This window comes from Microcoleus sp. AR_TQ3_B6, from assembly GCF_036702785.1.
Classification (GTDB): domain Bacteria; phylum Cyanobacteriota; class Cyanobacteriia; order Cyanobacteriales; family Microcoleaceae; genus Microcoleus.
Genome location: NZ_JAUBVJ010000012.1, coordinates 1 through 57,671, shown reverse-complemented (window position 1 = coordinate 57,671; position 57,671 = coordinate 1). Strand labels below are relative to the sequence as shown.

General features: G+C 45.2%; 41 protein-coding genes and 1 pseudogene (1 of these 42 running past the window's edge). 20 read left to right on the top strand and 22 right to left on the bottom strand.

Annotated features, from left to right (window positions below):
- A protein-coding gene (locus tag QUB56_RS08645; RefSeq protein WP_332954741.1) for an anti-sigma regulatory factor crosses the window boundary here: on the top strand, positions 1-301 show its 3' portion. Its footprint begins 188 nt before the window's first position; only the last 301 of its 489 coding nucleotides appear in the window; its start codon lies beyond the left edge, outside the window; the stop codon is at positions 299-301.
- A 252-nt stretch (positions 302-553) separates the two neighbouring features.
- On the opposite strand, the gene QUB56_RS08640 is transcribed toward QUB56_RS08645, so the two are convergent.
- Positions 554-829, bottom strand: a complete 276-nt coding sequence (locus tag QUB56_RS08640; protein WP_190740207.1) for a DUF6439 family protein — start codon at positions 827-829, stop codon at positions 554-556.
- Positions 830-961: 132 nt separating this feature from the next.
- Between QUB56_RS08640 and QUB56_RS08635 the strand changes: the two genes are divergently transcribed.
- The 3 genes from QUB56_RS08635 (at position 962) to QUB56_RS08625 (ending at position 3,818) form a co-directional block, all read left to right on the top strand.
- Positions 962-1,336 (top strand): DUF2203 domain-containing protein, encoded by a 375-nt coding sequence (locus QUB56_RS08635; RefSeq protein ID WP_332954740.1) that lies wholly within the window; start codon positions 962-964, stop codon positions 1,334-1,336.
- 112 nt (positions 1,337-1,448) lie between these two features.
- The gene (asnS, locus tag QUB56_RS08630; RefSeq protein ID WP_332954739.1) at positions 1,449-2,840 is read left to right on the top strand and encodes an asparagine--tRNA ligase; all 1,392 of its coding nucleotides are present in this window, start codon (positions 1,449-1,451) and stop codon (positions 2,838-2,840) included.
- A 231-nt stretch (positions 2,841-3,071) separates the two neighbouring features.
- Complete coding sequence (locus QUB56_RS08625) at positions 3,072-3,818, top strand: Uma2 family endonuclease (RefSeq protein WP_332954738.1); 747 nt, start codon at positions 3,072-3,074, stop codon at positions 3,816-3,818.
- A 70-nt stretch (positions 3,819-3,888) separates the two neighbouring features.
- Here the strand turns inward: QUB56_RS08625 and QUB56_RS08620 are convergent, their stop codons facing one another.
- From QUB56_RS08620 to QUB56_RS08610, 3 genes are all read right to left on the bottom strand, one after another.
- Positions 3,889-4,341 (bottom strand): GNAT family N-acetyltransferase, encoded by a 453-nt coding sequence (locus tag QUB56_RS08620; protein WP_332954737.1) that lies wholly within the window; start codon positions 4,339-4,341, stop codon positions 3,889-3,891.
- A 287-nt stretch (positions 4,342-4,628) separates the two neighbouring features.
- A complete protein-coding gene (locus QUB56_RS08615) occupies positions 4,629-6,110 on the bottom strand; it encodes a pitrilysin family protein (protein ID WP_332954736.1) in 1,482 nt (493 codons plus the stop codon).
- Between the two features lie 269 nt (positions 6,111-6,379).
- The gene (locus QUB56_RS08610; RefSeq protein ID WP_332954735.1) at positions 6,380-7,975 is read right to left on the bottom strand and encodes a pitrilysin family protein; all 1,596 of its coding nucleotides are present in this window, start codon (positions 7,973-7,975) and stop codon (positions 6,380-6,382) included.
- Positions 7,976-8,264: 289 nt separating this feature from the next.
- On the opposite strand from QUB56_RS08610, the gene QUB56_RS08605 reads away from it, so the two are divergent.
- A complete protein-coding gene (locus QUB56_RS08605) occupies positions 8,265-8,882 on the top strand; it encodes a TetR/AcrR family transcriptional regulator (protein ID WP_332948224.1) in 618 nt (205 codons plus the stop codon).
- A 132-nt stretch (positions 8,883-9,014) separates the two neighbouring features.
- Here QUB56_RS08605 and QUB56_RS08600 read toward each other — a convergent pair whose 3' ends face one another.
- Positions 9,015-9,377 (bottom strand): hypothetical protein, encoded by a 363-nt coding sequence (locus QUB56_RS08600; protein ID WP_332954734.1) that lies wholly within the window; start codon positions 9,375-9,377, stop codon positions 9,015-9,017.
- 91 nt (positions 9,378-9,468) lie between these two features.
- Between QUB56_RS08600 and QUB56_RS37160 the strand changes: the two are divergent.
- A pseudogene (locus tag QUB56_RS37160) lies at positions 9,469-9,654 on the top strand (TetR/AcrR family transcriptional regulator); the annotation flags it as partial.
- Between the two features lie 49 nt (positions 9,655-9,703).
- Positions 9,704-10,225 carry a GNAT family N-acetyltransferase gene (locus QUB56_RS08595; RefSeq protein ID WP_332954733.1) on the top strand — a complete coding sequence of 174 codons (522 nt, stop codon included), beginning with the start codon at positions 9,704-9,706 and terminating at the stop codon, positions 10,223-10,225.
- A gap of 8 nt (positions 10,226-10,233) precedes the next feature.
- Here QUB56_RS08595 and QUB56_RS08590 read toward each other — a convergent pair whose 3' ends face one another.
- Entirely contained in the window at positions 10,234-10,596 is a 363-nt protein-coding gene (locus QUB56_RS08590; protein ID WP_332948220.1) for a hypothetical protein, read from the bottom strand.
- 119 nt (positions 10,597-10,715) lie between these two features.
- Here QUB56_RS08590 and QUB56_RS08585 point away from each other — a divergent pair, with 119 nt between their 5' ends.
- The gene (locus QUB56_RS08585) at positions 10,716-11,513 is read left to right on the top strand and encodes a cobalamin biosynthesis protein (RefSeq protein ID WP_332954732.1); all 798 of its coding nucleotides are present in this window, start codon (positions 10,716-10,718) and stop codon (positions 11,511-11,513) included.
- 4 nt (positions 11,514-11,517) lie between these two features.
- On the opposite strand, the gene QUB56_RS08580 is transcribed toward QUB56_RS08585, so the two are convergent.
- The gene (locus QUB56_RS08580; RefSeq protein ID WP_332954731.1) at positions 11,518-11,886 is read right to left on the bottom strand and encodes a phage holin family protein; all 369 of its coding nucleotides are present in this window, start codon (positions 11,884-11,886) and stop codon (positions 11,518-11,520) included.
- 109 nt (positions 11,887-11,995) lie between these two features.
- Here QUB56_RS08580 and QUB56_RS08575 point away from each other — a divergent pair, with 109 nt between their 5' ends.
- The gene (locus QUB56_RS08575; RefSeq protein WP_332954730.1) at positions 11,996-12,493 is read left to right on the top strand and encodes a pentapeptide repeat-containing protein; all 498 of its coding nucleotides are present in this window, start codon (positions 11,996-11,998) and stop codon (positions 12,491-12,493) included.
- A 189-nt stretch (positions 12,494-12,682) separates the two neighbouring features.
- On the opposite strand, the gene QUB56_RS08570 is transcribed toward QUB56_RS08575, so the two are convergent.
- Positions 12,683-14,881, bottom strand: a complete 2,199-nt coding sequence (locus QUB56_RS08570) for a transglycosylase SLT domain-containing protein (RefSeq protein ID WP_332954729.1) — start codon at positions 14,879-14,881, stop codon at positions 12,683-12,685.
- 338 nt (positions 14,882-15,219) lie between these two features.
- Between QUB56_RS08570 and QUB56_RS08565 the strand changes: the two genes are divergently transcribed.
- Positions 15,220-16,698 carry a leucyl aminopeptidase gene (locus QUB56_RS08565; RefSeq protein WP_332954728.1) on the top strand — a complete coding sequence of 493 codons (1,479 nt, stop codon included), beginning with the start codon at positions 15,220-15,222 and terminating at the stop codon, positions 16,696-16,698.
- Between the two features lie 155 nt (positions 16,699-16,853).
- Here the strand turns inward: QUB56_RS08565 and QUB56_RS08560 are convergent, their stop codons facing one another.
- Positions 16,854-17,003 carry a hypothetical protein gene (locus tag QUB56_RS08560; protein ID WP_332954727.1) on the bottom strand — a complete coding sequence of 50 codons (150 nt, stop codon included), beginning with the start codon at positions 17,001-17,003 and terminating at the stop codon, positions 16,854-16,856.
- Positions 17,004-17,110: 107 nt separating this feature from the next.
- On the opposite strand from QUB56_RS08560, the gene QUB56_RS08555 reads away from it, so the two are divergent.
- Positions 17,111-19,327 carry a PAS domain S-box protein gene (locus QUB56_RS08555; RefSeq protein WP_332954726.1) on the top strand — a complete coding sequence of 739 codons (2,217 nt, stop codon included), beginning with the start codon at positions 17,111-17,113 and terminating at the stop codon, positions 19,325-19,327.
- Between the two features lie 646 nt (positions 19,328-19,973).
- Here the strand turns inward: QUB56_RS08555 and QUB56_RS08550 are convergent.
- The 6 genes from QUB56_RS08550 to QUB56_RS08525 all read right to left on the bottom strand — a co-directional run bounded on the left by QUB56_RS08550 (position 19,974) and on the right by QUB56_RS08525 (position 35,946).
- The gene (locus QUB56_RS08550; RefSeq protein WP_332954725.1) at positions 19,974-25,397 is read right to left on the bottom strand and encodes an AAA family ATPase; all 5,424 of its coding nucleotides are present in this window, start codon (positions 25,395-25,397) and stop codon (positions 19,974-19,976) included.
- 162 nt (positions 25,398-25,559) lie between these two features.
- Complete coding sequence (locus QUB56_RS08545; RefSeq protein WP_332954724.1) at positions 25,560-30,941, bottom strand: AAA family ATPase; 5,382 nt, start codon at positions 30,939-30,941, stop codon at positions 25,560-25,562.
- A 613-nt stretch (positions 30,942-31,554) separates the two neighbouring features.
- Positions 31,555-32,568 carry a cytochrome d ubiquinol oxidase subunit II gene (cydB, locus tag QUB56_RS08540; protein ID WP_332954723.1) on the bottom strand — a complete coding sequence of 338 codons (1,014 nt, stop codon included), beginning with the start codon at positions 32,566-32,568 and terminating at the stop codon, positions 31,555-31,557.
- An 8-nt stretch (positions 32,569-32,576) separates the two neighbouring features.
- Positions 32,577-34,019, bottom strand: a complete 1,443-nt coding sequence (locus QUB56_RS08535; protein ID WP_332954722.1) for a cytochrome ubiquinol oxidase subunit I — start codon at positions 34,017-34,019, stop codon at positions 32,577-32,579.
- Positions 34,020-34,292: 273 nt separating this feature from the next.
- On the bottom strand, positions 34,293-34,766 hold the full coding sequence (locus QUB56_RS08530; RefSeq protein ID WP_332954721.1) for a hypothetical protein: 474 nt from the start codon (positions 34,764-34,766) through the stop codon (positions 34,293-34,295).
- The gene (locus tag QUB56_RS08525; protein WP_332954720.1) at positions 34,741-35,946 is read right to left on the bottom strand and encodes an urease accessory protein UreH domain-containing protein; all 1,206 of its coding nucleotides are present in this window, start codon (positions 35,944-35,946) and stop codon (positions 34,741-34,743) included. Before QUB56_RS08525 ends, QUB56_RS08530 begins: the two co-directional genes overlap by 26 nt.
- A gap of 261 nt (positions 35,947-36,207) precedes the next feature.
- On the opposite strand from QUB56_RS08525, the gene QUB56_RS08520 reads away from it, so the two are divergent.
- Complete coding sequence (locus QUB56_RS08520) at positions 36,208-36,798, top strand: transposase (protein ID WP_332954719.1); 591 nt, start codon at positions 36,208-36,210, stop codon at positions 36,796-36,798.
- A complete protein-coding gene (locus tag QUB56_RS08515) occupies positions 36,779-37,342 on the top strand; it encodes a transposase (RefSeq protein ID WP_332954797.1) in 564 nt (187 codons plus the stop codon). Before QUB56_RS08520 ends, QUB56_RS08515 begins: the two co-directional genes overlap by 20 nt.
- A gap of 257 nt (positions 37,343-37,599) precedes the next feature.
- Here the strand turns inward: QUB56_RS08515 and QUB56_RS08510 are convergent, their stop codons facing one another.
- The 3 genes from QUB56_RS08510 to QUB56_RS08500 all read right to left on the bottom strand — a co-directional run bounded on the left by QUB56_RS08510 (position 37,600) and on the right by QUB56_RS08500 (position 40,874).
- Positions 37,600-38,667 carry an LOG family protein gene (locus QUB56_RS08510; protein WP_332954718.1) on the bottom strand — a complete coding sequence of 356 codons (1,068 nt, stop codon included), beginning with the start codon at positions 38,665-38,667 and terminating at the stop codon, positions 37,600-37,602.
- 189 nt (positions 38,668-38,856) lie between these two features.
- Positions 38,857-39,180 carry a thioredoxin gene (gene trxA, locus QUB56_RS08505; RefSeq protein WP_332954717.1) on the bottom strand — a complete coding sequence of 108 codons (324 nt, stop codon included), beginning with the start codon at positions 39,178-39,180 and terminating at the stop codon, positions 38,857-38,859.
- A 530-nt stretch (positions 39,181-39,710) separates the two neighbouring features.
- On the bottom strand, positions 39,711-40,874 hold the full coding sequence (locus QUB56_RS08500) for a GuaB3 family IMP dehydrogenase-related protein (protein ID WP_332954716.1): 1,164 nt from the start codon (positions 40,872-40,874) through the stop codon (positions 39,711-39,713).
- Between the two features lie 108 nt (positions 40,875-40,982).
- Here QUB56_RS08500 and QUB56_RS08495 point away from each other — a divergent pair, with 108 nt between their 5' ends.
- The gene (locus QUB56_RS08495; protein WP_332954715.1) at positions 40,983-42,197 is read left to right on the top strand and encodes a lipid-A-disaccharide synthase-related protein; all 1,215 of its coding nucleotides are present in this window, start codon (positions 40,983-40,985) and stop codon (positions 42,195-42,197) included.
- Between the two features lie 137 nt (positions 42,198-42,334).
- On the opposite strand, the gene QUB56_RS08490 is transcribed toward QUB56_RS08495, so the two are convergent.
- On the bottom strand, positions 42,335-42,967 hold the full coding sequence (locus QUB56_RS08490) for a polysaccharide deacetylase family protein (RefSeq protein WP_332954714.1): 633 nt from the start codon (positions 42,965-42,967) through the stop codon (positions 42,335-42,337).
- A 450-nt stretch (positions 42,968-43,417) separates the two neighbouring features.
- Between QUB56_RS08490 and QUB56_RS08485 the strand changes: the two genes are divergently transcribed.
- Positions 43,418-49,930, top strand: a complete 6,513-nt coding sequence (locus QUB56_RS08485; protein ID WP_332954713.1) for an AAA family ATPase — start codon at positions 43,418-43,420, stop codon at positions 49,928-49,930.
- A gap of 309 nt (positions 49,931-50,239) precedes the next feature.
- Here QUB56_RS08485 and QUB56_RS08480 read toward each other — a convergent pair whose 3' ends face one another.
- Positions 50,240-51,481 (bottom strand): response regulator, encoded by a 1,242-nt coding sequence (locus QUB56_RS08480; protein WP_332954712.1) that lies wholly within the window; start codon positions 51,479-51,481, stop codon positions 50,240-50,242.
- A 961-nt stretch (positions 51,482-52,442) separates the two neighbouring features.
- On the opposite strand from QUB56_RS08480, the gene QUB56_RS08475 reads away from it, so the two are divergent.
- The 5 genes from QUB56_RS08475 to QUB56_RS08455 all read left to right on the top strand — a co-directional run bounded on the left by QUB56_RS08475 (position 52,443) and on the right by QUB56_RS08455 (position 55,640).
- Positions 52,443-53,429 carry a sigma-70 family RNA polymerase sigma factor gene (locus QUB56_RS08475; protein WP_332954711.1) on the top strand — a complete coding sequence of 329 codons (987 nt, stop codon included), beginning with the start codon at positions 52,443-52,445 and terminating at the stop codon, positions 53,427-53,429.
- 135 nt (positions 53,430-53,564) lie between these two features.
- A complete protein-coding gene (locus QUB56_RS08470) occupies positions 53,565-53,942 on the top strand; it encodes a hypothetical protein (RefSeq protein ID WP_332954710.1) in 378 nt (125 codons plus the stop codon).
- A 137-nt stretch (positions 53,943-54,079) separates the two neighbouring features.
- Entirely contained in the window at positions 54,080-54,853 is a 774-nt protein-coding gene (locus tag QUB56_RS08465) for a hypothetical protein (RefSeq protein ID WP_332954709.1), read from the top strand.
- A gap of 230 nt (positions 54,854-55,083) precedes the next feature.
- Positions 55,084-55,377: an AMP-binding protein gene (locus QUB56_RS08460; protein WP_332954708.1), complete on the top strand. Its 294-nt coding sequence runs from the start codon at positions 55,084-55,086 to the stop codon at positions 55,375-55,377.
- Entirely contained in the window at positions 55,263-55,640 is a 378-nt protein-coding gene (locus QUB56_RS08455) for an AMP-binding protein (protein WP_332954796.1), read from the top strand. The genes QUB56_RS08460 and QUB56_RS08455 overlap by 115 nt, the downstream gene beginning before the upstream one ends.
- Positions 55,641-55,649: 9 nt before the next feature.
- Here the strand turns inward: QUB56_RS08455 and QUB56_RS08450 are convergent, their stop codons facing one another.
- Together QUB56_RS08450 and QUB56_RS08445 are read right to left on the bottom strand one after the other, a co-directional pair.
- Complete coding sequence (locus tag QUB56_RS08450) at positions 55,650-56,255, bottom strand: hypothetical protein (RefSeq protein WP_332954706.1); 606 nt, start codon at positions 56,253-56,255, stop codon at positions 55,650-55,652.
- A gap of 61 nt (positions 56,256-56,316) precedes the next feature.
- Complete coding sequence (locus tag QUB56_RS08445) at positions 56,317-56,544, bottom strand: hypothetical protein (RefSeq protein WP_332954705.1); 228 nt, start codon at positions 56,542-56,544, stop codon at positions 56,317-56,319.
- Positions 56,545-57,671 lie beyond the last annotated feature (1,127 nt).

Sequence of the window (57,671 nt, the reverse complement as noted above, 5' to 3'; positions counted from 1 at the left end):
CGGTAAAAATGTTGGAGTCCGTTTTTCGATCGTCCAAAACCAATATTGGTGGGTGATATCGGATGAAGGTTCTGGCTTTAATGCTCCTTGCGGTTGCAACCTTTATACCGAGCATTGCGACAGCCTCCTAGCAGAGGATGTTGCAGATAACTCTGTACTACCCCATGTGGAACAGGAATGTGGTAGAGGGTTGTTTATTCTTTACCAAATATTCGATCGGGTAGAGTGGAATTCTCAAGGTACAGAGTTACGGCTGTGCAAAGAACTTCCCAGTGGCTACCTGCACCCTCACTTGCGCTAGAACCGCTATGAAAGCAGCAGTTTTAACCTCAGCTGCGATCGACCTGGAAATTTTTTCGTTTCCGAGCTGAACCTCGAAGTGAGAATTTGGACGATGTGGCTATTGATAGCCGATCGTAATCCAAAATGTGAGTTTTGAGTTAAAAAAGTGTAAATCTTTTGAACTCACAATCGCGCTGCTCGCTCTAGCGGCGCGATTGTGGCGCGTTTCGAGCGACTAATCAAGTCAAAACTCAAAACTCAAAACTCAAAATTATTTGCCGTGGGTGGGACAGGGAGGAGCAGATATAGATCCATCCAGCCATCCTGCTGCTTGTTTTAAGCGGGGGAGAGCTTCTGCGGGCTGTTTTTTGAGCAAAAAGACCAGAGCGGCCGCTGCTTGCTCTCCGGCCCGCGCGGAACGGTTGGCTTTGAGGCGGTGCCAATCTTTTTCGGGGATGGCGAGGCGCGCGGCGAGAGCTTGGGCTAGTTCTACCGTGCTCAGCTCGTTGAGGTTGACAGTTTGGGTTGTTTGTGTAGTTTCAAGCATAAGTTTCAAGCATAGGTGGCAATTATAGCGATTTGGCTGCCGTTTCTAAATTTAACAAATAATATACTTGACATAATAACAACTAAATAGGGAATCGGTTTTTTTTAATTATTGTCGCGTTTGCAGATCGAAATGCCTAAACAGCCGTCAGATTTAAATCGAGAGCCACCGGGAGATGATGAAAGTGAGTTTGTTGAAGCGCTCGGAGCAGTGGAGCGATCGCTCGCGGCAGTCAAAGAACGGTACACTCAAATTCAGGTCGATCGACAGCGCCAAGTCGAACTCGGGCACCGGCGCGAAGAAATCCGCCACTCCAGGCGCCAAAATCCATTGCCGCAACTCAAACAAGAATTGCGGGAAATTGAGAAAGAATTGGAAACTATCGAGTTGAATTTAGAAAGCAGGCTGTTTTCTTGGAGAAGCATAATAGAACCTTTTTGGCAAGCAGTTCGCTTTGGGGGGCTCGGCATTTTGATCGGTTGGATTTTGAAATCCTATGCAGGTTGAAGGATGTTCGGATTTTTGATTTTTTTATTTACCGCAGAGGGCGCAGAGGGCGCTGAGGAAGAGAAAAGAGAGAAATATGGTGCAAAATATTAAATAAATAGGAGTGGATATTATGACAAATCAACGAATTGCAGCAATACTGCGCGCCGGTGAACCCGACGAAACTGTAACTGTTCAAGGCTGGGTTCGCACTAAGCGCGAATTGAAAGAATTTGCCTTTGTGGAAGTTAACGATGGTTCGGCGATGGCTAACTTGCAAGTAGTCATAAATTCCGATTTGCCAGATTTTGAAAATGTACTGAAACAACTGAATACAGGTGCATCTCTAGAAGTGTCGGGTGTGCTGGTAGCGTCTCCGGCAAAAGGACAGCGAATTGAGTTGAAAGCTTCACAAGTACAAGTTTACGGCGATGCAGACCCCCAAACTTATCCGCTGCAAAAAAAGCGCCATTCCTTTGAATTTTTGCGGACAATCGCGCATTTGCGGCCGCGCACAAACACCCACGGTGCTGTTTTTCGAGTCCGCAATGCTTGTTCGGCGGCGGTACACCAATTTTTTCAAGAACGCGGTTTTTTGTGGGTTCATACTCCGATTATTGCTGCTAGCGACTGCGAAGGCGCGGGGGAAATGTTCGCCGTTACCAATTTTGATTTAAAGAATGTGCCGCGCACTGATTCGCAAGAAGTTGATTATGCTAAAGATTTTTTTGGAAAGCGCGCTTATTTAACAGTTAGCGGCCAGTTGGAAGCGGAAGTTATGGCGATGGCTTTCGGAAATGTTTACACTTTTGGCCCGACTTTCCGAGCGGAAAATTCTAATACTTCGCGACATTTGGCTGAGTTTTGGATGATTGAACCGGAGATGGCTTTCTGCGATCTGCAGGGAGATATGGATTTGGCAGAGGCGTTTTTAAAGTACATTTTTAAATACGTTTTGGAGCATTGCCCGGAAGATATGGAGTTTTTCAACGAGCGCATTGACAAAACGGTTTTGGCTACTGCTCAAAATATCATTAATAATCAGTTCGAGCGGATTACTTATACCGAGGCGATCGCACTTTTGGAAAAAGCCGACAAAAAATTTGATTTCCCGGTAAGCTGGGGCTTGGATTTGCAGTCGGAACACGAGCGCTATTTGGCTGAGGATTTGTTTAAAAAGCCGACAATTGTCAGCGATTATCCCGTCGGGATTAAAGCATTTTATATGCGTTTAAATGATGACGAAAAAACCGTGCGAGCAATGGATGTTTTGGCTCCTAATATTGGGGAAATTATCGGCGGTTCGCAGCGGGAAGAAAGGCTAGATGTGTTGGAGCGGCGCATGGAAGCCCAGGGTATGAATAAGGAGGAATTGTGGTGGTATTTGGATTTGCGCCGCTACGGTACTGTGCCTCACGCTGGCTTTGGTTTGGGGTTTGAACGGTTGGTGCAGTTTATGACTGGAATGGGGAATATTCGGGATGTGATTCCGTTTCCGAGAGCGCCTTTGAGTATTGATTTTTAGCGGTAAACTGTAGGGAAACGGCATTGCCGTGTCCTTTCCGGAGGATACGGCAATGCCGTTTTCCTACCCGCATCTGCGAGTTAACTGGTTCCAAGGCTCCAGCCTGGGAAACTATATCCAGAGGCTCTGCCTCGCTTGGTAAAATGGAGGCAGAGCCTCCCGATCGGCTTTACCAGGCTCCAGCCTGGTAACGAGTAATTTAAAATATAAAATCTCAAATGGTATGAGCTAATGGTACTTCAAATCCCATCGAGTTCCAAAGCACCAACTGTCACCTGGGAAGCCTTACCAGCCGACTTTGTTTTACCGGACGATCCTGTGGAAAATATTCAACAACCGCCCCTTGCGGCCGCCCTCACCGATGCTCTGGGAGCCGCTGGACGCATTCAACCGATCGCCCTAATCGGTTCCAATTTTGGACTGGTAGCGACTGTAAACAAGCAGACTGTAGTCAAAGCACCGGATTGGTTTTACGTGCCGCAAGTGTATGGAGTCGCAGAGGGCACGATTCGCCGCAGTTACACGCCGAATCTGGAGGGTGCGCCGGTATCGGTGGTAATGGAGTTTTTGTCTAACGAAGATTACGCAGAATTGTCGGCGCGATCGACTCCTCCCTACGGCAAGCTCTACTTCTACGAACAGATTCTGCAAGTGCCCACCTACGTTACCTACGACCCCTACGAGCCCAAGCTGGAAGTGCGGTATCTGCAAAATGGAGCCTATCAAACGCAGGCTGCTGATGCTGAGGGACGGGTGCGGATTCCAGAGTTAGATTTGTGGCTGGGGATTTGGCCCGGGGAACGGCTGGGCCAAACTATGAATTGGCTGCGCTGGTGGGATTCGCAGGGAAATTTGCTGCTGTGGAGCTCGGAACAGGCCCAACAGGAACGGCTGCGGGCAGAACAGGAACGTCAGCGGGCGGATTTATTGGCGGCAAAGTTGCGGGAGTTGGGTGTCGATCCCGATCGGCTGACGTGAAAGGGCGGGATGTTCGTTAGTCGAGTTTTTCCAAGGGGATTGCTAAATTCAGTTCAAAAGAAAGTTATGGTTATACCAACCGTTTCGTCAGGAGAAAGCGATTATTACCTTGATAGCCAACTCTCCGATAAAGGCGCTGTGCATTGCCATTATCAAAATCAACTTCCAGATGAAGTGCTTGGACTCCCAGAGCCCGGCAAGAATCCTCTGCAAATGCTAATGTCTTCGTTCCAATGCCTTGTTGGCGATACTTGGCTCGGAGATAAAATTCATCAATAAACGCATTTCGTCCCCGGTATTCAATGCTATAACCCAGGGTCAAAATAATATAACCAATTACCTCATTTTCTTGCTGAATTAGCCACACTTTTCCGAGAGATTCATCAGTCAAAAAATCCGCTAGCACACTATGCTCGGTTTGTTCATCGAATGCTAAATGTTCGTTTTCATGAAACTCCTTAACAAGCTCTAGCAAGATAGTGAGATCGGTGGTGGCTGCAACTCGGTAGTTAATAGTCATCATACATCCTGTACGCGCGACAAACATTGCCAATGTGCTAAATGTTTTATCTATTAGAGCACATTTTTAGTAGCTGTAGGGTGCGTCGCCATCGAAGATTTACAAATTAAAGCAACAATTTTACAGATCCGCACCACAGAATAATTAGGTGCGCCGCCATCAAGAATCCCCAAAGAAAGAGCGATTTTTTGGCAGCGGCGCACCCTACAAAATACTTCCAAAAATGGAGGCAGAGCCTCCGGATATGCGTTACCAGGCAGATCCTGGTAACGAGTAAACGAGTAAGTAAATTAAGTCGCCGAGGGAATTGTGATATCAATAGATTGCACTTTGACCGACGTTCCCAAACTCGATAACGGCGGTTGAATTGCCTCTGTATTTCCCACTACTAATGTTACCAAATTCTCCGGTTTCAAGTAAGTCTTGGCTACGCGCTGCACGTCGGCAATTGTTGCTGCTTCGATGCTGCGGCGGTAGCGAAAAATGAAATCTTCGGGATAACCGTAGTATTCGTACCGCATTAATCGCGACAAAGTTTGACTGGGATTTTCAAATTTGAAGATGAAAGAATTTAGGGTGGAATCTTTAGCAAAAGCTAATTCTGCCGGGGTAATTGGTTCGGTGCGGATACGATCGATCTCAGCGCGAATTGCCTGGATAAACGGTACTGTCGCATCGGACCGCGTTTGGCCTCCAGCGACAAACATCCCCGGATAGTCAAATCTCGGACTCCAAGCCGCGTATACTGTGTAGGCTAAACCTTGGCGCGATCGCACGTTATTGAACAAACGCCCGCCGAAACCGTTCAAAACCCCGTTCATTACGTCCAAAGCACCGTAATCTGGACTGCTGAGCATTCCGCCCAAATGTCCCATTTGCACGTAACTTTGACTTAATTGCGGCTGATTTACCAAAAATACGCCGCCGCCCTTGACTGGGGATACCGCTGGTAACGGCGGCACTTCTGCACTTTGACTCGGTTCCCAGTTGCCGAATTTTTGCTCGACGAGCGATCGCATTTTAGCTGTATCAAAGTCGCCAGCAATACCCAAAATCATATTCTTGGGGTGGAAATATTTCTGGTAGAAACTCACCACATCGTCCCGGGAAATATTCGCGAGAGTTTTGTATTCTACCGTGCGCGCGTAAGGACTGCGATCGCCATAAATTAACTTTTGAAACTCGCGGGCCGTAATATCGTTAGGATCGTCATTGCGGCGGGCGATCGCACCTTGAGTTTGGTTCTTCGCTAAATCCAACTTTTCCTTAGCAAATATTGGCTCCCGAATCACTTCCGCAAATAAGTCAAATACGGGTTCCACATCTTCAGCTAAAGCACTAAAATTAGCGCTGCCAGAACTAACATCAACCCCCGTTTCTACCGAAGCAGCTCGCTGTTCGAGCAACTGATTTAGTTCATCAGCCGTATGCCGGCTCGTGCCGCCACTTCGCATCACTTCTCCCGTCAAACCTCCCAGTCCGATTTTATCTGCAGGTTCAAAGCGCTCCCCCGTGCGAAATAGCGCCGTTCCCCCGACTAACGGGAGTTCCCGGTCTTCCATAAGATACACCCGGATGCCATTTTTCAGCTCGAAGCGAGTGTATTTAGGCAGTTTAATTTCTGGCACCGCCGGGAATGTTAATTCGTCGTAGTGTTTGGGTGCAGCCGCTAAGGAAGGTAACAAATTAAACGTGCCAAGTGAAACAGTAAAAAAGCAAAGCGACAGCAGAAATAACTTTACTTTTTTCAGTCTCCATTTAGTCCTTTTCATTCTTTCTCCAATGTTTCATAAGTTGACAATTCGAGGCAGAGCCTCGCCTATATGCGTTCCCAGGCAGAGCCGGGAAACGAGTGTTTCTTGCCTCTTTCTTCTTCCCTCTTTTTACCCTGATCGAATCAGCAGGGCCTTCTTCCTTTTTCCTTCTTCCTTTATTTCATAAGTTGACAATTCGAGGCAGAGCCTCGCCTATATGCGTTCCCAGGCAGAGCCGGGAAACGAGTGTTCCTTCTTCCTTCTTCCTTCTTCCTTCTTCCTTCTTATTACAGTGGCAAAAGCTTACCAATCGTGCGATTTTCCGGGCGGAAAGTTGCCTGAGCGACACGCTGAATGTCAGCGGGAGTAACAGCCGCGATCGCATCCAATTCCTTGAACAAATTTCGCCACGAACCTGTTTTCACTTGATAGTCCAGCAGCGAAAATGCCATGCCCATATTAGAATTGAGCGATCGCAACAAATCGGCTCTCGCCTGAGTTTTCACCCGCTCCAATTCCAAAGCAGAAACCGGCTCATTTTTCAGGAGATCGATTTCCTTGTTCAAAGCTGCCGCCACCTCATCAACCGTGCGGCCCGGAGCAGTTTGAGCGTAAAATAACATCAAATTCGGATACTTATCCCCCGGATAACCGCTGAAACCTTGAGCAGCCAGCGCCAATTGCTGTTCTTCTACCAAAGATTTGTAAAGCCGAGAAGTGCGGCCATCGCTGAGCAAAGAACCCATCATTTCATAAATCGCATTGTCGGGATGATTCATCGCCGGCCGGTGGTATCCTTCCAAATACCAAGGTTGAGTTTTTAATTGCAGCGTGACTTCCTTAGTTTGCGTTTGAGGAGGTTCGACAACCTGCAATTCAGCAGGCGCTGGTGAAGCCTTGTAACGGCCGAAATAAATTTGAGCGAGTCGCTTCACCTCCGAAGCTTTCACGTCTCCTACCACCGCAACAGTCAGCTTGCTGGGGATGTAGTGAGTCTCGAAAAACTTCTGCACGTCGCTGCGGGTGAGGTTTTTAATGTCTTCAGTGTAGCCAATTACAGGGCGGCGGTAGGGATGAACAGAGAAAGCTTTGTCGGCAAAAACTTCAACCATTTGTCCGATCGGAGAATTCTCGGTTCGCAGCCTGCGCTCTTCTAAAATTACCTGTTTTTCTTTGTAAAATTCCCGAAATACTGGTTCTAGAAATCGCTCGGATTCCAGCGACATCCACAGTTCTAACTTGTTAGCTGGCAGGCTGTAAAAATACATTGTGGCGTCGGTGGAAGTGGCGGCATTTAGTCCGACTCCGCCGGCTTGTTCGACTATTTTGCCGAGTTCGTTGCGCTTGACAAATTGCGAAGCTTCGGCTTCAACTTTGTCAAATTCTGCTTTTAATTTGGCGGCTTCTTCAGTTTTGCCGCTGGCCTTCGCTGCTTGCATTTGCTCGAAGAGTTGGTCTTGTTTTTCTAGCAGCGGCTTTTCGGCTTGGTAGTCGGTAGTGCCGATTTTTGGCGTGCCTTTGAAGGCTAAATGTTCGAGATAGTGAGCCACTCCGGTTTTGCCGTCGGGTTCGTTGGCGCCGCCGACATCGGCGTGAATCAGAAACGATGCGACGGGCGCTCTGGGCCTTTCGAGCACGATGAATGTCATGCCGTTGTCGAGCTTAAATTCGGTGACTTGGCTGATTACTCGATCGAGCGACGGTTGAACAGAGACTGCTTGGGAGCCACTAGCGGGGTTGGAGCGGGCGAGGGCGATTTCGGGGGAAATTCCCCACCACAGCAGTACAGCGGCCAGCAGGGAGGCGATGAATCGAGTTTTGCTCACGGGCGATTCCCTAGGGGATAGCTTCGCCGCGCGTGGTTTTTGGAACTGCGGGATCATTCGATTTTAGATTTTAGATTTTAGATTTTAGATTTTGGGTGGTCAAACAAAAAAATGTTTGTGCTCGGTGGCCAGGGATTCTTTTCTCAGGATAAAGATTTTTGGAGGCATAAGCGATCTGTTGCGCCGCAGATGTTAGGCTGATACAGCAAATCTCAAAAAGGGTCTGGGGTCCGGCGAGGAGTTTTAAGTTTGGGATCAAAGCCGCGGACAACTTAAAACTTAACATTATTTAGCCCTTCAGTCCCGAACCCGTAGTTCCAAGTCGCAAATTACCGATTCCAAAGCCATGCGAATTTTTAATCAGTCTCCTCCTTCTGAAACAGAAACCAAGAAGCGGATTTTACAAGCCGCTCAGCGGTTGTTTGCCCGCAGCGGATACGACGGCACGACAACTCGCGATTTAGCAGCGGCGGCGGGGGTGGCCGAGGGTACGCTATTTCGGCATTTTGATAATAAAAAAGCGATTTTGATTGAGGTGGCGACGGAAGGATGGGTGGAGTTGCTGACGGATTTGCTGACAGAATTAAGCGAGATGGGCAGTTACAAAGCAGTGGCTCAGGTGATGCGGCGGCGGATGCTGAATATCCGCGAGAATAGCGACATGATGCGGGTGTGTTTTTTGGAGGCGCAATTTCACCCGGATTTGCGCGACAGAATTCAGTTGGAAGTCATCGGAAAAATGAGCGATGTGGCTGAGGCTTTTTTTGAAACGGCGATGGAAAAAGGAGTTTATCGGAAGATGAATCCGAAGATTGTCGCTCAGGTATTTTTGGGAATGTTTGCAGTCGCAGGCTTCAGTCAAAATACGATTATGGAGCCGAATGCTTCTGTGCAGCAAATGCAGGAAATGGCTGAAGGACTCGCAGATATTTTTCTGAATGGGGTTTTAGTCAAGGATGAATAATTAGTCATTAGTCATTGGTCATTAGTCATTAGTCATTAGTTATTAGTGGGTGGTTATTTTTTCGTTATTGGTTAGTGGCTATAATAACCAATAACCACTAACCCATCACAATCCCCTATCACCAATCACCAATTACTCTATAAACTCGTACATTTGTTGCACCCACTTCTCCCGATTTTGCTGCCATTCATCCGTCATTACTTCCCAAGTTGTATGGCTTTCAAGTTCCAGCAAGAGACTTGATACTTCTTCAAGCGTCGATGCTATGTGACATTCTTCCACCCAACCTTGCCGGATCATTTTCCAGTAAGTTTGTACCGCTTGCTGCTGAAAATTTGCTTCTAATTCAACTAGCAATTTTGCTAGATGTTTTTCGTCAATTGCTGCTGACACCTCGCTCATCCAACTGTTGCGAGGTTCTTTCCATTCTTCCGTCACTGCGTCCCCGTTTAGGTGGGCTTCAAACTCTAGCAGTAATTGGCTTAGTTCTACCATATTAAATTTTGTCTTGTTTGCAGTTGGCGCTACGATCATACAATTTTTATTCATTAAGATTGTTGGTTCTTTATAATGAGCGATGTGACTGAAGGCTTTTTTTGAAACGGCTCTGGAAAAAGGAGTTTATCGAAACATTAATCCGCAGATTGTCGCTCAGGTATTTTTGGGAATGTTTGCAGTCGCAGGTTTCTGTCAAAATACGATTATGGAGCCGAATGCCTCTGTGCAGCAAATGCAGGAAATGGCTGAAAAACTCGCGGATATTTTAATCTGAATGGGTTTGGCAAAAAGATGAATAATTAGGGCAACAGGGAAAAGTTATTATGGGCAAAATTGTGGACTATTCTATTGGGCCGCTAACGCAGGAAGACGAGCCTTTTCTGTGGGAAATGCTGTATGAAGCGGCGCACATGGCAGAAGAAGGTGAATCAACGGTGCAAGCTGTTGTGAATCATCCTTTAATTGCGAAATATGTCCAGAATTGGGGACGTGCACACGATCTGGGCTTCGCAGCAATCGAATTGAACGGCAGCCAGCCACTAGGCGCCGCCTGGCTGCGTTTGTTTACAGAGGATGACAAGGGGTTTGGCTGGGTTGACGATACTACCCCGGAATTGGCGATCGCCGTTCTTCCAGAATATACAAACCAGGGTGTAGGAACGCAGTTGCTTGCTCGTTTGTTGTCAGCAGCAAAAGTCTCTTATCGCTCAGTATCCCTGAGTGTCAGAAGCTCCAATCGAGCCCTGAGTTTGTACGAGCGATCGGGCTTTAAAGTAATTGAGGGAAGCGAGACAATCAACCGTACTGGAGGGACATCATTCACCATGAAAGTTGATTTTGATTGAGTAAATTATTACTCTTGGTACTCGTGCATTTGCTGTACCCACTTCTCGCGATTCTGCTGCCATTCATCAGCCATAGCTTCCGAATTTGTATTGGTCTCTAGTTCCCGCAATAAACTTGATACTTCTTGAACAATCGAGGCTCCCAGACATTCTTCTACCCAACTTTCCCGGCGCCCTGTCCACTGAATATCCACCGATTCCCCCTGCAAGTTTGATTCCAATTCAACTAGCAATTCGGCTAAATATGTCAGGTTAACTGATGCTGCCACATCGCTAACCCAACTTTCCCGGCGCTCTTTCCATTCTTTTTTCACTCCTTCCGATTTGAGGTTTCTTTCAAAATCTAACAGTAACTGATTCAGTTCTACCATCTTAAATGTTTAATTTTTTGTAGTTTATGCTACAATTATACCAAAATTTTCAACAAACAAAGTGTTAAGTTTTTTAAAGATGGCGGTTGCAGTGAAAGTACAGAATAGATAACTGAATAATGAGCGATGAATTTACGTTAGATATGCTAGATATTCCTGGGGGTTGGAGGCGCGGCGAAGGAGACTGGACTGGAGTAGCGGCGGCTCTTGCTAGAGGGGAAACTGTAGAAGTTATTCAAGAAGTTGGTTCTACTTTGTGGCGAAACAGTCTGCCAGAAAAACATTCTTTGTATTGGGAAGGAGAAAATCTCTCAACTATCAAAGCCCGAATTTGGATTAGTTTCACGCAGAGAAGATTTTCGCCGGAATCTGCTTTGCCAAAGGTTCAGTGGCATCCGAGAGTGTTGTGGATAGGGATAGGTTGCAAACGCTACACGGCGCGAGCATTAATCGAAACTGCGATTCAAAATGTATGTCGCGCTAATCATTTAGCGTCAAGTGCGATCGCAGGTATTGCTACAATAGACACTAAAGCAGGTGAAGTCGGCTTGCTGGAACTTTGTCAAGAGCGAAACTGGCCGTTAAAAACCTTTGCTGCTGACATTTTAAGTTCCGTAGAAGTCCCCAATCCTTCAAATTTTGCAGCCAAACAAGTCGGGACGCCCAGCGTAGCAGAAGCGGCCGCACTTTGTGCGATAGAAGAAATTTTAACCGCAGATGAACACAAAGAAACGCAGATATCCATCAATCATCAGCGTCCATCTGCGTTTATCTGCGGTTCACATCCCCTCTTAGTTCCTAAAAAAATATTTCGCAGTCAAAACCCCCCCGCTTTACAAGGGGGGGTTAGGAGGGGTTCTTCTGTAACAGTAGCCGTGGCAGTTTCGCCGATCGAATATCTGGAGTATCTCGGATAATGTATTACTGAGACAAAGTATCGGCATTCACAAATCGACCAATCAACCCAGAAACGAAGGACAAAACAATGGAACCAAACAAAGCCGGCCAAAAACCGTTAACCGCAAAGCCGATACTGAACGCACCCGCCAACCACGAAGCCAGGGAAAGCGAAATTGCATTCACAACGAATAAAAACAAACCTAAAGTAAGAATGCTCAAAGGCAGCGTCAGCAATGTAATAATCGGTCTGACAACCGCGTTCACCAATCCGATAACAACAGCAGCCAGCATCGCCGCCGGAAAGCTAACCACCGTAATACCTGGTACAATGTAAGCTGTAATCACCAGGGAAACCGCTGCTACTATCCAAGTTAAGAAAAAACTTAGCATATCGTTTTTTTCATCTCCATCACTATTAATTAAGATTTTAACTGTTTAGTCGATCGACCAAAGTTCGGGATACACTACCAAATATCCACCTTGCGAGAATATCAGACTTATGAAACTCGGGCAACTAGCAGCATTCCTCTTGGCGCTAACTATCTTCATCCTCCCGCGGCCAGCGCTGGCTCAATCTAAATATTACGCTCCGCCACTGTCCTTTAGCAACGCTGAACTGACAAGACGCGATTTTTCTGGTCAAATGCTGCGGGCTGCTGAGTTTTCTAACGCTAATATGGACTTGACTAATTTTTCTAATGCCGATTTGCGGGGAGCAATTATGAGCGCTTCGGTGATGACTCAGGCGAATTTGCACGGAGCCAACTTAACTAATGCAATGATAGATCAAGTTAAATTTACTAAGGCCGATTTAACCGATGCAATTTTAGCGGAAACAATTTTGCTGCGTTCTACTTTTGAGGGAGCTGATATCACCGGCGCTGACTTTAGCGACGCAATTATGGATGGCGCACAAGTTAAAGAATTGTGCACAAAAGCCAGCGGTATTAATTCCCAAACAGGGGTTTCTACTCGCGATTCCTTGGGATGCCGCTGATATCATCTCCGGTCAATTACTGATGATTGTTTGTTGGGTGGGGGCGGGTTTTTGAGATTGTTTGTTTGGGGCGATTATGGTTGGTGGAAGCCGCCCCTACGAAACCATATTTTGTAGGGGCGGCTTCCACCAAAAAGATATAATGATTACCAACAATTTAGATAAACCCGCCCCCACACCGCGAATTATTCACTTGGCTTTTTTCTGAGAAGCCGCATAATGCTCTCTCATTAACTGATTAACTTCAGGATTGTAAATCCGCAGATAATTCCAGTAATTTTCAAACACGGATTTCACGTATTCTTTCGTTTCAGGAAACGGAATCTTTTCCGCAAAAGCATCAGGGTCACTAAAATTAAACCTCTTCAACCAATCTGCTACTGCATTCGGTCCGGCATTGTAACTCGCCACAGCTAACATCGAGTTATTCTTGTACTCGTCGTGAGTGTGATCCAAGTACCACGTACCGAGTTTAAGGTTGTCGTCCACATTCTCCAATGAATACTTTTTGAGGGTAATTTTCTCAGCAACCCAAGCTGCTGTCTCCGGCATTACTTGCATTAAACCGGTAGCGCCCACTGATGATTTTATGGCGGGCATAAAGCGCGATTCTTGGCGGATCAAGGCTGTTACTAATACTGGGTTGATTTGGCGTTCTTGCGACCATTTGACAATGGTTTCTAAGTAAGGAAAAGGATAAAGTGCTTGCCAATAAGCCGGCTCCTGTCTGAAAGCGAGGTATTGGGTTCTATCATCTGGTTTGTCGCGCTGCCGCAAACTCCCAACCATCCACAAACCGTCTAAATTGTCTCCGACTGCAACTCGCATTAAACCGTCGGTAAACTGTTCGGCAATACTTGGTTCTATGCGGTCGATAAATTCTATTTGCCACAGCGTCCAAGCATCTCTATCTTGACCTAATTGATAGAGTTCTTTTAACGCAGGAGAACCGGCGGTTGGTTCGGGGCGCTGAGGGGGCCGCACTACATTCGGAGACAAATCTCGGACTGTGGTAAAGTCGCCTACGGGCCAGCCGAGAAGTACAGCAGAGCGCCACGCAAAATATGATTCTGGATAGCGTAAAATAGTGTAGTCAAATGCAGTCTTGGCGTCTTGTTCGCGGCCGAGTTGAAGAGCCCATTTCCCGACCCAAAATGCTGCTTGTGGAGCTTGTTCGCTGTCGGGATTGTGGGTGGTTAATTCTCTCGCCCACTCCCAAGCTGATTTTAAATCTCCGCCTTTGGCAAACTGCTGGGCGATCGTCCACCGCAATTCGCCTGCTTTATCAGAATTATTGTATTTTGTCAAGAGCAACTTCCGGGTTTCTGAAGCGGATTGACCGCTGCGTGCTTTGTCGAGAAGTTGGGATTTATCTAACAAAGCTTCGGGGGCATAATTGGGGAATTTGCTAATAACTCGATCGAGATAAACGATCGCATCCTTTGGCTCGCTCAGCCGCGACAGCCGAATTAAACCCAAACCAGTATCTTCGGAATCGGGAAACTCCCGCACTAATTCTTGATAGGCAATTCTCGATTCCGGGATTTTCCCGTCGAGCCACAAACCGCGAGCTTTGCGGTAAAGATTTTTGGGGGTGCGAGGAGCTTTCCCGTAAGCAATAGCTCCTTTGCCGTAATCTTGTTTTTCCCAATAGCCGAAGGCAATTTCTTCCCAATGTTCCGGTTTCAAAGCGGCGCTGTTTTGCTGCACCAGTTGTTCCAAAATTGTACCGTAATCTTTGACATAATGACCGTATTTTGCGAACAGCAGCATTAACTCCGGCTGATTGGGATTTTCTTTTAACTTGCGGAGGGCAATTTCTACGCTGCGGGGATGAGCGGGAAATTCAGTAACTGCCTGTTGCCAATATTCCGGTTTTGACTTGCCTAAAACATATAAAGCTTCGGCTGCTACCGGGTCGCTCGGATAGTTTTTTAGCAGTTCCTCCCAAGCTTTTTGGGTTTTGCCTTTGTCGCCGCTCAATTGGTAAGCTTGGGCTCTTTTTAGGGCAATGTGAGAGGCTAAAACCGGATATTCTTGCTCTAATTTGTCCAATAACTTTAATGCTTTGGCGGCATTTCCTTGCTGGATTAAATCGCTGGCAAGCAGGTAGCGGGCGCGGCTTTGAGGGGAGATTTGCTGCTGCGGGTTCGTACTTGCAGAGTGACTGGCTGCGAGTTCAACTAATTTCGCCTCTCGCTCGCTCGGTGACAGCGATACCAGCATCTTGACGGACGATTCGGCATTGGCTGCATCCAGGGGCTGCTGAACCTTCTGGAACGAGCCCAAACCCATCCATTTCATCGCAGCAACCAAAGAGCCTAGAGCCATAACGCAAACTGAAACGCTGATTAAAACAGTAAATCGGGCCCGGCGTCGTTTTAGCATGGGAAAATTTAAGATAATAACAATAGAGAACCGATCGTTTATCAAGAGCCATCCCAGGCAGGATGCCTGTTCCACGCCATCACAGGCATCCTGCCCGTTCAACGAGAAATAAATGTTAAGACTGGGGATCAGCCCTTTGGGCCGAGCCTAAAACAGATTATTGAGATTGGTGCGAGATCCGATCTCCGGCGGACTTGGCTGATATAGTAGCAGAATTTATTTCGATGCGGAACGGAGAATTTGTGCGATCGATCTATTTACCCGCACCAAGGAAAAACCACAAACCACCCACTACAAAGTACAATCAAAAATCTAAAATCTAAAGTGTAAATCAAAACATGGAATTTCTAGTCACCGATACGCCCCCTGAAGCTTGGACGGGAGACGCCCTGGCAATTGGTCTGTTTGAGGACGCCCTCGAACTCACGCAGGAGCTGGCACAATTAGATGAAAAGCTTGCAGGCACTTTGAAAGAGCTGCTACTGGAAGTAGATTTTAAGGGTAAAGCAGGCACGAGCGCCATCACCCGCGTCGGCGGCAATAATCCCATTCGCAAAATTGCGATCGTCGGTTTGGGCAAAACAGAGGACTTAAAATTAGACACCCTGCGGCAAGCAGCGGGTGTTGGCGCCAAGTTAGCCAAAAAGGAGAAATGCAAAACCCTCGGAATTAGCTTTCCGGTGTGGAAAAACGCGCCGGATTCTACAGCAAGCGCCATCGCCGAAGGTGTAGAACTCTCCTTGAATCAAGACAACCGTTTCAAATCGGAACAGGAAGACAAAAGCCCCCAACTCAAACAAATTCATTTGCTCGGTTTGGCCGGTACCGAAAGTGCGATCGCCCGCGCCCGCCAAATCACTGCCGGAGTTATTTTAGCACGGGAATTAGTCGCAGCGCCGGCTAATTTTGTTACCCCGATTACAATGGCCGAAACCGCTCAAAGTCTGGCTGCAGAATGCGGTTTAGAATTAGAAATATTGGAGCAGGAAGAATGCGAAAAGCTCGGCATGGGAGCGTTTCTCGGCGTTGCCAAAGCATCCGATTTGCCGCCGAAATTCATTCATTTGACTTACAAACCAGAAGGCACACCGCGCCGCAAAATAGCAATTGTGGGCAAAGGATTGACCTTTGATTCTGGCGGTTTGAACATCAAAGGAGCCGGCAGCGGCATTGAAATGATGAAAGTAGATATGGGCGGCGCTGCGGCTACTTTCGGAGCGGCAAAGGCGATCGGTCACATCAAACCAGATGTGGAAGTTCACTTTATCAGCGCCGTCACTGAAAACATGATTAGCGGCCGCGCCATGCGCCCTGGAGACATTCTTACAGCTTCCAACGGCAAAACAATTGAAGTCAACAATACTGACGCCGAAGGGCGTTTAACCCTGGCTGACGCTTTGGTATTTGCTGAGAAATTGGGAGTTGACGCAATTGTCGATTTAGCAACTCTAACCGGTGCTTGCGTAATTGCTTTGGGCGAAGATATCGCGGGTTTGTGGAGTACTCAAGATAGCGTCGCCGCCGACCTAGTCGCCGCCTCAGAATTGGCAGGCGAAAAATTTTGGCGAATGCCGATGGAAGAAAAATATTTTGAGGGCTTGAAAGCATTGCACGCCGACATGAAAAATACTGGCCCGCGTCCCGGCGGTTCGATTACGGCGGCGCTATTTTTGAAGCAGTTTGTGAAGGATACTCCTTGGGCGCATTTAGATATTGCCGGCACGGTTTGGAGTGACAAAGAAAATGGCTACAATGGCCCTGGGGCTACCGGTTTTGGAGTTCGGACTTTGGTGCATTGGGTGCTGGGCGCTGCTTAATTGTCTATTTCCAGCGCAAAAATTGAGATTTTCTCTGCCTTAAAATCCCGTTAGTCCATCAGTGAGCCAGGGGTTTAAGACCCCAGGCTCATAGCTTAAGTAATCTAAAAGAAAACTTAATAGGGATCATTAAAAAATTAAATGTTTCTGAACCCCTAAGTAGGCGAATTTACGTATTCCGTCACTGCGAGGAACGTAAGGGTTGCCAGCCGCGACGCTCGCCATCGCTCATACTTGCCGAAAGCTTGGCTCCCAGGGCCCAACCCAGACAGTTTTGACATTCCCTGAAAAAATAGCTGTTTCATAAAAAATGAAAAAAGTATATAATTATGTAAATATTTCACTAGCAGAAATCAAATAATTATATTTGAGCGGGTTTGCATTGGTACAGATAACTTTTTTCTTGAACTTTATGCAAGAACAATTAACAATTTTTTTTTCAACACTTGCTGTATCTTCCGCACTCTGCTGCAACGCACTGCCTGAGTTGCGACTCTACGCTGTTTTTGACTCGCTGACGGCACTGGCTTATTGCTCGATCGCGCTATGTTTAGTTTATTTTACCCGCCAAGGTTCTCAGAGCAAGATTTTCCGGCTGTTGGCCATTGTTTTTTTTGCCTGGAGCGCGGCTAAATTGACGGAAGTTTGGACGCTTTGGCATTCCATATATTGGCTGTCGGTAACTCTCAAAGCTGTAAGTGCTTTGATTTCTTGGCTTTTAGCCGCAGTCGCCCTCGCCCTCCTGCCCAAAGCACTTGCCGAGTCAGGTTTAAAGCAAAAAGAAAATTTTCAACAACAGTCGTTAAAACAGGTAGAAGAAAATCAGGACCAGCATGATATCCAGACAGGAGAATTGGCAAAACAATCGATCGATATTTACCCTTCAGATACTATTGTCGATCGCGCTTTAGCTCTCTGTTCGCTTAACGAACAGTTAGAAAGAGAAATTGCCGATCGCCAGCGGGTTGAGGAAAAGTTGCAACTGACTCAATTTGCGATCGACCGCTCGGCCGATGCGGTATTCTGGATCGGGTCGGACGGTAAATTTTTGTACGTCAACGACGCTGCTTGCTCTTCATTGGGATATTCTGCTGCAGAATTGCTCTCGATGACCGTGCACGACATCAATCCAGATTTTCCCGAAACTGCTTGGAGTTTGCACTGGAAAGTCTTAAAACGCTGCGGTTCGGTTAATATTGAAGTTCACCACGTCACTAAGTACGGTCGAATTTTTCCGGTAGAAATTACGATCGACTATTTGGAATTTAACGGCAAAGAATATCAGTGCGCCTTTGCTCGTGACATTAGCGAGCGCAAGCGGATTGAGGCAGCTTTGCGAGAAAGGGAAGAAGAATTTAGGTCATTAGTTTCTAGCATTCCCGGTGCCGTTTACCGTTGCAGTGCTGCAGGGCGATCGAACGTAACTTTTATCAGCAGCGGCATAGAAGCTATTTCCGGCTATCCCGCAGCTAACTTTATGGTTCAACCGGTGCAGGCTTTTCCTAGTTTAGTTCATCCCGATGACGCCGAGGCGAGCCAGAAAATTATCGATATGGCTATTAAGGCAAAACAACCTTACACGATCGAATATCGCCTGATTCACTGCAACGGAAATGTGCGGTGGGTTGCAGAGAAAGGTCAAGCTATTTTCAACGCAGCAGGTGAAGTTTTATCGCTCAACGGCGCCATTTTTGACATAACAGAGCGCAGAGCAGCAGAGGATGCTTTGCGCCTCTCCGAGGCGATCGCCAACAATAGAGCCCAGCAGCTAGAAAACGCTCTTAAAGAACTCCGAGAAACTCAAGCTCACCTAATTCATACCGAAAAAATGTCAAGTCTCGGTCAAATGCTAGCTGGAGTAGCTCACGAAATTAACAACCCTGTCAGTTTTATCTACGGAAATATTTCCTACGCCAGCCAATATGTCAGGGACTTGTTGCAGCTTGTGGAACTTTACCAAAAATACTATCCTCAGCCAACTGCAGAACTTCAAGAATGTATTGAAAATATCGATTTAGAATTTCTGAGAGAAGATTTGCTAAAAATCTTCTCTTCGATGAAAATGGGAGCAGATCGCATTCGCGAAATAGTTCTGAGCTTGCGAAACTTCTCGCGTGTAGACGACTCGGTAAAAAAGCCGGAAAACATTCACGAAGGCATAGACAACACCCTCCTAATTTTGCACAACAAACTGAGAGCCAGAGCCGACTATCCCGAAATCCAAGTAATCAAAGATTACGCTAAACTGCCCTTAATTGAATGTTATGCAGGTCAGCTAAATCAGGTATTTATGAATCTGCTTAGCAACAGTATTGACGCCTTGGAAGATGCTTGCAACCAAAAAAGGCTATCGGGCGGCAGCGACTGGAAACCAACTATTAGCATTCGCACAGAAGTCCTGAACGAAAATACTATTTGCATCCGCATTGCCGATAATGCGATCGGCATGACAGAAGAAGTGAGGAGCCGATTGTTTGACCCGTTTTTCACGACAAAACCGATGGGAAAAGGCACGGGCTTGGGGTTAGCCATAAGTTACCGAATTGTCTCGGAAAAACACGCCGGAGCCTTGAGCTGCCGTTCCGCCGTAGGAGAAGGTACGGAATTTGCGATCGAGATTCCTTTATGAATTAGTCCGACGGAAGTATCAAGACTTTACCAGAAGTTATCAGTCACTATAAAGCGGGCGGTAGAACTATTAAGAAAAAAGAATTTGCTGGAGTAAGCTGTCGCGCATTTAAATTGCATATTCTCCGCGGGCGGGACACCCCACTCATTGTTTTATTGTTTTTTGATCTACAATTTAAATCCCGAACAGCTTAGGAAGTGAAAACTAGCTCAAAATTTGGTTTCAGGCTTTAAGTTCACTGTCAAAGAACAGCGGGAATTGCTGAATTTTATGACAAGTTTAATAAACGTCTCATATTAAATCCGTTAGCATCGGAATAGTAAATTCGAGTTCACTAGACCTCTTGCAAAAATCCACCAGACCCCTCCCCAACCCTCCCCGAAGTCACGGTTCGGGAGCCTAATTTGTCTTGCTTCCCCCCGAAACCGCGGGGGGTGAGTTTTTGACTTTTGCAAGAGGTCTACTGTTCACTGTCAACCGCCAACAGTCAACAGTCAACATCATTCCAGTGTAACCGGAAATGATATCATTTATCAACAACCCCGCTTTGAGATACCTGAATTTACCCTTTTTAAAATTTGCCAATAGGCAACTCAATCACAAACTTAGTCCCCTCTCCGGGGGCATAAAAACACCGCCCTAATCATCAACATGGAATTGAAATCGTAAATTCTGTACCTACCCCTTTAGTTGAGTTCACTTCTAGCATACCAGAGTGTTTCTCAACTACAATCTGCCGTGCGATCGCCAAACCCAATCCCGTACCTTTACCTACACCTTTAGTTGTAAATAAGTGGTCAAAAATATTACCTTTTATCTCATCTGCTATCCCTAGCCCGTTGTCAGAAATGCGAATCGTCACCCACTCCTTAGACTGTCTTTCTGTCCGAATCGTGATGCAATTGGCTGGGGCTTTAATCTTCTCTAAACGCTGTTCCCGATTTGATTCTTCCAGTGCATCAATGGCATTTGCCAATATATTCATAAACACCTGATTTAATTGTCCGGGGAAGCACTCAACTGGTGGCAAGTTCCCGTACTCTTTCACTACTTCAATAGCTGGACGCTGTTCGTTGGCTTTTAATCGATGTTTGAGAATCAAAATCGTACTGTCAATTCCCTCATGAATATTGAAAGGAACTTTGTAATCTTTGTCGGCTCTGGAGAAAGTGCGAAGACTGGTGCTGATACCTTGGATGCGATCGCACCCGACTTGCATAGAATGCAACATTTTCGGTAAATCTTCTAAGAGATATTCAATGTCCATCTCTTCTGCTTTTTCTTCAATCTCTTCACCCGGACTGGAAAATTTTTCTTGGTAGAGTTGCAGGTATTCTGTAATATCTTTGACGGCGGCGATCGCTTCATGAATATTGCCTGAAATAAATCCGACTGGATTATTAATTTCATGGGCAACCCCGGCCACTAAATTCCCCAAAGCCGACATTTTTTCGCTCTGCACTAATTGCAGTTGTGATTGTTCCACCTGGTGGGCGTAGTCCTGCGCTTGCTGATACAATCGCGCATTTTCTAAGGAAATGGCAGCCTGCGTGCAAAGGAAGTGGAGGACGAGGAGACGATCGCGAGTAAACACTCCTTTCGTCGAGCGATGTTCGAGATAAAGTATGCCAACTAAATTCCCGCGATCGACAATCGGAGTACATAGCATACTCTGAGCCTGATACTGGAGCGTACCGTCATTCATTAAACCTGGAATATCGGTTTTGCCTCCTTCAATAACCACAGTTTCTAGGGTATGCTTGACATAATAAATTAGCTTGAGCGGAATCCCTACAGAACTATCTAGAGCTTGGGTTTGCAGTAGGGTTGTGGGTGGTTGGTTATCTGGATTGATGTGAGTTATTGCTCGGATTTGCCATTCATCTTGATGGGGGAGTAGCAAAGCACAAGTTTCTGCCCCAGAAGTTTTCAAAATAATTTGATTGAGGGTGCCGAGCAATTCATCAATCTGAATTTTACTGGATAAAGCTTGAGCAGCTTGCATAATAGAGCCGAAATCAAGGACATCGGAAATACTGGTGCTGCTGGTGCTGGAAGTATGCGAAGAGTGGCTAATCGTTGCCAGCGTCTCTAGAGGATTAAAGTGAAGTTTGGGCTGATTCAGGATAGGCTGAAGTAATTGGGAATAGCGTTGTTCTAAGTCTTCAACTTTGGCTTTAGCTCCCCAACGGCCATAACAGTAATAAGCCTCCTGCATATAGCCGGCGGCAACTTTTTCTTTGCCCCAGTCCAGGTAGAACTTGGCAGCTAATTCGTTGGCTAGCGCTTCTTCTTGCAGATATTCGTTTTCTTTGGCTCCTGCAATCGCGCGATCGTAAAAATCTATCGCCTCAACTTGCTGTCCTAAAACGCGATAGCGCTCTGCTTCGACCAAATAAAACTTATGCAAGTGATTCATAGGGGCATACTGGGCCCATCGCTTGCTCTTACCCTGATTCGCTCCCACTTTCTCGAGGATGCTGGCTTGTTTTTTTGCATCAGCCTCGGCATACACCGCTAAGTAAGTTAGGGATCCGTAGAAATAAATTAGCGAATATTGCAGGCCTGCCGTTAGTACATCCGAATATTGCTCTGCCAGAAGCGCATTTTCCAGCGCTTGTTGATAGTTTTCAAACAAATAACCGAGAATCAACTTATTGAGATAAACGCTGCAAATCGCATACTGTACATTATGGGCTTGATGCTCTGGCATCATGAGGTCTTCGTTATAAGCCTCCCCAACCAAGTGACAGGGATTATCAGCTTGGCCTCGCAAGTTCAAAACAGCCTGTCGAAAAATTTTCAGGTAACTGAGTGCGACTCCCTGGCGAATCTGAGCGATAGCGCGATCGAATGTTTCTGTCTCCCGCTCCATTTCCACCAAGTCTCTGCCCATAGAGAAAGAAAGTGACGTATAATTGTAAAGCCCATAGGCAGCATATTCTAATTCTCCGGCTTCTAGCGCAATTTGATAGGCTTCTAGCAAGAATGACAAAGACTCGTGGGGATGGCGTTTCCAATGCCGGACATAGCCATACACAAGGTTGTAAGTTTTAGTTTTTAACTCTTTGTTTTTCAGATGGCCTAGCAGGCCTAAAGCTACCTCACCCGATTGATAGCTGATATCAATATCGCCTCCCGTTCCTGCCTGTATTAAGCCGTACCAAGCATAACTAAAAGCAGATGCCGGAGCATTTCCGTAAGCCAGACATAGCTCGATTGGCTTGCACACGATTGAGGAAAATAATTTAGATCCAGACTGATAAAAAGCCGAGACAACAGTGCCTAAAATTCGGATTGCTGCTAAATAGTACGGGTCGGTCATCTCTGGCAAATTAATCAAATATTCGATAGTATAGCTGGCGAACTTCTGTTTAATTTCGTTCTGGGTTTGCTGAACCTGTTCTAAGCTGGGATTATCGGGAAATTCCACTCCCAGTTGCTTGAGAATTGTGAGAGCGTGTTGTTGTGCTAAGGGTAGATTATTCTGAGCGATGCAACTTTGAATTCGTACTGTGTAGACTTTTACAGTATCGAGACAGGTACGGGCTTGCTGCAATACGATCTGTGTCCGTTGCTCCATTTGTTCAAAGTCACCGCTCAAAAATGCCACCTCAACTGCTTCCTCAAACAGATTTAAGGTGAGCTGGTACTGGCTATCCCAACAATCCGTTGCTAATAAGTCAATTCCCTTGCTGAAGCACTCAACCGCCGTCGCATAAGCTGTTGCGGTTTTTGCTTTTCGTCCAGCTACCAGATTTAACTGAGCAAATTCTTGCCGCTGCGCGCGATCGCTAATCAGTTTAGTCCCGATATTCACATGGTTAATAATTTCAAAAATTCTTTCTTCCCGCTCGGCTGCAGATGTATCCCTTAACAATAGTTGACCTATTTTTAAGTGAGTCGAGCGTTTTTTGTCTTCGGGAATCAGAGAATAGGCAGCCTGTTGTACGCGATCGTGTAAAAACTTGTATTTGACTAATGGTTGATTATTAACTAATAAGCAGTCGGCATCTTCCTCACGACTTGTTACTGATAAACTATTCCCCCCTTCTTGATAAAATTTATAAACCTCGCTAAAGGGTAAAATTAACCCTTCTTGCAATGCATTCCACAGAGCCGTTGATGTTTCTGATTGAGATTGTTCAGCAACAATAGTCAACGTTGCCAGATCGAATTGATTGCCAATGCAGGCCGCTAACTTCAAAACTTTCTGCGTTGAAGCAGGAAACTTTCGCAACTGAAGCGCCATGAACTCCACGACATCATCTGTCATTGCCAAGGTTCTGACTTGGGCAATATCGCACTGCCAATGCCGAGCCTTAAAATTAAATACAATTAGACCATCTTCATGCAAAGATTTAAGAAATTGCGTGCTGAAAAATGGATTACCTTTGGTTTTCTGATAAACTATTTCGGTCAGGGGCCTGGCCAACTCTGTAGAACAAGCTAGGGTGTCGGCAATTAAATAATTCAAATTCCAGCAATCGAGCCGCTCTAAGGTAATTGTGTTTACCGTTGATCCGGTTTTTTGAATTTCGGATAAGGTTCGCATCAAAGGGTGTAATGGACTGACTTCGTTATCTCGATAAGCTCCGATTAAAAAGAGATAGCGGCGATCGCGATCGCTTGTCAGAAGTTGAATCAATTTCAACGACGCTGAGTCAGCCCATTGCAAATCGTCCAAGAAGATGACAAGGGGGTGTTCTTGAGTTGTAAAGACTTGAATGAAGTTCTCGAATAACCGATTGAAGCGATTTTGGGCTGCACTACCAGTCAGTTGTGGGGCGGGAGGTTGCTCTCCGATAATCCTCTCTAGTTCGGGAATCACCTCAACAATTACTTGACCGCTGTCACCCAATCCTGCCAGCATTTTAATCTTCCACTGCTCAATTTCAGTATCCGATTCGCTCAATAATTGGCCCATCAAGTCTCGAAAAGCTTGGACAAAAGCGCTGAAGGGAAGGTTTCGTTGAAATTGGTCGTACTTGCCTTTGATGAAGTAGCCTCTGGCTCCCACTATGGGCTTGTGAACTTCGTTGACGACAGCGGTTTTGCCAATTCCGGAGAAGCCAGCTACTAGCATCATTTCGGCGCTTCCAGCACTCACACGCTCGAAGGCCGATAGTAGGGAAGATACTTCTGTTTCTCGACCATAAAGCTTTTCAGGAATTAGGAAGCGATCGCATACATCCCGCGTTCCTAACTCAAAAGTTTCAATGTTTCCAGTTTCTTGGCACTGCTGCAAACACCGTTCTAAGTCATGTTTCAATCCCAAGGCACTTTGATAGCGCTGTTCGGCATTTTTTGCCATCAGCTTCATCACAATATCCGAAACCGCCTGCGGGATTTCTTTGCTGTTTATTGCAGGAGGTTGTTTGGCAATATGGCAGTGAACCAACTCCATCGGATCGTCACATTCAAAGGGCAGTTTCCCGCTCAGCAGTTCGTAAAAGGTGGCTCCCAGAGAATAAAAGTCTGTGCGGTAGTCGATACCTCGGTTCATTCGTCCGGTTTGTTCGGGAGAAATATAGGCGAGGGTTCCTTCTAAAACGTTGGGATTTTGAATTTCTTGAGTTTCTCTCGGCAGTAGGGAGGCGATGCTAAAGTCAATTAGTTTGACTTGTTTAGTTTCGGGATGAATCAGGATGTTAGCTGGCTTAATATCTTTGTGAATGACTCGATACTGATATAGTGCATTGAGAATGTCAGTTATTTGAATGGCAATTTCCAAGATTTCTACCAGAGTCAGCGATCGCTCTTGGGCGTAGTCGCGCAGAGAAATGCCGCCAAAATCCTCCATCACGAGGGCGTAACTGTTGCGGTAGAATTCTAGAGTGTAGCCTTCAACGACTCCCGGCAGGTGTAGATTCTTGGCGATCGTGTACTGGTTGCGGAATTGCAGCAGTTCGCTAAAACTGGGATAGTCTCGATTCAGTAGTTTAATGACAACCGGAATCTGGTCTGTTTCTCGGATAGCTCGATAAACTACGGTTCTCGAACCGCAGTACAGTTGCTCAACCAGATGATATCCCGAAATTTGGTTCATTAAATCCACTGCTGTACTCATCTGGATTACTCCATTTCAGACATTGACTATTGTAATTAAGTATACACTTTTATTTGTCAAGTATCCGGAGTATAGAACTCGGAAATCCCCCAGCAGACCAACTCTACCCCTTTTATTATTTTTCACTTTTGAAGAAAAAGATTGCCATCTATCAAGATGTTTTTATCCTTTCAGGGGCAAGAAAATAATAAACTCCGTCCCTTCTCTCATTACAGAATTTACCTCTATTCTACCGCCGTGTTTCTCAACTACAATGTGCCGTGCGATCGCCAATCCCAACCCGGTTCCTTGTCCCACTCCCTTGGTAGTAAATAAATCATCAAAAATCTTCTCTCGCACTCCCTCATCGATTCCCACACCGTTATCTTTAATGCGAATAATCGCTTGTTTTTTGGTTCCATCAATTTCCGTCTTAATAGTAATTTGATTGGCGATTTCTGCATAAAGTCGTCCTTGATTGGATTCCTCCAAAGCATCAATCGCATTACCTAACACATTCATAAATACTTGATTCAACTGTCCGGCATAACACTCAACTTGTGGCAAATTCCCGTATTCCCTAATCACTTTGATTTCTGGACGAGTGTCGTTAGCCTTGAGGCGATGTTTCAGGATCATAATAGTGCTATCGATGCCATCGTGGATATTGCAAGCTACGGGATAGTTAGTATCGGCACGGGAGAATGTCCGTAGACTGGTACTAATATCCCGAATCCGCTTCACGCCTTCCCGCATCGAACCTATTAATTTCGGTAAATCTTCCCGGATGTAGTCAAGATCTATGTTCTCGATTTCCTCTTTAATCTCTGGATCTAGTTGGGGATATTTTTGTTGATACAAATCGAGCAATCCAAACAAATCTTTGATATAATCTAAGGCCGGTTGAATATTACCAACCAGAAAACCAACCGGATTATTAATTTCGTGAGCAACACCAGCCACTAAGTTGCCCAATGCTGACATCTTTTCGCTTTGAACTATTTTTATTTGTGCTTGTTTGAGATGGGTAAATGCTTGTTGAGATTCTTGATACAAACGGGCATTTTCTAAGGAAATAGCAGCTTGAGAAGCCAGCAGATTTAGCACTTCTATTCGATCGCTCGTAAACGCCCCAACCGTGAGGTTATTTTCCAGGTATAAAATCCCAATCAACTGCCCTTGATTAAGAATAGGAATACAAAGAATACTTTTAGGCTGGTGTTTTTGAATGTAAATATCGCCAGCAATCAGGAGACTTACCCGAGCATCGACTATTACCAAAGGTTTCAAACTACGCTTGACAGTGTTAACCAAACTAATCGCTACATCCTGACTAGATTCTAGAGGTATTGATGGTAATAGCTTAGGTTCCTGTCCCTCTGCTACAAGAGCCGCTACCTGTAAATACTGTTCTTGTTTGAGCAATAAGACACACTTAGTTGCCCCAGCATTCGCGATCGCTATTTTTAAAAGAGTAGTCAGGAGTTTATCTAGTTCAATCTCGCCAGAAATGGCTTGAGAGGCTTGCCTCAGAGTAGGCACATCTAGAAAATTCGAGTTGCTGCTAGAAGAGTTGGTATTATAAGTAATTGTTCCCCGGGCGATCGTTTCCTTAAACGAAGTAAAGGATTGAGCTGGCTGAAGGATAATACCGAGTAGGCGAGGATAACGTTTTTCCAAATCGTCTATTTTGGCTTTAGCTCCCCAGCGGGCATAACAATAATATGCTTCAATCATGTAGGCTTGAGCTACTTTTTCTTTGCCCCATTCTAGGTAGAATTTGGCTGCGAGTTCGTTGGCGAGGGCTTCTTCGTTGAGGAATAGATTTTCTTTAGCGAGGGAGATCGCCCGATCGTACAAGTCTATGGCATCGGCTTTATTACCCAAAACCCGATTTTTTTCGGCTTCAATTAAATACCATTTATGCAAATGATTCATGGGCGCATTTTTCGCCCACTGTTGCAGAATCGTTTGATGAGTTTCCGCTAGGGCGAGGATTTCTGATTGCTCTGGCTCTGGCTTTGTGGGGAAGATTGCCAAGTACGTCAAAGCGGTATAAAAATGAAAAATTGGAACTTGAATCAATCCCGATATTGCCATCAAATACGGCTTCGCTTGGAGAATATAGTCGAGGGCAGCGGTGTTGTTGCCCGATGAATAGGCAAGCAGCAGTTTATAAACATAAGTCTTGGCGATCACCGTGAATTCATTATTCTGATGATGCTTAGGAAGCATCACCGTTTCATCGTAACCAGTACCGATTAAGCAATCCGAGAGAATACCGACTTTCCTCAAGTTATTCACCGTCTGCTGCATCATCTCCAAATAATCTCGAGCCAAATATTGTTTGACCTGTGTCATCACAGCACTGTAACTGGCTATTTCGGTTTCCCAAGTGTCCAGTTCCACCCCAGCAAAAAATTTGGATTCGAGATAAATGAGTATGCTATAGCCAGATTGTAGAAAATCCCCGGTTTCCATCGCAGCCGTATAGCTAACTTTCAGCGTCGGTATTGTTGCCCCGATCGCTTCTTGGCGATGCTGAATAAAGCTTCCAAAAAAAGCGGGAATTGTCGCTTTCAGTGCGCGGATATTGAAGCGATCGAGCAAATTCATCGCCAGTTTACCAAAGCCATAGCCTATTTCTACCTCTCCTAAAAAGGCACATAGCACCATGCCGTGAATGGCATACCCCACCGTCGATGCGGGTGCATTTCCAAATTCGATCGATAAACTCACCATCATCGAGCTCAGGATGGGTAGCAATCCCGGCATTCCTAGAAAAACGGGCGGAAATAAGGTTCCCAATAGTTGGATTGCTGCCTGAGTTTTGGCATCGGTCATCACTGGCAGGTCAACCAGTTCTTCAATCCGTTTGCCGCTTTGTTGGTTAGCAAGATTTTGTAGGACTTTGCTAATCTTAGTTTCGTCAGGTTCGGTGGGGAGTTCAACCCCCAATTGTAAGAGTGCATCTCTCGCGACCGCGATCGCTTCTAACGTCTTGCTTTGTGCTGTCTGTGCGACGATTTGAATTTCGTAAATTTTGATTTTGTCTAAGATTGTCTGTGCATTCTGTAACACCTGTGCTGCCATCTGTTCCATGCCATCAAAGTCAGCATTCAAATAGGCGGCTTCAGCAGCAGCAACATAGAGATTCAGAGTCAATTCATACTGGCTTTGCCAGCAGTTGGCCCTCAGTAGCTCAAGCCCCACTTGTAGATAAACTCTGGCTGCAGTGTAAGCGGTAGAATTTCTGGCTTTACAACCGGCTGCCAAGTTTAGTTTAGCTAAGGCTTCTCGTTCGCTCGGTTGGACGATTAACTCAATTCCTCGATTCAAATGCCCGACAATATCAAACAGTTTTTCCTCTTGCTCTATCTCGGTGCAATTTTGCTGGAGTAACTGTCCAATTTTGAGATGAGTTGCCTTTTTCTGTGAATCTGGAATTAGCGAATATGCGGCTTGCTGGACGCGATCGTGTAAAAATCGATAAGTTGGATTACCTGAAGCCTTGAAAGCTTCATCACTCTCCGATTCCGTAAAGAACTTATAAATTTTGGTCGTGGGAATCACCAAACCTTCCTGCAATGCTTTCCATAAAGCCGTAGCCGTCATTCCAGCAGATTTCTCACTGACAATTACTAACGTATTTAAATCAAACTGCGCTCCTATACAAGCAGCTAATGTGAGAACATCCTGAGTCTCTCTGGGCAACTTCTGCAATTGCCCGGCCATGAATTCAACGACATCATCAGTGATCGCTAAGGCTTTGACTAGAGCAATATCACACTGCCAATGCCGAATATCCCAATTAAAAATAATTAGCCGATCGTCATGTAATGCCTTGAGAAACTGAGTCGCAAAGAAAGGATTGCCCTGAGTTTTTTGATAGACTAATGTTGTCAAAGGTTGGGCAAGGGATGATTCACAATTCAGCGTATCCGCCACCAACAAATTCATATCGGGTTCGCTTAACGCTTGCAAAGTAATCGTATTCACTGTTGCCCCAGTTTTAACTATCTCATCCACTGTTAAGATAAATGGATGCACTGGCGAAACTTCATTATCTCTATATGCCCCCAATACTAATAAATATCCAGTATCCATCATCAGTAATTGTAGCAAATTCAGAGAGGCTGAATCCGCCCACTGCAAGTCATCCAAAAACATCACTAAAGGATGTTCTTTGCTGGTAAAAACTTGCACAAATTTCTGCATTAGCAGATTAAAGCGATTTTGGGCGGCACTTCCTGACAATTCTGTTGCAGGAAGTTGAGCGCCAATTATACGTTCTAACTCAGGAATTACGTCAATCAAGACTTGTCCGTTGTCTCCCACTGCTGCTAAAATCTTGGTTTTCCATGTTTGCAGTTGGGTATCCGATTCTGATAGCAATTGACCCATTAAGTCGCGGAAGGCTTGCACAAAGGCACTGAAGGGAATGTTGCGTTGAAATTGATCGTATTTGCCTTTGACAAAATAACCGCGCTGACGGACAATGGGTTTATGAACTTCATTGACAACGGCGGTTTTCCCAATTCCCGAAAAACCTGCTACTAGCATCATTTCTGTTGCTCCCAGGCTGACTCGCTCAAAGGCAGCTAATAGTCGATCGACTTCTTTTTCTCTACCGTAGAGCTTTTCGGGGATAGTAAAGCGATCGCTAATATCTCGCTTTCCAAGTTCAAAAAATTCTATTTTGGCTGTTTTTTGTAACTGAACTAAACAAATCTCTAAATCGTGCTTGAGTCCTAATGCACTTTGATAGCGTTTTTCGGCATTTTTTGCCATCAGCTTACTGACAATTTGCGATAAGCTCAAGGGGATTTCCGGATTAATTTGATGGACCGGTATCGAGTGTTTAGCGAGGTGACAATGCACCAATTTCATCGGGTCATCCGAGATAAATGGTAACTTTCCTGTCAACAATTCATAAAAAGTCACACCCAGGGAATAAAAGTCACTGCGATAGTCAATGCCTCGATTCATCCGTCCTGTTTGTTCGGGGGAGAGATAGGCTAATGTTCCTTCTAAAATATTGGGATTCTGGATTTCTTGGGTTTCTCGCGGTAGGAGGGATGCGATGCTAAAGTCAATTAGTTGAATTTGTTTCGTGTCCGGATTAATGAGAATATTAGCGGGTTTAATATCTTTGTGAATAACTCGGTTTTGGTAGAGATAGTGAATAATGTCTGTTAGTTGTATGGCGAGTGGGAGAAATTCTGCTAAAGGTAAAACTTGAGATGGTTGGGTTTCATTTGTTGCGGTTTTGAGATAAGTAGATAGGGAGACTCCGCCAAAGTCCTCCATTACTAGGACATAGCTATTCTGGTATACTTCCAGCGTCAGGGCTTTGACGAGGTGAGGGAAGTCGAGATTTTTGGCAATGGTATATTGGTTGCGAAACTGGACGAGATCGTTGAAGGTGGGGTATTTGTTTCGCAGCAGTTTGACGACGACTGGGTATTGGTCACGGGTACGGATGCCTCGATAGACTAGGGTACGTGTACCTGCATAAAGTTTCTCTGTAATGTGATAACCTGACAAATTTGCGATCGCATCCATAACCTGTTAATCCTCTCTTATACCAATAGTCGGGGCAGTTTTTAGTTCCTAGTGTGACACCCTCGATTTTCCGTTAGTAGCTGGATTGCCTTGGAGCTTTGAAACCCTTATTCTACGGTTGGCTATCAAAAAATTTCCGCAGTCTGGTTATACAACAGTGAAATTAAAACATTCTCTTCCATTCCATTATATTTATTATTTGACAAACATGGGGAGCGCAAACTTTGCACCCTCGCGAGAGACAGAATTAACTGTAATTTTTTCCCATGTTTCTCAACTATTATTTGACCGAAAGCACTTTGGTCACAATCCCTTGGATTCATCCGTGGATCTTTGAAAAAAGCTCCGCATCCCGATCGCCAGCTCCCGGACTCATCCGTGGGAACGCTCTCAAATTTTAACTCTCAAAGCGCATGACGTGCAAGAGCTAATCCTAAACCAGTTCCTTTGTTTGCTCCGCACTATTGACGCTGTATATAGTATGGTTGCGTAAGTTGTGATGGTATCCGAAAACACTAATCTGTAATTTGTACGAAAATATACGCAGATCGACCCGGATATAGATTTGAGCTTATCTGCGTATATTCGCCTGCATCGGCGGTTTTATTATTCTTTATTCCCCGTAGTGGCCGCCGACAACCTTACCCCGAAACACAACATAATTGTAGATGTTGTAAAAAATCATAATCGGGAGCAGAATGCCCATAAACACAATCATAAATACCAGGGCGCTGGGCGAAGCTGCGGCTTGGTAAATCGTGATTTGCGTGGGGATAATGTAGGGAAAAACAATCAATCCCAAGCCGATGAAAGTAAGCAAAAAAATCATAATCGTCCAGATAAACGGCGTCCGTTCTTCTTTGCTTGCGAGACTTTTCAGCAGCAGTCCCACCAACAGCACTCCCAACAAAGGAATCGCGGCAAAGACATAAACTAGCGGTTTCTCGAACAACCTGGCTCTAGCGCTTTCGTAAAAAACCGGAGTGGCGATCGTAATTAAAACTGCTCCGATTAAAGTTGTCACCGCCGCAATTTTAGCCGTGCGGTAGTGATTTGTTTGCAGTTCGCCCTCCGTTTTCATAATTAGATAGGTTGAACCGATCAAAACATACCCTTGAACCAGCGTCAAAGCGACCAAGATCGATCGCCAATCGAGCCAATCCCAAGTAGTGCCCACAAAGTGACCGGCTTCGTCAACCGCAATGCCTTCGAGCACCGCACCGAGGGCAAATCCTTGAGCTAAAGCTGCTAAAAAACTGCCAGCACCAAAGGCATAATTCCAGAATAATTTGCGATTAGAATGCTCGCGAAATTCAAAGGCTACCGCCCGAAATATCAAACCAAAAAGCATCAGGAAAATCGGTATGTACAAAGCAGTTAAAATCGTGCCGTAAGCGAGGGGAAATGCGCCAAATAAAGCGCCTCCCATTAAAACCAGCCACGTTTCGTTTGCGTCCCAAACGTTGCCCAAACTGGTCATTAGAATGCCCCTGCGTTCCTCGTCATCAGCAGTCAGAGACAGGATTCCTACTCCTAAGTCAAAACCGTCTAGCATGACGTATAGCAAGAGAAACAAAGCCAAAATGACAAACCAAACTTGCGGGAGAAAATGCTCCAAAGCTTGCATAAAATATCCTATTGTTGTGCTTCTAAGGGACGTCTATCGGGAATGTGTTCTCCGGGTTGACTTTCGATTGCAGGTTCATTGTCTAAACCGGGAACTGGCAGAGTTAAATTAGGACCTTGGCGGATAATTCGGCTGCCAAAATACAAAGCACAAACAAACAAAAAGCTGTAAATAACTGCAAAGAAAGTGAGAGAAGTTAAAACATTGCTGGCGGGGATGTTGGACACGGCGTCAGCAGTGCGAATTTGCCCGTATAAAGCCCACGGTTGTCTGCCGACACAGCGGACAATCCAACCCGATTCTACAGCAATATATCCCAGGGGAGCAGCTAATACCCAAGCGCGCATCAGCCAAGGTTGACTGCCGATATTTTCAGCAGCAAGTTTGCCTCGCATCCACTGAATTATACTGAACAGCATCAGTCCTAAAAAGAAGAATCCAATGCCGGACATGATGCGGAAACAATAGTAGATTAAACCCACCATCCGGGGTCTATCTTCTGGTTTCCATTCCTTTAAACCGAGTACGGGTTCGGAGAGTTTTTGTTTGAATTCCAGAACGTATCCTAAGCCATTGGGCACGCTAATTTCCCAGTCATTTTTTTGGGCTTTTTCATTAGGCAAAGCTAGCAACGTCCAATCTGCTGACTCTCCGGCTGGTGAGGTTTCCCACTTAGCTTCGATTGCTGCTAATTTAGTGGGTTGATAGTGATAAACTTGTTCGGCGCTCAAATGTCCGATGTATATCTGCAAAGGTGCCACGGCGATTGCTGTCGCTATGGCAATTTTTAAAGACTTGGAAAAAAAGGCTTGGTTCCGCTTATTGAGAATGTACCAAGCGCTAATGCCACCAATGACAAACAGGGAAGTTTCTAATGTCGCAAAAAACATATGGAGAATACTGTTTAATGCGAACGGGTTCATAATTGCTTGAAAGTAATCGCTGACAATAAACTTGCCATTGACCATTTCTCCGCCGGCAGGAGTTTGCAGCCAAGAGTTAGCGACTAAAATCCATACTGTGGATAGGTTAGCGCCGAAGGCTACCATGATTGTAGCGAAATAATGGACGATCGGGTGAACGCGCTCCCAACCAAACAGCATAATTCCTAAAAAGCCGGCTTCTAGCATAAATGCCATTGAAGCTTCAAAGCCTAAAATGCTGCCAAAAAAGTCACCAACCGCTTCAGAAAAGGGTGCCCAATTCGTGCCAAATTGAAATTCCATTGGAATTCCTGAAGCTACTCCAATACCGAAGTTGAGGACGTAGAGTTTAGACCAAAACCGAGCGTGATGGTAGTAGTCGGGATTGCGACTTTTCAGCCACATTCCTTCAACAATTACCAGATAAATCCCCATTCCAGTAGTCAGAACTGGCCACAGCATATGGAATATGGCGGTTAGCGCAAATTGCATCCGCGATAGCGCTACGGTGTTAGATAAGATATCCATCGTTATATCCTTTGCTCTGTTCAAGAGAGGTTAGCTTGCACAAATTCGATAATGGACACTGGTTATAATGTAGTGTAAAAAATTGTGACATTTTGTAGAGTTGGCAATTTTTAAGGTTTTATACAGATTTCGGTTGTATTTTATTGTATGTAAAAATAGGTAGATTATGATTGGTCGTTGGGTGGGGCGGGTTGATGGGAGTGTGGGTTTTAGGCATTTATTGTTGGTGAACCCGCCCCTACAAGATTTATGTTCTGTGAGGGAAAGATTATCTTAGCGAACCGTGACTGTATAAGTCAGTTTAAAGGGTTTAAAATTAGCTTTGTTTTTGGCGGTTCCGCTCAATTCAAGTTCGTAAATGCCAGCCTTGGGAAACACGATATCACCTCCGGGAATCCCTTGATATTTCTCGGCAGCTATGGCGGTTAAAGGCGGCTGCATCAGCGGCTTATCTCCTTCTTTGCGCTCTTTCGGATAAACAGCCAATTTGCAATTACACTGCTCTAGCGGGATAATTTGACCGCCCCTGCGAGTTAGCGCAAACCACACTCTTGCAGGCTGTCCGGCGCGCGGGTTGTGGTTTGGTTCTAGGTGAAAGGTAGCGGCTACATCTCCTGAGAATTCGACTTGGTGCGCTAAAACTGAAATCGAGTTTAACTGCGGCGCGGTGGGAATTGCTGCTTCAATTAGCAATCCCAAAAAAACTAACAATCCTAAACTTTTACTTTTGTTTGACAGGCGAAACATAGAACTTCTCTAGCGATAAAATTGACCAAAACCAGCGCGATCGCACAAACATAACTAACACCGCAACCACTGCTAACACGGCTGTCAGCAGTTGATTGTGCAACTTCCATTCAAAGCCGCCGAGATAGTGGGAACCTATGAATGCCGCGTGTACAGCGCACAGCAGGAAAGCTGGAACGCTTAACAGGTGAAGCATTCGCCACAGCTTGCCTAAAAAATTTTGAATGCGATCGACACTTGTAACCGCCGCGGGTACCATCAACAGCAGCGACAGCATCCCAGCCGCCATTCCCAACTGGTGCTGCGGCAACATGAAAGACACAGCATCAAAATTCCATTGCAGCGTATGGTCCAGCATATGAAACGTGTGGGCGACTGCTAAGAGAAACGCGCCCACACCCAAGGCGCGGCGGTAGCGCAGCAGTTGCGGCAAAAACTTGCTAACGGGACGCGCCAACAGTGCTAGCATCAAGCACAGCAGCGCTGCGTGGCCGGTAAAATCTACCATTTCATCGGTTCGCAGCAAGGTAAGAATCCCGATGGCTACCGTCACCCACCCACCCATCCGAAACAGTTGACTCCGCCTGGAAGCGCTCAATCTGCCAGCAAAAAAACCCACTCCCAGCATAGTTGGCCCTGTGCCGAGTCCGAAGGCCAGCATTGTCGCGGCACCCAAAACCGGGTTTCCGGTTTCCGCCGCCTTAATCTGCGCCGCGTAGAGGAAACCGCAGGGAATCAAACCCCAAAGCAAACCCAAACCAACTGGCACCCACGAGTTTTTTTGCGCCGAAAGCTTGCTCATTGCTTGTCCGACTCGATCGTGCGACATTGGGTGCAGCAGCGGCAATCGCGGCAGCAAGTTCGGTTGAATTTGCACTACTCCGAACCAAATCAGCATCGTGCCCGTCAGAAGTGCGATCGCGCGCCGCAATTCGCTACCCGTACCGGCCAAAAGTCCGCCAGCAATCAACACCGAACCCAGTCCGCCAATTGCAGCACCAACTGCAGCGTAAGCAGAAATTCTCCCCAAATTTAGCAGCAAATGAAAGCGGAAAGCAGCTAATTTATCGTTGCGGGAATTAGAAAGAGAAAACGCCATTGTCAGCGGGCCGCACATCCCGGCGCAGTGACCGAAACTGCCGAGAAATCCCAAAATTGCAATTAGCAGCAGGTCTAGCATTTTGAGTCATCCGATTTTAGATTTTAGATTTGAGATTTTAGATTTGTTTTTACCGAAAATTTTGGGTTTAAAGCCCCGTCATAAGCTTGACGGCTTTTTCTTAATCTTAAGGTTTCTAATGAGTTCTGTTAAGACATCTGATGAAAGATATTCCTGTTGATTCGCAATAGACTTCCTGCCTCTCAAACTCTTCGTCACTCAACCTAAAAAACACACTCTTTTTCATGGCATACATATATCTAAATGATCTACAATACTAGCATGAACACACTGAAATTTAAGCTCTACAGTCACAAGCGGAATAGATACCTGAAGCAGTCAATCAATGCTAATGGAGTTATCTACAACCATGCGGTCGCTCTCCATCGTCGGTATTATCGGATGTGGGTTAAGCATTTGAACTGCGCCCAACTTCAAGCTCATATTGCCAAGCCCAGAAAGCGCAATCCATTTTGGCAGTTAGTTGGCTCTCTTGCGGTGCAAGATATTTGTCAGCGCATTGAGAAGGCATACCAGCTATTTTTAAAACATCACAAGAAGGGGGTAAAGTCACCAGGATTTAAGAAAATCAAAAAATACAAATCCTTCACCATGAAACAAGCTGGATACAAGTTTCTGGGTGGTAATCGAGTGAAGATTGTCAGCAGGGTTTATCAGTTTTGGAACTCTAGACCTCTTCAGGGCATAGTTAAAACGTTGACCATCAAACGCACACCATTAGGTGAGTTGTTTATGGTTGTAGTGGTGGATGAGGGTTCAGAGCCAGAGATTGAGTTTGCGACTGGTAAGATAGCGGGATTCGATTTCGGTCTGAAAACTTTCCTCACTTGCGATCGATGGCAGCAAGATTGAATCGCCCGAATTCTTTCAACAAGGACTCAATACCATCCGTAAAGCGTGTAAGCAGTTATCACGTAAACAAAAGGGGTCTTTGCGTCGTGAGCAAGCCAGAAAGCATCTATGTAGGCAATACGAAAAGATTGCCAACCAAAGACGTGATTGGTTCTGGAAGCTGGCTCATGAACTAACTGATCGCTTTGATGTATTGTGCTTTGAAACATTGAACCTCAAAGGAATGCAACGGCTTTGGGGACGTAAAATCAATGACTTGGCACTGGGGGAATTCCTGTTAATTCTCGAATGGGTAGCCAAGAAAAAGCGTAAATTAGTCGTTTTTATTGACCAGTGGTATCCGAGTTCAAAGACGTGCGCTCAATGCGGTCACATTCTGGAATCGCTAGATCTATCGGTGAGGCAATGGCGTTGCCCATCTTGCCAATCTGTTAATGGACGAGATGAAAACGCATCTATAAATATTCAAACCGTTGGGGCATCAATGGTTGGGTTAGGTAGTGTCAGACAGGCGAAGGCCTGCAACTGCTGTTTGAGCCTTTAGAATCCCCCGCATTCATGCGCGGGGAGTATGTCAATTTCTTAGGACTTATGCAACTGACACATATAACAATTTTTGCAGGAGCCGTAAATTTTTTACCCCACCCCAGCCCTCCCCGAACCCGCGGTTCGGGAGTAAGAAATTCACAAATGATTTAGGATTGCTATGTAGTAGGGTGCGTCTGAAGTCTAAACCCTTAATAATCCCTCTCTAACGAAAGCCTGACGCACCCTACAAGTCTAATAACTAATGACTGATAACTACTTTTGTGCTGGATGCGCCGCCGTCGGCGAAGCTGCACCCATTTGATTTATAGCAGCAATTAGCTGATAAAGCCGCCCCAAATCCCGCTGGTTAAAATGCAAAACTAGGCGCGGCAGCTCGAAAGTTGCATCTCCTATTTCCGGAGGCAAAGCTTGACTTTTTTCAATTTTTCCGGTGACAACAATATCGCTAAAATCAGCATTTAGCCGCTCGACATTCTCCTCAGAAAGCTCTGTTTTCAAGCGAATTACCAATTTTTCGCGCACGTAGCGGCAGGAGTGATAAACCAGATAAAAACTACCGATCGCCTCGCAAGCGACATTTACATCGTCCGTAATCGTATACAGGCTGCGATCGTTGGCTGAAATAAAACCCCGGCCCCGCAATTGTTTTTGCACAAAAATATTCCAATCAAGCCAATAATCTCCTCCCGGTCGATCGATCAATACCACAGGAGCCGGCCCGAACTTGCCAGTTTGAATCAAAGTCAGACACTCAAACGCCTCGTCCAGAGTGCCGAAACCGCCCGGAAACAGAGCCAAAGCATCGCTCTGGCGGAGAAAAAATAATTTGCGAGTGAAAAAATATTTAAAATTGAGCAATTTGCGATCGCCCGCAATAAAAGGATTAGAAGTCTGCTCGAAAGGCAACTGAATGTTGAGCCCAAAAGAACGTTCAGCAGTCGCCCCCTCGTTCCCCGCCTGCATAATCCCGCCACCGCCACCAGTAATCACCATAAACCCCTGCTCGGTCATTGCCCGCGCAAAGTCTCTGGCCATTAAATATTCCGCCGATTGCGGTGACACCCTCGCCGAACCAAAAATCACAATTTTGCGAACGTGGCGGTAAGGATAAAACAGCTCAAAAGCGCTCTCCATATCTCGGAGCGACGCGGCAATAATTTTCCAGTCTAGGCGATCGAGATCCTCTCGGGCCATTTGCACTATAGTAGAGAGCGATCGTTCGATCCACTCAGAGTGCTTCAACATGGGGAAGCGATCGATCAAATCGATCAATTCAGCTTGGAGGGACTCAAAACCTTGACCAGATCCAGAAGGAATCATGAATTTTTCCGAAACGGTAACTATTTGTCGCTACTAAAAATTAAGGGGCAAGCCAAAGTTATAAGCCAATAGCCACCAGCAAATTGCCCTGCTGGGAACTAATAACTTTTCCTGTAGCTTTGCCCCGGTTCTGAAGCAAGTTAGCTTTCGCGGCCCAAAAAGAACAGCGCGCAACCCCTCGTAGTTGGGTTAAATGTACTTTTCCAGAGTGTTTGCCAGAGTAGTTTTTGGAACTGCCCCAACCACCATATCCACCCGTACACCGCCCTTAAATATCATCAGCGTTGGAATGCTGCGGATACCGTATTGGCTGGCCACCTGAGGATTCTCGTCGGTATTAACTTTTACTACCTTCACCTGCCCTTCATATTGCTGGGCAATTTCGTCTACGACAGGCGCCACCATCCGACAGGGCCCGCACCAAGGAGCCCAAAAATCCACTAGAACTAAAATATCGCTATCGATCACTTCCTGCTTAAAGGTAGAGTCGGTTACTTGCGCGGCTGCTGACATCCCTAGCCATCCTTGTAAATACTATTTCTCGGATAACAAGTTTAGCAAAAAGTGTAACCACTTGCGTCAACGATTTTAACAGTACAAAGTTCGGCAACAGGTGTTGTAACCGATGTAACGGATTGAACCGATATAACGGATTGAACCGATCGAGGTTGAGGGCGATTCCCTTCGGGATAGCTTCGCTTCACGACCTTTCGGCACGGGGAGACCGGGTAGAACGCAGAAATAGAAATACTTTTAGCTCAGCATTTAACACTATTCCCCCACTCGCGGACGAACCACTCTCCCCAACAATCCGGAGCTAACAGCCTCAGCTCAGTACCTAGTAAATAAGACCGAAGTTTTGGGTAAAAAAGGAACCGCCCGAACAGTAGTCCGGGCGGAGTGTGGTGTGAGGAGTGAACGGAAACCTTCGTCTCCGCTTCTTATATTGTGACATCTCCTTCTCGATAATTCCACAACATTCTGTAAATTTCGAGACTCTTGAACAAATTTTGTCAAGGTACCCTGGTATTCAGTCAGTAAATCTACTTACCCATGCCCAACTGCTGAGCTTTTTGATAGACTTTACCCTCAGTCAGCAGAGAAGGAGCAATTACCACTTCCACTTGCTGCATCTCCTTAAGATCCTTAGCGCCCAGGGTGCCCATGCTAGTTTTCAGAGCTCCGAGCAAGTTGTGCGTACCGTCATCTAGGAGGGCCGGCCCGCGCAAAATTTGCTCCACAGTACCCGTAGTCCCCACGCGAATGCGAGTGCCGCGCGGCAAAACCGGGCTGGGAGTCGCCATCCCCCAGTGAAAGCCGCGGCCGGGAGCTTCGGCGGCCCTGGCAAAGGGCGAACCAATCATCACTCCATCCGCGCCGCAGGCAATGCACTTGCAGATATCGCCCCCGGTAATTAAACCGCCGTCAGCAATTACCGACACGTATTTGCCAGTTTCGCGATAGTAGTCGTCCCGCGCGGCGGCGCAGTCTGCTACCGCTGTGGCTTGGGGAACGCCGACACCCAATACGCCTCTAGACGTGCAAGCAGCCCCCGGCCCAATGCCCACGAGAATGCCCGCGGCGCCAGTTTTCATTAAATTCAGGGCGACTTCGTAGGTGACGCAGTTGCCCAAAATTACTGGTATCGGCATCTCTTGACAGAATTGAGTTAAGTCTAGAGGCGCGATAGAGTCAGGGGAAAGAAAAGCTGTGGAGACTACAGTTGCTTGCACAAAAAATATATCGGCTGCCGATTCAGCAACGGCCCGACCGTATTTGCTCGCAGCGGCCGGTGTACCGCTGACGGCGGCAATCCCTCCTCCTGCTTTAATTTCTTTAATTCTGAGCTCGATTAATTCTGGCTTGATGGGTTCGGCATAGAGTTGCTGCATTAGGGCAACAAATTCGTGGTTCCCGACACTGGCGATGCGCTCTAATATTGGCTGGGGATCGGCATAGCGGGTTTGAATTCCTTCTAGGTTGAGCACCCCCATTGCTCCCAATTCCGACAGCAAAATCGCCATGCGGACATCGACTACTCCATCCATTGCACTGGCGATAATCGGGATTTCTCGATCGATCCCGCCAATCTGCCACTTGGTATCTGCCAAACTCGGATCGAGGGTGCGCTGTCCTGGTACGAGCGCGATTTCATCTATGCCGTAAGCTCGGCGAGCACTTTTGCCCCGCCCAATTTCAATATTCACGCTGTTTCTCTTCCACAATGTATTTAAATTAGAGTAACAAAATCGTAGCCTGTCGGCAGGTAGCGATCGCGCAAATCAGTTTAAAAAGCCTGATATTGATTGGATTTTATGAAATCGAAGGGGATACTTTTCCTCAGCAATGGCCACGGGGAAGACGCGATTAACTGTCAAATTCTCAAAGCTTTGAGAGCATCTGGCGTGGATGTTGATGTTTCGGCGATGCCCATTGTCGGTGACGGGGCTGCTTACAGCCGATCGACCGTGCCAATTATTGGGCCTACCAGTAAAATGCCATCAGGCGGCGTTTTTTACATGAATCCCCTGTTTTTGCTCAAAGATATTGGGGCCGGGCTGATTGCTTTGACTTGGCAGCAATTGCAGGCTGTTTGGAGGCATTCGCGCCACTGCGATTTGGTAGTGGCAACTGGGGATATTGTCGCCGCGGCGATCGCCCATGCCAGCAACCGCCCCTATATAATTTTTCTATCGGCTCATTCTAGTTATTACGAGGGGCGAGTCGATTTGGGTTTAATCTTGTGGCAGTTGCTTTCCTCGCCTCGATGCCTTGCTGTTTTTACTAGAGATGCTTTGACTGCTGCTGACTTAAATCAACAGGGTTTAAAGAAAGCTCAGTTTGTCGGCAATCCTGTCATGGACCACCTCAATTCTACTGGCAAAGATTTGCAGTTAATCCCCCGAGTTCGGACGATCGCCCTTCTCCCCGGTTCTCGCCTCCCAGAAGCCACTAACAACCTCGTTTTGCTGATGGAACTGGTTAAAGAAATTGCTACTAACTCTACGGTACCGGTGCAGTTTTGGGCAGCTTTAGTTCCGGCTTTGATGCCTCAATTAGATGATATTGCGGCGCGTTATGGATGGAAACACCGATGGGGAAAGCTCATTTTTCCAGCAATCAAACCGTCTTTTCGCGCACACAAATTAGAAGAAGTAGAAGTAATTTGCTCGCCCGATGCTTTCGCCGATATTTTGCAGCAGTCCAGTTTAGTAATTGGGATGACTGGAACTGCTGTCGAACAAGCTGTGGGCTTGGGAAAACCTGTAATTGCAGTACCGGGAAACGGCCCTGCATTTACCTATCGGTTTGCGGAAGCTCAAAATCGGCTTTTAGGTGACTCGGTGCAGGTTATTGGCACACAACCAGCGAATTCTCATATTATCAAGGAAGCTGCTTTGGCAGTCGATCGCACTTTACAAGATGATAAATATTTAGCCAGTTGCATTCAAAATGGTTTAGAGAGAATGGGGCGATCGGGCGGCAGCCTAAAAATTGCTAATTACGTGGCAAACTATCTTGGTTATTGATTGTGGTAGGGTACGTCAGGTTGGAAATTTTCAATCGGCACGGAAAGTCTAATTATGACCCACCATTTATTCCATGGTGCGTCACAATTAAATTGTTGATTTGTCGCGAAAATAATTGTGTCTGACGCACGCTACTTCTATTTTAACAACTCAGAAACAGTTTTAAATTCGTAACCTTTTGACAGCAAAGCCTTGACAATTATCTCGGTTGCTGCTACCGTTCTTGAGCGATCGCCCCCGCCGTCGTGCATCACCACAATCGAACCCGATCGCACATTTTTAATCACCCGATTTACGATATCTTCTACCGTGAGTGTTTTTTCATAATCTTGGGAATCCACATCCCACATGATCAGTTTTTTGTGCATTTGGGATAGCAAATAAGACAAAACTACAAATCGCCGACCAAAAGGTGGCCGAAAACTGATACTGTCTTGCTTCACCCCCACTTCCTGCAAAAGTTTATCCGTTTTTTCAATTTCAGACAGCAAAAAATCCCGGGGTTTAAACATCATATCTTTGTGAGAGTAAGAATGGTTTGCCAACTCATGTCCCCTCGTGACAATCATTGGCACGATTTCTGGATGTTTCTCAATATTGCGACCGATTTCAAAAAAAGTTGCTTTAACTTGATAGCGGTCTAAAATATCTAAAAGCTGATTTGTATACGGAGGATAGGGGCCATCATCGTAAGTGAGGGCAACAACTTTCACTTCGGTATCCGCCCGGTTGATGCCGAAATAATTGTGAAACTTAGTAACTTTAATCAACAGCGATACTGCGAAAAATAACGCTATTGTGAAAAGCAGAAACTTTGGGAAATTTTTACCGATTCGCATAGCTGCACGAACTCGCTAGAGAATGAAAGTGGATTGTTGTCAGATTACCACAATTTGCCAACTAAATCCTTAAGGTATTTTATCATTAATTATTGTCCGTTCCTAGATTTTAGATTTTTGGCGATCGCACTGTAGCTAGACGCTGCAATCGCCCGTAGGTTGTACCCTATATGTAGCGTACTTGCGTAAGTCCTGAAAATTCAGACCATCTAAATTAGTCTTGACATTCTGCTAAATAAAAATGTTATACTCAGAGAAAACCTTACCTACTCATAATTTTACGTTGGCGAGTTCAGACAAAAAAAGCTGTATTTCACAAGTACGAAAGCTAACTATAACTGAAATTAACTGCCGACTACTCAACTTTTTTAGGCAGCAATAATGCCCAACATGATTTCACTGCCCGATATCACAATTGTCAACCAGATTTACGAAAGTGCTAATTCATTAGTATACCGAGGCATCCTCAAATCAAATCAGCAACCTGTAATTTTGAAACTCCTCAAAGAGGATTATCCCACACCAGCCGAACTCTACCGCTATCAGCAGGAATACGAAATCACTCGCCGTCTCAACCTAGAGGAAACCATTAAAGCCTACGAACTGCGAAAATACGAGAACACACAAGTCATGTTCTTAGAGGATTTTGGAGGAGAGTCCTTAAAAATCCTGTGGTCAGATTGTCCCTTTGCTTTACCAGACTTTCTCCACCTAGCCATCCAAATCACAGATGCGTTAGGCAAAGTTCATCAAAAAAATGTCATTCACAAAGATATCAATCCATCTAACATTGTCTTGAATCCTCAAACCGGACAAATAAAAATTATTGACTTTGGCTTATCTACCATCCTATCCCAAGAGAATCCAAGCCTCAAAAGTCCTAATCTTCTAGAAGGGACATTTGCTTATATGTCTCCAGAACAAACAGGCAGGATGAATCGAGTGATCGACTACCGCACCGACTTTTATTCTCTTGGCGTTACTTTCTATGAACTGCTAACCAACCAGTTGCCTTTTGAATCCGTAGATGCACTTGAGTTAGTCCATTGCCATATTGCCAAACAACCCACTCCGCCTCATGAAATTAATCCACAAATTCCCTTGCCTGTCTCAGAAATTGTCAAGAAGTTAATGGCAAAAACCGCAGAAGATAGATATCAGAGTGCTTGGGGAATCAAGGCAGATTTAAAAAAATGTCGGGCTCAATGTAAAAATGACCAAATTAAAGCTTTTTCCTTAGGATACCAAGACATTTCTCCTCAATTACAACTCCCTCAAAAACTGTACGGGAGAGAATCACAGATTGAGTCCTTATTGACTGCATTTGAGCGCGTAGCGTCGGGACAAGAAAAACAAGTAGGGGCTGGTTTAGCAAATAACCTGAGTAACCCAACAACAACTCAGTCACAAAATCTGCCCGTACAAAGACAAACTGAACTCATGCTAATTTCAGGATACTCTGGTATTGGAAAATCAGCTTTAGTTCAGGAATTGTATAAACTCATAACTCAAAAAAGGGGCTACTTTATTGCAGGTAAATTTGACCAGTTGCAACGCGATATTCCCTATCAAGCTTTAGTCGCTGCCTTCCAAGAATTGGTGCGGCAACTGCTCACGGAAACTCAACCCCAATTACAACAGTGGCAAGAGAAGATTCTACGGGCATTAGGAATCAACGGACAAATTATTATTGATGTCATTCCCGAAGTTGAACTGATTATTGGCAAACAGAATCCCATCCCCCAATTACCTCCAACAGCAGCAAAAAATCGGTTTAATTTAGCTTTTCAAAACTTTATTCAGGTCTTTTGCCAAAAAGAACATCCCCTCGTCCTATTTCTAGACGACCTTCAGTGGACAGACAGCGCTACGCTACAATTTATCCAGTTGATAATGACCGATTTCACTACTCAATATCTATTTGTAATCGGAGCTTATCGAGATAACGAAGTCAGTGCAAGTCATCCTACTATGCTGGCTTTATCTGAGATGAAAACACAGGGAGTAGTAATTAATCATCTCTCCCTTTCACCCTTAAATTTAAACCAGGTTAATGAATTCATTGCGGATACGCTGAAAACAGAGTGCGTCCCTACGCAAAGATTAGCCGAGTTGGTTTGGCAAAAAACACAAGGAAATCCCTTTTTTATTAAAGAGTTTCTGAAATCACTTTCTACAGAGCAATTGCTGAATTTTGATCCGAATGCTGGGGCTTGGTCTTGGGATTTAGAGCAAATTATAACTAGGAATATTACTGATAACGTTGTTGAATTCATGGCAGATAAAATTCAAACCTTATCCGAATCAGCACAAAAAGCTTTACAGTTAGCCGCTTGTATTGGCAACCAATTTGATTTACTTACCCTTTCACTTATTAATGAAACTGCTCAAAAAGCAGCTGCAAATGAATTGTGGGATGCCATTCAAGCGGGACTGATATTACCCGTAGGGGATGATTACAAATTCCTGAAAACAGACCGAGATATCAAGGACTTAAAAATTACTTATAAATTTGCTCACGATCGCATCCAGCAAGCCGCCTATTCCCTAATTCCCCCAGATGACAAGCAAGCGGTTCATTGGAAAATCGGGCAACTGTTGTTACAAAATACACCCCAACAGATCCTCCACCAAAAGATTTTTGATATTGTCAATCAGCTCAACTTCGGTATTCCAGCAATTGACGTTCAGTTAGAAAGAGATAAACTTGCTCAATTAAATCTCATTGCTGGCAAAAAAGCGAAGGCATCAGCAGCTTGGAAACCCGCCTGGAATTACTTAAGAATCGGTATAAATTGCCTGAGTGCAGATACTTGGCTTCGTCAGTATGACATCACTCTGGCACTTTATGTGGAAACAGTAGAAGCTGCTATCTTGAGTGGTCACGTTGAGGAAATGGAAAAATTGGCCGATATTGTGCTTCAACAAGCTACTTCATTGCTGGACAAAGTGAAAGTGTATGAAGTCAAGATTCAAGCCTATACAGCACAAAACAAACCGTTAGAAGCTATAGATACGGCACTTTTAGTATTAAAGATGTTGGGGATTCGCTTTCCCAAAAAACCAACAAAATTAAATATTTTCCTGGAACTGGTGAAGACAAAGTTAAGTTTAGTAGGGAAGCGAGTTGAGGACTTAATCGACCTACCAGTGATGACTAATCCCGATCGACTGGCAGCCATGCGTATCCTATCAAGTGTAGTTTCTGCTGCCCATTTTGCCCTACCTGAATTGCTACCGTTAATTGCGTTTAAACAGGTCAACTTATCAATTAAATATGGGAATACTTCTGTGTCTTCTTCTGCCTATGCTACTTACGGACTAATTCTGTCTGGGGAAACCGTAGGAGACATTGAGACTGGTTATCAATTTGGGCAACTGGCTATCTTGTTACTGGATAAATTTAATACTAAAGAACTAACAGCCAGAACCATATTTATTGTTAATTACTTTGTCAAACATTGGAAAGAGCATCTTAGGGAAACTTTAAACCCTTTGCAGAATGCTTACTCGATAGCCCTAGAAACTGGAGACTTAGAATATGCAGCTTATTCAGTTTGTGTATACTGCTATCATTCTTATGTATTGGGGAAGGAATTGGCAAGAGTCGAGGCAGAGATGGCAATGTACAGTAATACCCTCAGCCAACTGAAACAAGAAACATCATATTACTACAACCAACTCAATCGACAGGTTTTATTGAACTTGATGGGACAGGCTGAAGATAAATGCCGTTTAATCGGTGAAAGCTATGACGAAACAAAAATGTTACCCCTGCATCGAGAGGTGAATGCTCAAAATCTTTGTCGCTCGGTCTATTTTTACAAGTTATTTCTCTGCTATCTTTTTCAAGACTATCAGCAAGCTATAGAAAATGTTAAATCAGCCGAAAAATATAGCGATAGTGCTGTAGGGACTATTCCTCTCTATCATTTCTATAATTCTTTAGTCCATCTTGCCATCTATTCTGGCGCACCCAAATCAGAGCAAAAACTCATCCTCCAGAAGGTGAAAGCCAACCAAAAAAATATCAAAAAATGGGCGCAGTTTGCTCCGATGACTCACCTCCATAAATTCTATCTAGTGGAGGCAGAGCGATATCGAGTTTTGGGTGAAAATGCTAGGGCGATCGACTACTACGATCGCGCCATTGCCTTAGCCAAAGAACATGACTACATCAACGAAGAGGCTTTGGCTAATGAATTGGCAGCCAAATTCTACATCGCTTGGGGAAAAGAGCAAGTTGCCCAAGCCTATATGACAAATGCTTACTACTGCTATTTACGTTGGGGCGCTACAGCTAAAATGACAGATTTGAAACGGCAGTATCCAGAACTTTTAAAGCGTTTTTCGACAGGTAATATGTCCATAAATTCGCGCAACACCCTACCTACTACTTCTGGCAATACTTCAGGTGAATTCCTGGATTTGGCAGCATTGATGAAAGCATCTGGGGCAATTGCCAGTGAAATTGAGCTGGATAAACTCCTCACGACTTTGATGAAAATTCTGCTGGAAAGCTGCGGCGCACAAATTGGCTATCTAATTTTAGAGTCTCAAGGACAACTGCGAGTCGAAGCGTCAGGTGAGGCCAACTCAAATCAGGTGATGGTGTTGCAATCGACTCCTATAGAAACCTGTCTGCCTTTGTCGATTATTCACTATGTTGAAAGGACTCAGGAAGGACTGATTGAAACCAATGTTGCCCGTGAAGGCAGATTTACCCAAGATGCTTATATCAAAACACAGCAGCCCAAGTCTATCCTTTGTGCCCCTCTGCTCAATCAAGGGCAATTAATTGGAATTGTTTACTTGGAAAATAATTTAGCAGATGGCGTTTTTACACCCGATCGCCTGGAAGTAATTCAACTCTTATCAAGTCAGGCGGCGATCGCCCTTACTAACGCCAGACTCTACACCCAAGTACAATCGACCCAAAATCGCCTGAATAAATTCCTCAATGCCATACCTCTGGGCATCTCCGTTCACGATGCCAAAGGACAAATTATCTACACCAATCAAGTTGCACAGCAGTTACTGAATATTCAAGATTTACCAAAAACGGAAATCGACCAACTCTCACAAACCTACGGCATTTATCGGGCAGGCACAGGGGATATGTATCCAGTGGAACAGCTACCTTTGGTGCGATCGCTTGGCGGTGAAAAAGCTCAGGCGGATGACTTGGAAATGCACCAAAGCGATGGCAGCATTTTTGTAGAAGCAACGAGTACGCCGATTTTCGATGATACGGGTAATGTAGAATATGCGATCGCAGCCTTTCAAGATATTAGCGATCGCAAGCAAGCCGAGATTACGCTTATCGAAAATGTCCGCTTAGAACAGGAAATTAGCGATCGCAAAAAAGCCGAAGCAGAACTCGAACGAGCGAAAGAAGCAGCCGTTGCCGCCAACCTCGCCAAAAGCACTTTCCTTGCCAACATGAGCCACGAATTGCGAACTCCCCTCAACGCCATTCTCGGCTTTTCTCAACTGATGAATCAGGATACAAACCTGTTAACTGAACAAAAAGAAAACCTCACAATTATTAAAAACAGTGGAGAGCATTTATTATCTCTAATTAATCAAGTGCTTGACCTTTCCAAAGTTGAATCTGGACGCATGGAGCTCTCCGAAAATAATTTTGATCTTCATCACTTATTAGCTGAGATAGAGGATATGTTTGCATTGAAAGCAAACTCTCAAAGCTTACAATTACGATTTGAATGTGCTGCCGATGTTCCTAAATACATCTACGCCGATCAAGTGAAGTTACGGCAAGTGCTGATTAATTTAATCGGTAATGCCCTGAAGTTTACTTCTTCTGGAAGTGTGTCTGTAGAAGCAAAAAGTAAAACAGCCCAAGGCAACAGTGAAGCCGGAATACAAAGCACAAATAACCAACAACCAACAACCATTACCTTTGAAGTCAAAGATACGGGAGTTGGCATTGCCGCAGACGAACTGGAGAAACTATTCCAACCCTTCGTGCAAACAGCATCAGGTCAAAAAGTGCAGCAAGGAACCGGATTAGGACTGACGATTAGCCGTCAATTTGTCCGCTTGATGGGAGGTGAAATCACCGTTATCAGTGGCGGCAAAGCTTTCACCCCTGGAATGCCTCTCAAGGAACTTTTAGAACACACAACGGGCACAATATTTAAATTTGACATTCTTGTGGGCATCGCTGATGGAAGTGCAATTCAAAACCAACCCTATAGCCGTCGCGTCGTGGCCCTAGCGCCTAACCAACCCCAATATCGCATCCTAGTTGTGGACGATCGAGATTACAATCGGCAACTGTTAGTTAAACTCCTCAAACCTGTGGGTTTTGAAGTGCAAGAAGCGAGTAACGGTATTGAAGCGCTTGAAATTTGGGATTCATACTCACCGCATCTAATCTGGATGGACATGAGAATGCCCGTTATGGATGGGTATGAAGCCACGAAACGCATTAAAGGCACTCTTAAAGGTCAAGCTACTGCTGTTATTGCTATTACTGCTAGCGTGTGGGAAGAAGAAAAGGCAGTTATTTTATCGGCTGGTTGTGATGATTTTGTGCGAAAACCGTTCCACACAGCAGCCATCTTTGACATCATGGCTAAACATTTGGGAGTCGGTTATATTTATCAAGATCAAGAGCTACCGTCCCACTCATCTAATGAGACTGGAGAACCGTTAAATCTAACGGATGTATTAGCAGCGATGTCAAAAAAATGGATAGTAAAATTATATGAAGCAGCTATTGACGCGGATGCGGAATTGGTTTGTCAACTCCTTGAGGAGATTCCTGAATCTCACGCTTTCGAGCTTCAAACTCTCAGGGATTGGGTGAATAAGTTTCAGTTTGAGAAGATTCTTGATTTAACTGAACCCTTGATCCGTGAATCTTGATATTTTTAGGACTGACGCACGGGCGGTCACAAACCGGGTTTTTTACCTCATACTTCGTTACAGCCCGTAGATGCGCTAAAAAACTCGGTTTCTAGGCGTCGGATTGCGTAAGTTTTGTCATCGCAGATGTTGCACCATTCTCAATAAGCTTTTTATGAACGGGCAAGATGCCCGTTCCACAAGAAAATCTACTCTTTGTGGAACAGGCTTTCCGCCTTGTTCAACAATAAACATTATTTCCTGTGGGGTGGGCCCCAGAGCCCGCCCTTGAAAGCTTTATTGAGAATGGTGCAATATCTCAGGTTTATCCTATTTGATGATTGCAAGTGGTTGGTTCAGTTCCATCATTGACTTTAATGGCGACTGTTTTAAGTCTGTAATATCGCGGATGGTAATTGAGCAACCATCTCCCAATCTCACAGCAGTGAAATAATAGCATTTGCCAAGGTAATCACTTTCTAGAAGAACCTCTCTTTCAAGCGATTCTCCAGTCTCAACAACTTCTACTAATAAATCAAACAATCCTGGAATCAATTGATTAAGCAGTTTTTTCAGCACGGGTTCGCCCGCGAGTTCTGTTCGTTTTTTCCCTAAGAGTCTGGCAAATACAGGGTTAACTACCAAGCAGCGAAAATCTTCAATTTCTCCAGCGATATCTCCCCTCACCGCCTGCACAGCAGCTATTCCATCCAGAGATGAGTTTAGCAAATTTGCCAGCAGGGCGCGAGATTGGTAGGCAATTTCTGCGGTTTCCTGGTGTCGCTCGATTGCTGCTTTAAGCTGGCGTTTTTGGTGCTGGATAGTGACCTGAGTTTCGAGGCGCACTAGCACTTCTTCCGGCTCAAAAGGTTTAGAAATGTAGTCAACTCCCCCGACCTTAAAAGCTTTAACTTTATCAAATACTTGGTCAAGTGCGCTTAAGAAAATAATTGGAATTTCTGAGGTATTTTCATCGGATTTGAGGGCTTCGCAGACTTGATAGCCGTCCATGTCTGGCATTTTAATATCCAGCAACAGAGCATCGGGGGGATGATTGCGGATAGTCCTCAAGGCCATCGTACCATTGGTGACGCAGCGAACTTTATACCCCTCATTGGTGAGAATTGTTGTTAGAAAGCGCAGATTTTCTAGGAGGTCATCAACAATTAAAATGTTGCCTTTGGGAGTTCCTAATTCATTAATGTCACTTTCTGCTACCGAAGCCATCGCCATAGGTTCGCCTTCGACTTTTGCCTCGGCGAGATCAGTTGTGGTGCTTTGCTTCTCTAGCAGGGAGCGGAAGTTATTTTTAGTAACTTTTTCCCCCATTACGTCTGAAAGGCGCTGCCACAGGATGGAAGATGAATCTTTGATATGTCCTACGCTGAGGTACAAGCTCTCAGCAAGAGCACTATAAGTTGCGTTTTTCCAAGCAGCTTTTAAGATTTCTTTTTCAAGCAAAGTTAACGTTTTACTGGTCTTGGATTCTAAGGCTAATTCGATAAATTCTAGAACTTCTTCAAAAGTCATATGCAAATCCATCTCATCGGGTAAGGTTTTTAAGTTTTGCACCCTAATTTTGAGTTATGCACCGTAGTTTTGATTGTAGGCGATACGGCCTTGGCGGTTGCTATACAAAAAATATTAAAGACACTAAGTATAGTATACAACCTGCTTGACCAAGAATTTCAAAGGTGGTACCCGCCACGTGATTTATCCGTGGAATCAATCCCTTTTCGAAAATCGAAAATCCTCAAGAAAGAGCATTTATCCGTGGGGTCAATCTAAAATCTAAAATCTAAAATCTAAAATCGATTGACTCGGGTCTGACCACGGGGTCGGTAGTGACTGCTTGGTGAATTGGTGGTGGATGGCAGCAGAGCGATCGCCATTTTAGCTGTAAGCTTCTGACTGTAAAGGTTTTGTGCATACTATACTTTGTGAGCAGCCACAAATTTATTAGAGATCCGACTTATCCGACCTGACGATCCGACTTTTCCGACTTGCTTTATGCCGATAGGCCACACATACTATTGAATAGCATCCACCAAAAGACAGAAAACAGTAAGAGTCATGCTGTCGGTCGGCTCTATCTAAAGATAGATAGTAGCATGATTCAGGTTGTCTATCTGAATGTAGATGCTGCGGGTAGCACTGGTCTTACCTAGTAAGCAGTTCTTGGAGAGAACTATCTTAACCAGCAAATCAATCGGTTTGCTCAATGAGCTGACCTCGATCTAATTTTCCAAGCTGAGTTCCTGGCTGCAAAGCAGACAAACTGCCAAAATAGCAGCTAAATTTCTGTGGAAATTTATAGCCTTTTGAAGGATACATTGTTTCATTTATGGTTCATAAATGAACCAGTTAATAGTGTCGGCAAAATTAGATTATTTACGGATTCTCTACCGAGGGGGGCGCTCTGTTTTCCGTTCCTTTTGCTTAATTTTGGTGATTCGGGGTGATTCACGAATCACCCCGACAACAATAAACCTTAAATATTGCCTTTCAATTAATTAATTGGCTCAGTGAAATTATGATGATGCCAGCCACTACTAACCACATCCTAACCCGAACAGAAGAACACGAACTCTTACAACGCCTTGCCGCCGGGGAAATTAATGCCTTCTGGCAAATCTTCCAACAGCACCGAGACTACCTGTTTCGTTGCTGTCTCAAGTGGATGAACGGCAACTCAACTGAAGCGGAAGACCTGCTGAGTCAGGCGATGGTCAAAGCGTGGGAAAAGGCGCAAAAGTACGCGGGAAAAATCGAGAATTTTAAATGTTGGCTAACGACGGTGACTCGTAATTTCTGGATCGATATAACACGCCGCCGAGGTGCGAATCAAGTGGAGGATATAGAAGTGTACGCGGATCGAAACGAGCTAGGACTGGTTTCTGTTGACGAGACACCAGCAAGCGCCTTGGATAGTGACGATAAAAAGAGGGTCATTCGCGCTGCTATTGATGAGTTGCCGACCAAGATGCGAGAGACGTTTATCCTGCATTTTTATGAAGAATTGTCTCATCAAGAGATAGCCGATCGCCAAAATATTACCTACCAGAATGTCTGCAAGCGCATCTCCCAAGCGCGGGCAATTCTGGTAAAGGAGTTGCGGGGATATTTTATCGGGGAGGATGGGACTGAACCGGAATTGGCGGTGACACCGGCGGTAACGGAGTCGGCAATTGAGGAACTGTCTGAGGGGAATGCGGAAGTTGAAGCGATCGCAGGGGAGTCGGTGACTTTATCTGTTGCGATCGCGGAAGTGGAGAGTGTTGTGGGTGAGGAACCGCCGGAGGTAGCGGTATCTGTGGGGGATTCTGAGTCGGATTCTGTTGCGGCGACTGCTGAGGGGAGGTTGGAGGAATTTAATGCGATCGGGAAACAGATAGTAGGGGCAGTCCCCCCGTGGCTGTCCAGTTTCAGAGGTTCACAACTGTTTCATCGTCTGGGAAAATTGGTATTGGGGAAAGTTGCGGGAGAATTTGTGCGCTTATCTGGCTCTCCTCCTTTGTAGGGTATTCCCTATTTTTAATCCCATGTCCGCGAGTCTGTTGAGGATGATCAGGTTTCATTTTTTTAAAATCAGAATTCAGAAACTGATGACTGAAATCGTTATTAAAGTGTACGACCAGATACTAAGGAAAATTTTATGAGCAAAATGATTGCTAACTTGGCGCAACATCAAGGAAAGGGAGCGCAATTTTGGGCTTATGTATCCCCACAAAATGATACTAGCACTGCGGTCACTAAATGGGCAGTGAAGATTGAAGCAACGGACAACAACTGGATAGGTATCATTACCTCAGACAATCCGAAGCAAATACTGCAAACACCCAATTTGTCAGGAATATTTAAAGTCACTGTGACGGCTTCAGGATCTAGATTTCCAGAAAAAAATCTCAGCCATACCTCCGATAGCAAGCCTGATATTGGTTGTAATTCAAACTGTGCGGCTATGGTAGGTATTGTGGCGACAGCAGATGCAAATGATGCCAATTATTGGACAGTCTGGGACGCTGTTTGTTAACTTAGCGACTCAGTAGGTGTAGAGACGCAAAAAAAACCTAATCTAGCTCACCTCTAAAAATTCAGAACTTGTCTTCTGAAGCGTCTTAAAAATGTAGGCAATCAGTATCAGTTATCAAAGTTCAGGAGGATTAAGATATGTCATTCAAAGTAGTGATTTACCGAGATGCTAACTATAGCGGACTCAGTCAGGAACTTGACGAGGGAAGTTATGATGTCTCTAGCTTGACAATCGGTAACGATCAACTGAGTTCGTTGAAAGTTCCTAACGGATTAAGGGTCACTCTCTATGAACATGCAGGATTTTCTGGCCGTTCTAAGAGCTTTACCAGTGATACTTCTTTCGTAGGTGCAGATTTTAATGACCTCACATCATCAATCCGAGTAGACAAGCTCAGGAACAAAACTTTAAACCTTATCAGTGTAAAGTGTATCAAACCATCTTCAGGAATTGACGACTGTGCAAAAGGCATATTTGGTGCAATTGGTGCTGTAGCGGGTGGTGCTGCTGCTGTTGTAGGTGCTACTGTGACTGGTGGTCTACTTATTGCTGCTACTGGAGTTGCTGCTGTTGGTGGCGCAGGTGCAGGAGTGCAGGTTATAGAAGGACTCGATCACTTTTTTGCAGGAGCCGACGATCTGTACGTAAAAGTGGACGGCAAGAAAATATGGCCGGATTCGGGAAAATACAAAGAAATCAATTCGCAGCAAACAAAAGAAATAGGTTATAGTTTCCAACTGCCCAAAAATGGAACCACAATAGAATTGTGGGATTATGACTCCGTAAGCTCGGATGACAAACTCGGATACTTAACCATACCGGAAAGTCACGATACAGGCTCTTTTACTTATGCAGTCAGCAATAGCGATGAAGGCAGTGTCTACGAAATAAATATTCAGATAGTATCGTAGTACGCTGGTCGCTCCTGTAGTAGCTTGTCCAGGCTGATTCGTTGGGTATTGACACAACCTTGAAGAACTAGAAAGCGCGATCGCCCCTAGCAACATATCAAAAGCCCGGCAGCTAGGAAGCGATCGCCCCTCTATCTTTCTTTAAATTGACACAACCTTGAAGAACTAGAGAGCGCGATCGCACTCCACGTATCCCAAAATTCCTTCCCGAGGTGCCCGTTGGCATCTGTGTGCAGCCTTCCTTAGAAATAGTGGTGGGACTGCTGGGTATTCTCAAAGCCGATCGAGCTTACGTGCCCCTAGACCCCGCCTTCCCCGAACAGCGACTGGCTGCTATGCTGGAGGACTCTCAAGTGCCGGTTCTTGTAATTTACACCTCTGGTTCCACCGGCACCCCAAAAAAGTCGCGATCGAACACCCGCAGCTTCTCAATTACCTCCACAGCATCCAGCAAACACTCAACGTGCCAAATGCGAGTTTTGCCACCGTTTCTACCTTCGCCGCCGACTTGGGCAACACCGTAATTTTCCCCCCATTATGTGGGGGTGGGTGCCTGCATATCATCTCCCAAGACAGGGCAACCCATCCTAAAGCGTTAGGGGAATATTTTCGCCAGCAGGCGATCGACTGCCTGAAAATCCTTCCCTCTCACCTGAAAGCATTCCTCGCCCAAACGGCATCAATTTTGCGTCGCAAGCGGTTAATCTTGGGTGGGGAAGCGCTGAGCTGGCAGTTAGTCGAGAAAGTGTGGGAATACCCGCCAGACTGCCTTATTTTAAATCACTAGGGGCCAACACTACTCTTCATGCCCTGATTGAAGCAGCGCCTCCTCAAGCAAATCTGTTAGTTTGAGCGTAAGAGCCCACTGGTTCAAGTAAGCTCGATCGAGTTTTTCCCCTTGCACCTTCAAAACTCCCAACACATCCGTCCACTGTTTTTCAGAACGGCGGGGAGTTAGTTTGTACCAACTGAGTTTTTGTAGGACTATATCTTCCGGCGAATAAATGTAGATTCCCTCCTCTGTTAAGCCACTAACAGGGTAAAGCTGACGGCGACTCATCACCGAAGCGGAAAAAGGGTCATCGCTGTCCATCACAAAAATGTGCGCTTTCTCCAGAGAAGGCAAATAGATCACCTTGAACGATGATTCGCGGGGTGCTGTTCTTGACTTGGCAATCGCTTCCATCACAGCCGACTCGCTGATGTAAAACTCGGCTGACATGACATCAATTAACTGAGGTGCTATTCGCGCCTCCAGGTCAATTACTAAGTCCAAATCTTGCGTAAATCTGTTTTCTCCCAACAGCGAACTTGCCACGGCACCGCCAACCACATAGGGAATATTCAGCGGTAGCAAGATACTGGCTATTTTTTGCGCTAACTCAATCGGATCTGCAATCACGAGCTTCTCCCAATCTTTGCTATTTGATAAAACTTCTATCCACTCAGCACCCAAGCACCTTTTAATAAATTTTTGCCGAACTTTTGCCTTGGTAAGATTGGAATACTGGCTCTCTATTCCGAATATGGCCAGCTTTCGGGCCGCTCGATTGAAAGCGCAAGTTCGCTGTACTTTTTGTTGGCGTTAACTGTTGCAATAGCTGAAACATCAGCACCTCCGCCTCAATGCTGGTATCAATAGATTGCGGCTTGTATCCTGAATTGACTGTGACTCTTGGTATTGGCGGCACGGTTCAAGGAGAGTGAAACTGCATAGATTTCACAATTATATTATAGGAGACGACAAAGAGTGTACTCCGTTTGCCAATATTCCTAAGATTTTATTGACATCTTTCAGATAATACTCGGTCGCGTCAACTCAGAGTTGCTTTTCTTCTAATTGTAAAAACCTCCAAATATTTCCGGAAGTAACTGCTCCTAAAATTACGGGGATTTGATTGCCCTCCCGTTCGTTAAAAACTTGAGCTGCTAACATTTCTGAAGTGCACTGACCTAACCCTCCTACAATATTTTATTTTTTAGCTTCTAGGAAATTAATAATAGGAGATTTCACAAATAACTCTTCAGTATAATTACTGATTATATATAGCAATCCTAAATGATTCTACTCGTTACCAGGCTCTGCCTGGTAACGCAGGTCCGGAGGCTCTGCCTCGCCTGCTACAATCGAGGCAGAGCCTCTGGACATTGATTAAGAGGCGAAACGCCTGTCCGTTATAGAAACTGATTTAGGATTGCTATAGTCGCAGGTTCCGTTTAATCCCCGTTCCGAATCCACATTAAAATCAACTCCCGAAAATAAGCTTATTTTCGAGGCAACCTGTTTTCGGAAATCCAGCAATATCGGCGCGATAATCATTTCCGACCGTGCTTTTTCTGTGTTAATTTTTAATGCCAGTTGTGCATAATATGCTAAAAATTCCGTGACTAAAATACTAGGTTATAACTCAGGAACATTGGCAAAAATATCCAAATCTTCTGAAATAGTCAAATCAAAAAATTTTTGCACTTTTTCTAAAGTAAAATCACTGTAAGCGATTTGATTTTTCTCCCTTTTCTAGGTGTAATGGTAGCGCTTGCCTGACATCCCCAACCTTTGAAGGAGTAGTCTTTTTTGGGAAACCTCTTCGGGTCAAGCCAGCTTGAGAAGATTTTAGCGCTTCCTGGGAACAAACCTGACTCAACGGATTACCGTTAGACCGCAGGCTGCTTTTTCCCTCGATGCAAGGGCTTTTTTGATTAATTTTTGCACCCGCACGGCGTCGCCACTTAAGTGCTACCGGTAGTGCTTTTTTGTAAAGGACAGAGGAAAACAATCTATCTTATTATGCAATCCCCATTTTTTTTCTGATTTGTT

Coding starts and splice junctions, on each gene's coding strand:
- QUB56_RS08640 (WP_190740207.1), bottom strand. CDS start 829: ATGCTTGAAACTACACAAACAACCCAAACTGTCAACCTCAACGAGCTG.
- QUB56_RS08635 (WP_332954740.1), top strand. CDS start 962: ATGCCTAAACAGCCGTCAGATTTAAATCGAGAGCCACCGGGAGATGAT.
- asnS (WP_332954739.1), top strand. CDS start 1,449: ATGACAAATCAACGAATTGCAGCAATACTGCGCGCCGGTGAACCCGAC.
- QUB56_RS08625 (WP_332954738.1), top strand. CDS start 3,072: ATGGTACTTCAAATCCCATCGAGTTCCAAAGCACCAACTGTCACCTGG.
- QUB56_RS08620 (WP_332954737.1), bottom strand. CDS start 4,341: ATGATGACTATTAACTACCGAGTTGCAGCCACCACCGATCTCACTATC.
- QUB56_RS08615 (WP_332954736.1), bottom strand. CDS start 6,110: ATGAAAAGGACTAAATGGAGACTGAAAAAAGTAAAGTTATTTCTGCTG.
- QUB56_RS08610 (WP_332954735.1), bottom strand. CDS start 7,975: ATGATCCCGCAGTTCCAAAAACCACGCGCGGCGAAGCTATCCCCTAGG.
- QUB56_RS08605 (WP_332948224.1), top strand. CDS start 8,265: ATGCGAATTTTTAATCAGTCTCCTCCTTCTGAAACAGAAACCAAGAAG.
- QUB56_RS08600 (WP_332954734.1), bottom strand. CDS start 9,377: ATGGTAGAACTAAGCCAATTACTGCTAGAGTTTGAAGCCCACCTAAAC.
- QUB56_RS08595 (WP_332954733.1), top strand. CDS start 9,704: ATGGGCAAAATTGTGGACTATTCTATTGGGCCGCTAACGCAGGAAGAC.
- QUB56_RS08590 (WP_332948220.1), bottom strand. CDS start 10,596: ATGGTAGAACTGAATCAGTTACTGTTAGATTTTGAAAGAAACCTCAAA.
- QUB56_RS08585 (WP_332954732.1), top strand. CDS start 10,716: ATGAGCGATGAATTTACGTTAGATATGCTAGATATTCCTGGGGGTTGG.
- QUB56_RS08580 (WP_332954731.1), bottom strand. CDS start 11,886: ATGCTAAGTTTTTTCTTAACTTGGATAGTAGCAGCGGTTTCCCTGGTG.
- QUB56_RS08575 (WP_332954730.1), top strand. CDS start 11,996: ATGAAACTCGGGCAACTAGCAGCATTCCTCTTGGCGCTAACTATCTTC.
- QUB56_RS08570 (WP_332954729.1), bottom strand. CDS start 14,881: ATGCTAAAACGACGCCGGGCCCGATTTACTGTTTTAATCAGCGTTTCA.
- QUB56_RS08565 (WP_332954728.1), top strand. CDS start 15,220: ATGGAATTTCTAGTCACCGATACGCCCCCTGAAGCTTGGACGGGAGAC.
- QUB56_RS08560 (WP_332954727.1), bottom strand. CDS start 17,003: ATGAAACAGCTATTTTTTCAGGGAATGTCAAAACTGTCTGGGTTGGGC.
- QUB56_RS08555 (WP_332954726.1), top strand. CDS start 17,111: ATGCAAGAACAATTAACAATTTTTTTTTCAACACTTGCTGTATCTTCC.
- QUB56_RS08550 (WP_332954725.1), bottom strand. CDS start 25,397: ATGAGTACAGCAGTGGATTTAATGAACCAAATTTCGGGATATCATCTG.
- QUB56_RS08545 (WP_332954724.1), bottom strand. CDS start 30,941: ATGGATGCGATCGCAAATTTGTCAGGTTATCACATTACAGAGAAACTT.
- cydB (WP_332954723.1), bottom strand. CDS start 32,568: ATGCAAGCTTTGGAGCATTTTCTCCCGCAAGTTTGGTTTGTCATTTTG.
- QUB56_RS08535 (WP_332954722.1), bottom strand. CDS start 34,019: ATGGATATCTTATCTAACACCGTAGCGCTATCGCGGATGCAATTTGCG.
- QUB56_RS08530 (WP_332954721.1), bottom strand. CDS start 34,766: ATGTTTCGCCTGTCAAACAAAAGTAAAAGTTTAGGATTGTTAGTTTTT.
- QUB56_RS08525 (WP_332954720.1), bottom strand. CDS start 35,946: ATGCTAGACCTGCTGCTAATTGCAATTTTGGGATTTCTCGGCAGTTTC.
- QUB56_RS08520 (WP_332954719.1), top strand. CDS start 36,208: ATGAACACACTGAAATTTAAGCTCTACAGTCACAAGCGGAATAGATAC.
- QUB56_RS08510 (WP_332954718.1), bottom strand. CDS start 38,667: ATGATTCCTTCTGGATCTGGTCAAGGTTTTGAGTCCCTCCAAGCTGAA.
- trxA (WP_332954717.1), bottom strand. CDS start 39,180: ATGTCAGCAGCCGCGCAAGTAACCGACTCTACCTTTAAGCAGGAAGTG.
- QUB56_RS08495 (WP_332954715.1), top strand. CDS start 40,983: ATGAAATCGAAGGGGATACTTTTCCTCAGCAATGGCCACGGGGAAGAC.
- QUB56_RS08485 (WP_332954713.1), top strand. CDS start 43,418: ATGCCCAACATGATTTCACTGCCCGATATCACAATTGTCAACCAGATT.
- QUB56_RS08475 (WP_332954711.1), top strand. CDS start 52,443: ATGATGATGCCAGCCACTACTAACCACATCCTAACCCGAACAGAAGAA.
- QUB56_RS08470 (WP_332954710.1), top strand. CDS start 53,565: ATGAGCAAAATGATTGCTAACTTGGCGCAACATCAAGGAAAGGGAGCG.
- QUB56_RS08465 (WP_332954709.1), top strand. CDS start 54,080: ATGTCATTCAAAGTAGTGATTTACCGAGATGCTAACTATAGCGGACTC.